This is a genomic window from Arenibacter algicola (genome assembly GCF_018860365.1).
Classification (GTDB): Bacteria; Bacteroidota; Bacteroidia; order Flavobacteriales; family Flavobacteriaceae; genus Arenibacter; species Arenibacter algicola_B.
The window spans coordinates 230,687-288,357 of the sequence record NZ_JAHKPO010000014.1 but is presented as its reverse complement, the minus strand read 5'-3'; the positions used below and the strand labels follow the sequence as shown (position 1 = coordinate 288,357).

General features: G+C 39.5%; 46 protein-coding genes (2 of these 46 running past the window's edge). 22 read left to right on the top strand and 24 right to left on the bottom strand.

Annotated elements, in window-relative coordinates:
* The 4 genes in view from KO529_RS12505 to KO529_RS12490 are tightly spaced (at most 60 nt apart) and all read left to right on the top strand, a layout consistent with a single transcriptional unit that may run on beyond the window.
* A protein-coding gene (locus KO529_RS12505) for an FRG domain-containing protein (protein ID WP_215948216.1) crosses the window boundary here: on the top strand, positions 1 to 717 show its 3' portion. 99 nt of this gene lie to the left of the window's left edge; 717 of the gene's 816 nt are visible here — the last part of the coding sequence; the start codon falls outside the window, past its left edge; it ends in the stop codon at positions 715 to 717.
* A gap of 60 nt (positions 718 to 777) precedes the next feature.
* Positions 778 to 1,239: a 3D domain-containing protein gene (locus tag KO529_RS12500; protein ID WP_354667778.1), complete on the top strand. Its 462-nt coding sequence runs from the start codon at positions 778 to 780 to the stop codon at positions 1,237 to 1,239.
* A gap of 41 nt (positions 1,240 to 1,280) precedes the next feature.
* The gene (locus KO529_RS12495) at positions 1,281 to 1,940 is read left to right on the top strand and encodes a peptidoglycan recognition protein family protein (protein WP_215948215.1); all 660 of its coding nucleotides are present in this window, start codon (positions 1,281 to 1,283) and stop codon (positions 1,938 to 1,940) included.
* A gap of 4 nt (positions 1,941 to 1,944) precedes the next feature.
* Positions 1,945 to 3,414, top strand: coding sequence for a M14 family metallopeptidase (locus KO529_RS12490; protein ID WP_215948214.1), 1,470 nt, complete (start codon positions 1,945 to 1,947; stop codon positions 3,412 to 3,414).
* A 2-nt stretch (positions 3,415 to 3,416) separates the two neighbouring features.
* Here the strand turns inward: KO529_RS12490 and KO529_RS12485 are convergent, their stop codons facing one another.
* Positions 3,417 to 3,584, bottom strand: coding sequence for a hypothetical protein (locus KO529_RS12485; protein WP_215948213.1), 168 nt, complete (start codon positions 3,582 to 3,584; stop codon positions 3,417 to 3,419).
* Positions 3,585 to 3,938: 354 nt separating this feature from the next.
* Between KO529_RS12485 and KO529_RS12480 the strand changes: the two genes are divergently transcribed.
* The gene (locus KO529_RS12480; RefSeq protein WP_252734388.1) at positions 3,939 to 5,753 is read left to right on the top strand and encodes an alkaline phosphatase; all 1,815 of its coding nucleotides are present in this window, start codon (positions 3,939 to 3,941) and stop codon (positions 5,751 to 5,753) included.
* 102 nt (positions 5,754 to 5,855) lie between these two features.
* Here KO529_RS12480 and KO529_RS12475 read toward each other — a convergent pair whose 3' ends face one another.
* Both KO529_RS12475 and KO529_RS12470 read right to left on the bottom strand, forming a co-directional pair.
* Positions 5,856 to 6,683 (bottom strand): OmpA/MotB family protein, encoded by an 828-nt coding sequence (locus KO529_RS12475; protein ID WP_215948212.1) that lies wholly within the window; start codon positions 6,681 to 6,683, stop codon positions 5,856 to 5,858.
* A 156-nt stretch (positions 6,684 to 6,839) separates the two neighbouring features.
* A complete protein-coding gene (locus KO529_RS12470) occupies positions 6,840 to 7,931 on the bottom strand; it encodes a vWA domain-containing protein (RefSeq protein WP_215948211.1) in 1,092 nt (363 codons plus the stop codon).
* Between the two features lie 345 nt (positions 7,932 to 8,276).
* Here KO529_RS12470 and KO529_RS12465 point away from each other — a divergent pair, with 345 nt between their 5' ends.
* From KO529_RS12465 to KO529_RS12410, 12 genes are all read left to right on the top strand, one after another.
* Complete coding sequence (locus tag KO529_RS12465) at positions 8,277 to 8,987, top strand: galactosamine-6-phosphate isomerase (protein ID WP_215948210.1); 711 nt, start codon at positions 8,277 to 8,279, stop codon at positions 8,985 to 8,987.
* A gap of 175 nt (positions 8,988 to 9,162) precedes the next feature.
* Positions 9,163 to 9,624 carry a (2Fe-2S)-binding protein gene (locus KO529_RS12460; RefSeq protein ID WP_215948209.1) on the top strand — a complete coding sequence of 154 codons (462 nt, stop codon included), beginning with the start codon at positions 9,163 to 9,165 and terminating at the stop codon, positions 9,622 to 9,624.
* 93 nt (positions 9,625 to 9,717) lie between these two features.
* Entirely contained in the window at positions 9,718 to 11,946 is a 2,229-nt protein-coding gene (locus KO529_RS12455; RefSeq protein ID WP_215948208.1) for a xanthine dehydrogenase family protein molybdopterin-binding subunit, read from the top strand.
* 2 nt (positions 11,947 to 11,948) lie between these two features.
* On the top strand, positions 11,949 to 12,203 hold the full coding sequence (locus tag KO529_RS12450; RefSeq protein ID WP_215948207.1) for a MoaD/ThiS family protein: 255 nt from the start codon (positions 11,949 to 11,951) through the stop codon (positions 12,201 to 12,203).
* A 19-nt stretch (positions 12,204 to 12,222) separates the two neighbouring features.
* A complete protein-coding gene (gene moaA / locus KO529_RS12445; RefSeq protein WP_215948206.1) occupies positions 12,223 to 13,206 on the top strand; it encodes a GTP 3',8-cyclase MoaA in 984 nt (327 codons plus the stop codon).
* A 67-nt stretch (positions 13,207 to 13,273) separates the two neighbouring features.
* Complete coding sequence (locus tag KO529_RS12440; protein WP_215948205.1) at positions 13,274 to 13,867, top strand: NTP transferase domain-containing protein; 594 nt, start codon at positions 13,274 to 13,276, stop codon at positions 13,865 to 13,867.
* A 49-nt stretch (positions 13,868 to 13,916) separates the two neighbouring features.
* Positions 13,917 to 14,993, top strand: coding sequence for a HesA/MoeB/ThiF family protein (locus KO529_RS12435; RefSeq protein ID WP_215948204.1), 1,077 nt, complete (start codon positions 13,917 to 13,919; stop codon positions 14,991 to 14,993).
* A 232-nt stretch (positions 14,994 to 15,225) separates the two neighbouring features.
* Complete coding sequence (locus KO529_RS12430; protein ID WP_215948203.1) at positions 15,226 to 16,092, top strand: polysaccharide deacetylase family protein; 867 nt, start codon at positions 15,226 to 15,228, stop codon at positions 16,090 to 16,092.
* Positions 16,093 to 16,123: 31 nt separating this feature from the next.
* Positions 16,124 to 17,323 carry a molybdopterin molybdotransferase MoeA gene (locus KO529_RS12425; RefSeq protein ID WP_215948202.1) on the top strand — a complete coding sequence of 400 codons (1,200 nt, stop codon included), beginning with the start codon at positions 16,124 to 16,126 and terminating at the stop codon, positions 17,321 to 17,323.
* Positions 17,324 to 17,325: 2 nt separating this feature from the next.
* The gene (locus KO529_RS12420) at positions 17,326 to 18,336 is read left to right on the top strand and encodes an XdhC family protein (RefSeq protein WP_215948201.1); all 1,011 of its coding nucleotides are present in this window, start codon (positions 17,326 to 17,328) and stop codon (positions 18,334 to 18,336) included.
* The gene (locus tag KO529_RS12415) at positions 18,336 to 18,941 is read left to right on the top strand and encodes a nucleotidyltransferase family protein (RefSeq protein WP_215948200.1); all 606 of its coding nucleotides are present in this window, start codon (positions 18,336 to 18,338) and stop codon (positions 18,939 to 18,941) included. Before KO529_RS12420 ends, KO529_RS12415 begins: the two co-directional genes overlap by 1 nt.
* A 562-nt stretch (positions 18,942 to 19,503) precedes the next feature.
* Positions 19,504 to 20,598, top strand: a complete 1,095-nt coding sequence (locus KO529_RS12410; protein ID WP_215948199.1) for an amidohydrolase family protein — start codon at positions 19,504 to 19,506, stop codon at positions 20,596 to 20,598.
* Between the two features lie 19 nt (positions 20,599 to 20,617).
* On the opposite strand, the gene KO529_RS12405 is transcribed toward KO529_RS12410, so the two are convergent.
* A complete protein-coding gene (locus KO529_RS12405; RefSeq protein WP_215948198.1) occupies positions 20,618 to 20,758 on the bottom strand; it encodes a hypothetical protein in 141 nt (46 codons plus the stop codon).
* A gap of 594 nt (positions 20,759 to 21,352) precedes the next feature.
* On the opposite strand from KO529_RS12405, the gene KO529_RS12400 reads away from it, so the two are divergent.
* Both KO529_RS12400 and KO529_RS12395 read left to right on the top strand, forming a co-directional pair.
* The gene (locus tag KO529_RS12400) at positions 21,353 to 21,898 is read left to right on the top strand and encodes a hypothetical protein (protein WP_215948197.1); all 546 of its coding nucleotides are present in this window, start codon (positions 21,353 to 21,355) and stop codon (positions 21,896 to 21,898) included.
* Between the two features lie 211 nt (positions 21,899 to 22,109).
* Positions 22,110 to 24,338, top strand: coding sequence for a TonB-dependent receptor (locus tag KO529_RS12395; protein WP_215948196.1), 2,229 nt, complete (start codon positions 22,110 to 22,112; stop codon positions 24,336 to 24,338).
* A gap of 352 nt (positions 24,339 to 24,690) precedes the next feature.
* On the opposite strand, the gene recQ is transcribed toward KO529_RS12395, so the two are convergent.
* Positions 24,691 to 26,817, bottom strand: coding sequence for a DNA helicase RecQ (gene recQ / locus KO529_RS12390; protein WP_215948195.1), 2,127 nt, complete (start codon positions 26,815 to 26,817; stop codon positions 24,691 to 24,693).
* A gap of 169 nt (positions 26,818 to 26,986) precedes the next feature.
* On the opposite strand from recQ, the gene KO529_RS12385 reads away from it, so the two are divergent.
* The 3 genes from KO529_RS12385 (at position 26,987) to KO529_RS12375 (ending at position 29,969) form a co-directional block, all read left to right on the top strand.
* On the top strand, positions 26,987 to 28,066 hold the full coding sequence (locus KO529_RS12385) for a metallophosphoesterase (RefSeq protein WP_215948194.1): 1,080 nt from the start codon (positions 26,987 to 26,989) through the stop codon (positions 28,064 to 28,066).
* A 202-nt stretch (positions 28,067 to 28,268) separates the two neighbouring features.
* Positions 28,269 to 29,051, top strand: coding sequence for a hypothetical protein (locus KO529_RS12380; RefSeq protein WP_215948193.1), 783 nt, complete (start codon positions 28,269 to 28,271; stop codon positions 29,049 to 29,051).
* Positions 29,052 to 29,630: 579 nt separating this feature from the next.
* Positions 29,631 to 29,969: a hypothetical protein gene (locus tag KO529_RS12375; RefSeq protein WP_215948192.1), complete on the top strand. Its 339-nt coding sequence runs from the start codon at positions 29,631 to 29,633 to the stop codon at positions 29,967 to 29,969.
* A gap of 664 nt (positions 29,970 to 30,633) precedes the next feature.
* On the opposite strand, the gene KO529_RS12370 is transcribed toward KO529_RS12375, so the two are convergent.
* The 19 genes from KO529_RS12370 to KO529_RS12280 all read right to left on the bottom strand — a co-directional run.
* Positions 30,634 to 30,951 (bottom strand): hypothetical protein, encoded by a 318-nt coding sequence (locus KO529_RS12370; protein WP_215948191.1) that lies wholly within the window; start codon positions 30,949 to 30,951, stop codon positions 30,634 to 30,636.
* Positions 30,952 to 31,106: 155 nt separating this feature from the next.
* A complete protein-coding gene (locus tag KO529_RS12365; RefSeq protein WP_215948190.1) occupies positions 31,107 to 33,977 on the bottom strand; it encodes a WD40/YVTN/BNR-like repeat-containing protein in 2,871 nt (956 codons plus the stop codon).
* 193 nt (positions 33,978 to 34,170) lie between these two features.
* Positions 34,171 to 34,422, bottom strand: coding sequence for a hypothetical protein (locus KO529_RS12360; RefSeq protein WP_215948189.1), 252 nt, complete (start codon positions 34,420 to 34,422; stop codon positions 34,171 to 34,173).
* Between the two features lie 50 nt (positions 34,423 to 34,472).
* A complete protein-coding gene (locus tag KO529_RS12355; RefSeq protein WP_215948188.1) occupies positions 34,473 to 37,049 on the bottom strand; it encodes a DUF4838 domain-containing protein in 2,577 nt (858 codons plus the stop codon).
* A gap of 294 nt (positions 37,050 to 37,343) precedes the next feature.
* Complete coding sequence (locus tag KO529_RS12350) at positions 37,344 to 39,641, bottom strand: InlB B-repeat-containing protein (protein WP_215948187.1); 2,298 nt, start codon at positions 39,639 to 39,641, stop codon at positions 37,344 to 37,346.
* A 714-nt stretch (positions 39,642 to 40,355) separates the two neighbouring features.
* Complete coding sequence (locus KO529_RS12345; RefSeq protein ID WP_215948186.1) at positions 40,356 to 40,955, bottom strand: DUF6642 family protein; 600 nt, start codon at positions 40,953 to 40,955, stop codon at positions 40,356 to 40,358.
* Between the two features lie 363 nt (positions 40,956 to 41,318).
* Positions 41,319 to 42,179: an SDR family oxidoreductase gene (locus KO529_RS12340; RefSeq protein ID WP_215948185.1), complete on the bottom strand. Its 861-nt coding sequence runs from the start codon at positions 42,177 to 42,179 to the stop codon at positions 41,319 to 41,321.
* 23 nt (positions 42,180 to 42,202) lie between these two features.
* Entirely contained in the window at positions 42,203 to 42,673 is a 471-nt protein-coding gene (locus KO529_RS12335; protein ID WP_436835201.1) for a hypothetical protein, read from the bottom strand.
* 110 nt (positions 42,674 to 42,783) lie between these two features.
* Positions 42,784 to 44,517, bottom strand: a complete 1,734-nt coding sequence (locus KO529_RS12330; protein WP_215948184.1) for a helix-turn-helix domain-containing protein — start codon at positions 44,515 to 44,517, stop codon at positions 42,784 to 42,786.
* A 175-nt stretch (positions 44,518 to 44,692) separates the two neighbouring features.
* Positions 44,693 to 45,622 (bottom strand): carbohydrate-binding family 9-like protein, encoded by a 930-nt coding sequence (locus KO529_RS12325; RefSeq protein WP_215948183.1) that lies wholly within the window; start codon positions 45,620 to 45,622, stop codon positions 44,693 to 44,695.
* A 48-nt stretch (positions 45,623 to 45,670) separates the two neighbouring features.
* Positions 45,671 to 46,768, bottom strand: a complete 1,098-nt coding sequence (locus KO529_RS12320) for a pyridoxal phosphate-dependent aminotransferase (protein ID WP_215948182.1) — start codon at positions 46,766 to 46,768, stop codon at positions 45,671 to 45,673.
* A gap of 364 nt (positions 46,769 to 47,132) precedes the next feature.
* Positions 47,133 to 48,110, bottom strand: a complete 978-nt coding sequence (locus tag KO529_RS12315; protein WP_215948181.1) for a phosphotransferase — start codon at positions 48,108 to 48,110, stop codon at positions 47,133 to 47,135.
* A 10-nt stretch (positions 48,111 to 48,120) separates the two neighbouring features.
* Positions 48,121 to 49,104 (bottom strand): nucleoside hydrolase, encoded by a 984-nt coding sequence (locus tag KO529_RS12310; protein ID WP_215948180.1) that lies wholly within the window; start codon positions 49,102 to 49,104, stop codon positions 48,121 to 48,123.
* A gap of 460 nt (positions 49,105 to 49,564) precedes the next feature.
* Positions 49,565 to 50,341: a hypothetical protein gene (locus KO529_RS23620; protein WP_215948179.1), complete on the bottom strand. Its 777-nt coding sequence runs from the start codon at positions 50,339 to 50,341 to the stop codon at positions 49,565 to 49,567.
* A gap of 604 nt (positions 50,342 to 50,945) precedes the next feature.
* A complete protein-coding gene (locus KO529_RS12300; protein WP_215948178.1) occupies positions 50,946 to 52,649 on the bottom strand; it encodes a leucine-rich repeat domain-containing protein in 1,704 nt (567 codons plus the stop codon).
* 193 nt (positions 52,650 to 52,842) lie between these two features.
* Positions 52,843 to 53,949 carry a DUF7151 family protein gene (locus tag KO529_RS12295; RefSeq protein WP_215948177.1) on the bottom strand — a complete coding sequence of 369 codons (1,107 nt, stop codon included), beginning with the start codon at positions 53,947 to 53,949 and terminating at the stop codon, positions 52,843 to 52,845.
* Between the two features lie 29 nt (positions 53,950 to 53,978).
* Positions 53,979 to 55,106, bottom strand: coding sequence for a DUF7151 family protein (locus KO529_RS12290; protein WP_215948176.1), 1,128 nt, complete (start codon positions 55,104 to 55,106; stop codon positions 53,979 to 53,981).
* A gap of 669 nt (positions 55,107 to 55,775) precedes the next feature.
* Complete coding sequence (locus KO529_RS12285; protein WP_215948175.1) at positions 55,776 to 56,534, bottom strand: phosphoribosyltransferase family protein; 759 nt, start codon at positions 56,532 to 56,534, stop codon at positions 55,776 to 55,778.
* A 12-nt stretch (positions 56,535 to 56,546) separates the two neighbouring features.
* A protein-coding gene (locus KO529_RS12280) for a nicotinate phosphoribosyltransferase (RefSeq protein ID WP_215948174.1) crosses the window boundary here: on the bottom strand, positions 56,547 to 57,671 show its 3' portion. 330 nt of this gene lie beyond the right edge of the window; the window shows 1,125 of its 1,455 coding nt (coding positions 331-1,455); the start codon falls outside the window, past its right edge; the stop codon is at positions 56,547 to 56,549.

The window sequence follows — 57,671 nt, the reverse complement described above, 5'->3', positions numbered from 1 at the left end:
TATGCCTACAGAGGCGTCTATAATGCCCAATTTGGATTAGAGACCAGTCTGCAAAGATTGGGAAGAATACCTTCTAAAGTTGAAGGTACTATGATCAGAAACTTTAAGAAGTACTCGCCTATCAACACCTTGATCGATGATTACAACAACCTTTGGAACTGGATCTCCTTGGGACAACACCACGGACTTCCAACAAGGCTAATTGACTGGACCCACTCTCCAAATGTTGCATTACATTTTTTAACAGAGGATATGGGCACTTATCATTTGGATGGAGCCATCTGGATGGTAAATTATGTAGCGTTAAGAGAGCATCTACCGGATGAGCTCAAAACCCCCATTTTAAGCAAGGATATTTTCTATTTTAGTTCAATGGAGCTTAAACAAACCATAGGTAATTCCATAGAGGAACTATATGATTTTTCAAGTCGGAACGCCAATACAATGATATTTTTCGAGCCACCTTCCCTTGATGATCGTATAATTAACCAATTTGCACTTTTTTCGTTCATGCTAGATCCAGATTCCAGTCCATTGGAATGGCTTAAAAACCATCCCAAATATTTAAAAAAGGTCATTATTCCATCAGGATTAAAGTGGGAAATAAGGGATAAGTTAGATCAGGCAAACATTAATGAAAGAATAATTTATCCCGGCTTGGAGGGAATTTCCAAATGGCTAAAAAGATGGTATAGCGATAAAAACAAAATCAAGTAATTTTTAACTACTTAGTACCAAACCCTCTATATTATGGGTTTATTAAACTAAAAAATTGAAGTGAATAATTTTATAAGCAAATTGAGTGCTAAGGGCAGGCAACTAATACTATGGTCAGTTTTGCCTGGAATTCTTTTTACTTTGGTTACCTGCAAGGAAAAAGTTGTGGATGACGGTTATATCTGGAAAAGACTTAGGGTAACGGCCACCGCATATAATTCCTTTCCCTCACAAACCTCCAAAATCCATCCGGGAATTACCGCCTGGGGCGATTCCTTACAACCGGGTATGAAAATAATTGCCGTGTCCAAAGACCTGATTCCCTTGGGATTGGATTACAATACCCAAGTAAAAATTAAAGGGGATACCAGTATTTATCTGGTGAAGGATAAAATGCATTCCAAATGGAAAAATAGGATCGACATCTATATGGGGGAGGACAAGGAGAAAGCTTTGAAATGGGGACGTAAAAAAATAACTATCCACTATAGAGTAAAAAGGGATTCCACGGAAACAAAATGATATTGTATCTTTATCTCCTAAGTTTATATGCTAAAAAAACAATGAAGAAGATAGTTCTTTTGGGTTCCCTTTTTATGACCATTTCATGCTCCATACAACGTGAAATAATTGACAAACCCATTATTTTTGACGAAGAGCGAAAAGATCTCACATTGAAATATATGTCGGAACATTACGGCCTTATCCAAGACGAACCCCTTATAGTGCCCAAGATGGTGGTATTGCACTGGACCGTAATCCCTACCCTTGAAAAATCGTACCAAGCCTTTGAGTTGCCTTCTTTGCCAGATTGGAGGCCTGAGATTAGCTCGGCCAGTGGTTTAAATGTATCTTCCCAATTTCTTGTAGATCAAGACGGTACAATTTATAGGTTAATGCCGGAAACCACTATGGCCAGACACGTAATAGGTCTAAACCATTGCGCCATTGGTATTGAAAATGTTGGAGGAACCGGGGATACCAAACTCACCAGGGCACAATTAAGATCCAATAAATGGTTGGTAAAATATTTAAAATCCAAATACGATATAGATTACTTGATAGGTCACTATGAATATACCCTTTTTGAAGATCACGAATTGTGGCTGGAGAAAGATCAGGGTTATAGGACCGTAAAGACCGACCCCGGTGAAAAATTTTTAAAAAGAGTAAAAAGAGCTACCAAAAAACTTAATTTTAAACCTACACCAGTTACAAAATAACAATATGACATCACATAAATTAACCCTTATCATTTGTTTACTAATGGTATTTTCGGGCTTTGGGCAGGAAAAGGATTTTACTTCCAACTTGTACTCGACCTACGGAAAATACAAAGAGGCTACTCTGGATAAAAGAAGAATAAAACATACTGATATTCAGCCACTTATTAATAAATTATCTACCAACCCCAAGTTTAAGGTAACGGTTGTTGGTAAATCCATCGAAGGGCGTAACCTTTCCCTAATAAGTATTGGAACAGGTGCTACCGATGTTTTTCTATGGTCACAAATGCACGGGGACGAGCCCACGGCCACCCAAGCTATATTTGATATTTTCAATTTTTTAACCAGTGGCGATTTCAAAAACGAAAAGGAAAACATTTTAAAGAATTTAAAGTTGCACTTCTTGCCTATGCTCAATCCGGATGGGGCAGAAGTATATCAGAGAAGAAATACCTTGGGAATAGATATCAATAGGGATGCGCTTTCCTTACAATCTCCCGAGGGAAGGACCTTAAAAAGGGTAAGGGACAGTTTGGATGCGGATTTCGGTTTTAATCTTCACGACCAGAGCACTTATTACAACGCGGAAAGAACAGATAAGCCCGCCACCATCTCCTATTTGGCACCGGCCTTTAATTATGAAAAGGATATCAATGAAGTGCGCGCCAATGCTATGAAGGTTATCGTTTATATGAATCAAATAATTCAGAAATATGCCCCAGGACAGGTAGGGCGCTATAATGACGATTTTGAGCCCAGGGCCTTTGGCGACAACATTCAAAAATGGGGCACAAGTGCCATTTTAATAGAATCTGGCGGTTATAAAAGTGATCCGGAAAAACAGGAAATTAGAAAATTGAATTATGTTTCCATTCTATCCGCCATATATAGTATCGCCAAAGGCAACTATAAAAACATTCCAATTTCGGACTACGATAAAATCCCCGAAAATGATCGAAAACTTTTCGATCTAAAACTCAACAACCTCACATACAACTTGTTGGGCAAGAATTATACTTTGGATGTAGGCATACACCAATTGGAAGTTGATGACCCCTCACATAGCACGTATTATAACAGCAGCAGGGTAGTGGACCAGGGTGACCTATCCACCTACTATGGTTATGAAACCTTGGAAGGAAAAGGATACTCTATGGTAGGTGGAAAGGTATACCCAAAAATCCTACCTTCTATAAAAGAAGTGTCACAATTGAAGGCTTTGGATCTTCTAAGATCGGGCTTCACCTACGTTCGGGTGGAGAACATTCCTAAGAGCGAAAATTATGTATCCTTTCCTATTAACGTTATTGGAAAGGACTATAAGGTTCCGGAATTTAAAATGAGGGTAGGTGTCATTCCTAACTTTATTTTGGAAGATAAGGGCAAACCACGTTATGCCGTTATCAATGGATTTCTGATCGACCTAAAGTCGGGGGAAGGGAATTTTAAAAATGCATTGATCTTGCGATAGGATTAATATCCAAAAGAAATACGCATGTTATCCCCATAGGCAAGTATCCAGTAGAGCATTATAAAAAGTATGCTTACAATACAGGTGAAAATAGTTATGGCAAGGCCCTTAAACCCAGTGGATAGCTCACTGATAGCGCTATACTTAAAGATGTCGTTGATTACAACCATGATATTCTTTTTTTAAGTGATACAAAATTTAGTTTTTAGCATACATTATGAACATAGGTTGATAAGGGTTGTTATAAGTAAAACAATTATCTAGCCAAAAACCCTACCTTCCGCTGTATTTTTTTTCGATTTAACTTCTTGGAAGGCCTACACATCCCTATTTTATCTGGAAACCTTATATGGGACAGATTATTTCTTGGTTAATTTAACCTTATGTAACAATTTCCACTGAAGAAATTACTTAGTTTTGGTTAAATTGGTCTAGCCCATTTTAATTCTGTAAAAAAAATTAAATGGCAATACCGTTTTGAACACCGCAAATTTTAATATCGATAGTCTTATAAATCAATTTCAATGCTTAAATCCAATCGCTTTTTTTTAATGCTGTTTTTACTGTCCCTTCAAATCGTATTGGGACAGAAAACAAATTCGTTTAAAATACATTCCCATAATGATTATCTGCAAACTGCACCGTTTTGGGATGCCTATGCACATGGGGCAAACTCCATTGAGGTAGATGTATTTCTAAAAAATGGCACCTTATATGCCACCCATGACGAGGTAGATATTATTCCAAGCCATACCATTGAAAGCCTGTATTTGGAACCATTGAAAAAGGTGATGGAATTACAATTGGGGAAGGGCCAGGAATTGCAACTTCTAATAGATATCAAATCGGAAACCTACGCGACCCTGGCGAAGATAGTGACTGTTTTGGAAAAATATCCCAGCATTATCCAGAATCCCAATATCACCATGGTGATATCCGGAAATAGACCTAAGCCGGAAGAATACAAGAATTATCCGAAGTTTACAATGTTCGACTATCAGAGTTTGGACGATATCCCAAAGGGGGATGCTTGGGAAAAAGTAGCGTTGATAAGCCTTCCTTTTTATAAGTTTTCAAGATGGAACGGAAAAGGAAGATTAACTGCCGAGGATCTGCAAAGGGTAAAATCGACCATAGACAAAGCCCACTCCTATAACAGACCCTTCCGTTTTTGGGCCACCCCGGACTCCAAGACCGCATGGAAAGCCTTGCATGATCTTGGAGTGGACTATATAAATACGGATATGGCGGACAAAGCATCGGTATATTTGCAAACATTGGGGAGTAGGGTATATTACAACAAGGCCAAATCCAATGTATACAAGCCTACCTACAAGTCCGACCAAACTGAAAAGGCTGTTAAAAATGTAATATTGCTCATTGGCGATGGCAATGGACTCACCCAAATTTCTTCCTCGGTTTTGGCCAATGGCGGTAGCCTTACCCTGACCCAGTTGAAAAGTATAGGCTTTATTAAAACCCAGTCCTCGGACGATTTTACAACCGATTCGGCTGCTGCAGGCACTGCTTTGGCCACTGGGACAAAAACCTACAACAGGTCTATTGGAATGGCCTCTAATGGGCAACCCCTTGTAAATATTACCGAATTGCTGGATCAACATCAATTTGTGACCGGCTGTATCACCACCGATAAAATTGTGGGAGCTACCCCAAGTTCTTTCTATGCCCACCAAAAAGACAGGGACGATATTGATGGTATTGCCAAAGATCTACTGAAGAGTAAGCTCTCACTGTTTGTTGGGGGAGGGGAATCCAGTTTTAACACAGCGGATTTTCAAGGGAACAGTTTTTCAATTTTAAAGGAGGTTGATGAACTGGGAGCCAGCAAGAAAGACAAAATAGGATTGTTCATTGCGGAGAATGACGTTCCCAGTTTTTTGGAGGGCAGGGGTAATTTACTGGCCGAAGCCACTAAAAATGGGCTTCAATTCTTAAGCGCCAAGAAAAAACCATTTTTTTTAATGGTGGAAGCGGCACAAATAGACTCGTACGGACATAAGAACGAAGTAGCGGGTATAGTCACGGAGGGGATAGATTTTGACGTAGCCATAGCGGAGGCCATAAAATTCGCTGATAAAACAGGAAATACTTTGGTGGTCATAACAGCAGATCATGAAACCTCCGGATTTACCATGCCACAGGGGAATATGGAAATGAGCATGGTGGAGGGCGACTTCACAACCGATGACCATACTGCTACCATGGTTCCTATTTTTGCCTACGGACCCCATTCACAGGAGTTCCAAGGTGTTTATGAAAACAATGAGGTTTTTCATAAGATTTTAAAGGTGCTCAACATAAAGGAATCCCGGAAATAAAATAAGCTAATCTAAAATTCCCGAAACCCGCGGAATAAAAAAACCCCGATGCGTGCATCGGGGTTTTTAGTTAAAACAATAATTATAGTAATGGTAGTGTTTCTATAATGACTCGGCATCCAAAAGGGCAAAAAACTTATCCAAATTTGGAATAATTACAATTCTGGTACGTCTGTTTATGGCCATATTCTCCTTGCTATTGTTCTCAACCAAAGGTAAATAGCTACTTCTTCCCGCAGCGATCAGATTAGCAGGATCAACATTGTATTTGTTCTGCAAAAGACGAACTATGGATGTAGCTCTTTTAACACTTAGATCCCAGTTATCCTGAAACATTTCGGTGCTGATGGTTCTGGAATCGGTATGCCCTTCAACCATAACTTCCATGCTAGGCTCTGAGTTGATCACTTCAGCCAATTTGGCCAATATGGTGTTCGCTTTATTACTTACCCTGTAACTCCCGGAATTAAACAATAATTTATCCGAAATATTGATCATCACAACAGTTTTGTTGATATCTACAATAACATCATCGTCCTCATCAGAAATGGATTTCTTCAAATTGTAAGAAATGGCAAGGTTCATGGAATCTTCCAAGGTCTGGGCCTTGGCCAATTCACTGGGGTCTATTTTTGCCAAAGTAGCCCTCATTTTTTCTTTTGTATTGTTGCTCATTACAGCAACATCACCAATAGAAGTATATTGTGAATCATTTATTTCCTGTAGGGAATTTATTTTTTCATTGTATTCTGCAACCCTTGCCTCAATTTTGGAGACTTTGGATTCCAATTCCTCTTTCTCTACTTGGGTTTTTGTCAACATACTTTTGGTATTGGACAAGTCCCCTTCAAGGGCTACATATTTTTTCTTAGATACACAGGAGGCTAAAACTACCATTCCCATCAAACCAACTAACGTTACTTTTCTCATTTCTTTATTGTTAAAAATTTACAAATAGTTTTCTGTAAGGTTATACGGTCATTTAGCAGAAAAAGACGTTTCGCCCTGAATAAATTTTAACAAAAAAAAAGAGCATCAAATCAATTTGATGCTCTAATTGCATGATTTAAAGAAGTTTAACCAAGATTATTCACAACCTCCGGTAAACCCTTTTGCGTTAAATTTAGTTTGTACCGCACCCTGTCTGTTCCCTTCCTTCACTTGAATGGCAAGGTTATTTTCACCACTTCCATCACGTTTTGGACTACAGTATTCAAAAAGATAAAAACTATTGGCCTGCTCCGAAACCCTGAAGGAAATATCGTTAAATGTTGTTTCCAACTGCTCTTTATTCCCAGCAAACACGCTAAAGGTCTTTCCAATTTTCCCTAAAACATCGGTATCGATTTCAGCTCCCAACCCAATACTGAAGAAGGCAATGTTCTTATTGGCATTGTCCACCTTCTTCAAGGCTGCAGTTTGTGTATAACGGGAAGCCTGATCGGTACCATCGGTAAAGATAACCACCGAAGCAGCGCCAATACGGTCATTGGTAGTACTTGCTGCCAATAACTTTTCTGCCTTGTCCGTAGCTTTGATCACCGCACCGTATAGATCGGTAGAAGGATCTTTACTAATATTGGCATTAATCCCGTCAATAGAAGTTAAAAGTTGCTGTTTTACATGGGTCAATTCGTTTAGTACATGTAACTTATCCTCCCCATCAAACCAATAAATGGCCATTTTAAAGGATTCGGTATCAGATTCCGGCATAACATTGTTTACGAAACTTGCGGAAGCCGTTTTTAATTCTTCCATACTACTGCTCAGAACACTGTTACTTAAATCCAGCACCAAAATAGTGTTGTTATTAAAAATTTGTGAATTGGGGGAAATCCTGGCAAAGGATTCCGTAGTAGAAATGGTACTGAAACACTCATCATTTCTACCTTGCTCATAAATGGTAAACTGACTTGCCTTTAGTCCTGGGACCGGATCACCGTCCGTATCGGACACCTTGAAAAATATGGATACCTTCCCTGGCAGGGTGGTGTATTGATCCTGAATGGACAATACCAATTCGCCATCCCCTAAATTTAAACAGTCGTCCACCGGTTTTCCTAAACCTAGATCGCCGCCGCCATTTACGCCGAATTCCACATCGTCATCCGCATTTCCACAGGATACAAATAAGGCCATACTGAAACAGATAGCCACCAACTTAGTATATAATTTCATTTTCATAATTTTTAATGTTCACCTAGCAGAACGTTCAAAACTATTTAAAATTATAATTCAATTAAAAATTGGTGTTAATATTTGTTAAAGACTTTATTCACATTTTTTAGAGGCTTACATAGGAGGCGTTCTAAAATACATTAATAATGGTATTTATTATTGATGGGGGCTATCGCAACAAATTTATAGACTTGTTAAATTAGGCTGCCGTACTCCTATGCTGCATACCATTTTATATGCACTAAAAAACGTAAGAAAAAAATGAAAATTTTTACCCTTATGCACGACCAATGCTAAATTTTTGTATTTTACATATCCCTTCGGAAGATAATGCTTGGGCTTGTTATGAATATACACTACTGTGCAGATTATGAAGGCATGAGCCAAATGGCTTTTGATATCCTATTGACCAATTTAAAAGCAAAACCACAGCAATTGATCTGTACGGCTACAGGTAATTCGCCAGAAAGGCTTTATGAAAAATTGGCGGAATCCTACAAAGGCGCTCCTAAGATTTTTAAGGAAATAAAAATTATAAAACTGGATGAATGGGGAGGAACCAATGGAGATTATCCAAATACCAGCGATTATTATCTTCAAAAGAAACTCTTGGAACCTTTACAAATTTCAAAAAGCAATTATTTGTCTTTTGACAGTAGCCCAACGGATGCAAAAAAGGAATGCTATCGTATGGAAAATGAAATTCAGGAACACGGTCCAATAGATATCTGTATCCTTGGCCTGGGAAAGAATGGGCATTTAGGATTTAACGAACCTTCAAAAACCCTGTATCCTGATTGCCATATTGCAGATTTAAGTGAGTCTTCCTTAAAGCATCCCATGGCCAATAAAATGAAGACCAAACCCACATATGGCCTTACCTTGGGCATGGCCAATATTCTAAAATCAAAAAAAATTATTCTGCTGGTAACCGGACCGAGCAAGAAAAAAGCCATAAAAAAATTGTTGAGCAGGGAAATAACAACTTCCTTACCTGCATCCTTTTTATGGTTGCACCCTAATGTGGATTGCTTTTTGGATAGAAGTTCACTTTAGATCAAGTTAATTCTATGTATGCCAATTTCTTCCTAGAATTTATTGGTTAGACTCCAAAACAAAAGGAACTGATAGGAGGGAAGTACCTCCTTAACAAACTGTTAAAGTGACCCATCTTTTCCTTAAATTTGGTAACTTGTAGAGTATTAATTTTATCAACTTAAAAACATCAACTATGCCAAAATACGATATTAATGTAAACGGAGTTTCCAAAAGTGTAGATGTTGCGGAAGACACCCCATTATTATGGGTGCTACGTGATCATTTGGATTTGGTAGGAACAAAGTATGGTTGTGGTATCGCCCAATGTGGTGCCTGCACGGTTCATTTGAACGGCAACGCGGTAAGAAGTTGTTCTTTGCCTGTTGCTTCGGTAGCCGGACAGCATATTACTACCATTGAAGGACTCTCCGAAAATGGCGACCACCCTGTGCAACTAGCCTGGAAAGAAGTAGATGTTCCCCAATGCGGTTATTGTCAGGCCGGTCAAATAATGACCGCCTCCGCTTTCCTGGACAAAAATCCAGATCCAACATCGGAAGAAATAAAAACAGCCATGCACGGTAACATATGCAGATGTGCTTCCTACACTAGAATTCATAGGGCTGTGGAAATTGCCGCTACCAAAATAGGGTAGGTCTATTCCTTTTGGGAAATATAGGCTACACTATTTACTTACCTCAAAAAATTAAATCCTCGGAATATTGAGGACTAAAAAACTAAAAAAATTATGTCGACATCATCAATAACATTTAACAGACGGGCGTTCATTAGAACATCATCACTAGCTAGTGGCGGACTCCTCATAGGCTTTAATCTTTTTACAGCCTGTAAACCTAAGGTGCAACCCCCAGTAGATATTTCCAAATTAAATTTTAATGATTTCAATGCCTTTATAAAAATTGCCGATAATGGTGCAGTAACCATTTTTTCACCCAATCCTGAAATAGGGCAGGGTGTTAAAACGGCCATGCCCATGTTGATTGCAGAAGAATTGGACGTAGCTTGGAACAATGTATATGTGCAACAGGGAATTTTGGACACCGAGAATTATACCCGCCAGCTTGCCGGAGGAAGTCAGTCTATCCGACTAGGATGGGAGCCTTTGCGACAAACTGGGGCTACGGCCAGACAAATGCTGGTTAATGCCGCTGCCGCCAAATGGGGTGTAGATCCATCGGAATGCACTACCTCGGAAGGGGTAATCACCAATGCCAAAGGGGAAACTTTGGGTTATGGCGATGTGGTTAGGGAAGCCGCAGCCTTGGAGGTTCCGGAAAACGTAATACTTAAGGAACCCAAGGATTTTAAAGTTATCGGGACCGACGCACCCAATGTGGATATTGACAAAATAATTACCGGAAAACCACTTTTCGGTTTGGACTATAAAGTAGAGGGTATGGTATATGCCAGTGTCTTGCGACCTCCTGCCTTTGGTAAAGTATTGGACTCCTATGACGATGCCAAAGCCAAGGCTATGCCCGGTGTTTTGGATGTAATTAGAATAGGGGAGAAGGCCAAGGAACTCTCAAAAGAAGGGGTAGGCAACTGGACAGTAGCTATGGGCAAAAGTGATAAGGTGGTGGTCATAGCCAAAACTACTTGGGAGGCCATGAAAGCAAAAGAAGCCATATCCGCTACTTGGGTAGATAATACCAATATGGAAAGTACGGAATTTCAGGATAAGCAATTACTGGGTCTTTTGGATGGAAAGGAATTTAAGACCCTAAGAAAGGATGGGGATATCAAAAAAGCCTTTGCCAAGGCCGATAAAATATTGGAGCGCACCTATGAATCGCCCTTCCTGCCACATAACTGTATGGAACCTATGAATTTTTTCGCCAATATTACCGATGAAAAGATACATTTGGTTGGACCTGTACAGACACCCGAATTTGCTGCCACTGCTGTAGCTGGTATGTTGGGCAGGGATGTAAAGGACGTTCATTTGGAAATGACCCGTATGGGTGGAGGATTTGGAAGGCGATTGTACGGGGATTTTGTATACGAAGTTGCGGAAATTGCCGATGCCATAAAAAAACCGGTCAAGTTGGTGTTTTCCCGTGAAGATGACATGACTGCGGGTACCTATCGTCCAGCTATAAAATATAGAATTAAAGCGGCCATAAAGGATGGCCAGGTGACGGCCTACCATTTAAAGGAGGCAGCTATAGGTGGAAACATGTATGGATTAATACCTAATTTCTTCCCTGCCGGGGCCATAGAGAATTACCAGATAGATGTCGCCAATTATCAAAGTAATATTACCACTGGGGCGTGGAGGGCACCTTATACCAATTTCTTGGCTTTTGCCGAACAAAGTTTCTTTGATGAACTGGCGGAGACCATGGAAGTGGATCGCATTAAGTTACGTTTGGATTTATTGGAAAAAGTAAAAGGTACTACGGACGAGCGTATACAATACTCCCCTGAGCGCATGCAGAATGTTATAAAAGTAGCTGTGGACAAATCAGGTTGGGGCAAAAAAGAAGATGGAGTTTTCCAAGGTTTTGCCGCTTATTATTGCCATAATTCGCATGTAGCTGAAGTCGCCGATGTGGAAATTGAAAACGGAATGCCTATCGTAAAAAAAGTTACCTGCGTGGTAGATTGTGGTATAGTTGTAAATCCTTTGGGCGCCATAAACCAAATAGAAGGTGGCGTTATAGATGGAGTAGGCCATGCCATGTACGGTGATCTTACTTTTCTGGATGGTCAGCCCCAATCGCAGAACTATGATAAATACAGATTGATCCGGATGGGGGAAATTCCAGTGGTAGAATCCCATCTTATTCAAAATGACCTGGCACCAACGGGATTGGGCGAACCCACATTGCCTCCGGCAGGAGCAGCTGTGGCAAATGCCTTAAAAGCCGCTACGGGAAATAGATTTACCCAACAGCCGTTTTCCAAATTCCCGGAACTAATGCAAGTCCCGACTAAACCTATAATTGGATAAATATGACGATACTACTTTTTGGTGTTACAAAGGACATTATAGGTAGCTCAACATTGTCCATGCCCAGCTCCAGCGAATTTGGATCGAAAAAATCCAAGACCGTTAAAGAGCTTAAGGAGTACTTGGGCAAAATGTACCCTGAACTCAAAAAATTATCATCTTTGGCCGTTGCGGTAAACAATTCTTATGCAAATGATGATACCATAATCGATAATTTTGATGAAATTGCACTAATTCCACCAGTAAGCGGGGGATAAGTAAAAAACAAGAGGATTAATGCTGATAGACAATCACAATAGGAAAATAAATTATCTGCGGTTGGCGGTTACCGATCGCTGTAACCTGCGTTGCAACTATTGTATGCCCTCGGAAGGGATAAATTTTGCTGAAAAAGACTCCCTTTTTACCATTGAGGAACTCTGTAAATTGAGCGAAATTATGGTAGGGCAGGGGATAGACAAAATAAGGATTACCGGTGGGGAACCTTTTGTTAGAAAGGACCTAATGGTATTATTGCTCAAACTTTCGTCTTTAAAAGGTTTGAACGATATTTCCATTACTACCAATGCCACCTTGATAGGCCCCTATATTCAAGAATTAAAAACCTTGGGCATCAAAAACATCAATGTTAGCTTGGATGCCATTGACAAAAACACCTTTGAACGCATCACGAGACGTAATCAATATGATACTGTATATAATAATTTGGTGAAATTGATAACGGAAGGTTTCAACGTCCGCATCAACTTTATTGCCCTCGAAAATCAAAATACCCAAGACATAATACCCATTCTAGAGGTCATGAAACACTATCCGGTTTCTGTACGATTTTTGGAAGAAATGCCATTCAACGGTGGCTCCAAGTCCTTCAATACCATAACTTGGGATTATAAAAAAATACTGGGCCACATTCAATCGGAATATCCGGAAATAACAAAGCTGGAATCGCCCAAGACATCGACCTCCATAAATTATAAAATCAAAGGCCATAAAGGTACTTTTGGACTTATCCCTTCCTTTACCAGAACTTTCTGTGGGAGTTGTAATCGACTAAGAATATCGGCCACGGGCGATGTAATAACCTGCCTGTACGGCAAACCTAGAATGAATTTAAGGGAAGTAATGAGAGGAGACAATGTGGAATTCCAAATTAAAGAGCATATCCTTAAGGCCATTGGCAGCCGATCCAAAACTGGTTTTGAGGAACAGGAAAAATATGATGGAATCTTTGAAAATTCAATGACCTCCATAGGAGGATAATTCCACATATCCACTAACAGGGACAAACATGTTCTTATAGCGGAAATTAAAATAATAACTACGAATAATGAGCTCCACTAAAATATATGGTCTAGTACTTACCGGTGGAAAAAGTACCAGAATGGGAACCGACAAGGGATTGATAGAATACCATGGCGTAGCACAACGCGAATATCTATATCAACTCCTGCAAACGGTATGCGAAAATACCTATATGAGTATACGCGAGGAACAGGCAACGGAATTCTCGGCGAATCACAATCTAATTATTGATCAGAACAAATTTAAAGGTCCCTACAACGGTCTACTAAGCGCCCACAATTTTAATCCTAACGTAGCATGGTTGGTATTGGCCTGCGATCTGCCGCTAATGGATCAGGAGGCCCTTGAACAACTGATCTACTTAAGGAATCCGGACAAATTGGCCACTGCCTTTGCTACCAGGGAAAGTGGCTTACCAGAACCGTTATGTGCCATTTGGGAACCTTCTGGTCTACAAAAATCATTGGATTATTTAGAAAACGGGCCCGGTACCTGTCCGCGTAAATTTTTGATCAATGAAGATATTAAATTGGTATTTCCAGAGAACGAAGAAGTATTATGGAATGCCAACTTTAAGGAAGACTATGAAAAGGTATTGCTAAAATTAGCTCACAATTAGGGAAAGACGCAGGCTACGGAAATTATAAAAATTGGATTGCTATTTGTTTATGAACACCAATAGATACCAGAGACAGACCATTTTAAAGGATTTTGGTCCAGAAGCACAACAAAAACTAAAAGGTGCCAGTATTTTAGTGGTTGGTGCCGGCGGATTGGGCATTCCTGTTTTACAGTATTTGAATGCCATGGGGGTTGGTACTATAGGTGTAGTTGAGCAGGATGTTATTGAAATCACCAACCTGCAACGACAAGTGCTGTATACGGAAAAGGATTTGGGAAGATCTAAAATTGAGGTTGTGCTGGAGCGATTAAGTTCTCAGAATTCCGACACACAAATCAGAACTTTTGATACTTTTCTCACTAGACACAATGCCTTGGAAATTATTTCTCAATTTGATGTTATAGTAGATGGCTCTGACAATTTCCCAACGCGCTATTTAATAAATGATGCCTGCGTAATCCTAAAAAAACCATTTGTTTCGGGCGCCATTCAGGGCTTCGAAGGCCAACTAAGTGTCTTTAATTATCAAGGCGGTCCTACCTATAGATGTTTATTTCCAAAAATGCCTACGCAAGAAGAGATACCAAATTGCAACGAGAATGGGGTATTGGGGGTAATTCCCGGTATCATAGGAAATCTTCAGGCATTGGAGGCCGTAAAAATAGTTACTGGTATTGGTGAAGCAATAAATGGTAAACTTCTGTTATTCAACGGATTAAATCAATCTTATCAAACCATTACATTTAGTCTTCAACCAGAAAATTTATTATTGAAAAAACTTCAAAAATCCTATGGAGCAGAACCTTGTGAAGCAACTATTGGCATAAGGGTAGAGGAAATTGAGGAAAAGTTAAACGCGGGCATAGCTCTTCAGATAATCGATGTAAGGACTGTAGTGGAATTTGAAAACTTTTCCTTACCGCAAGTTAAAGCTGTAAATATTCCCTTGGACGAATTAAAGGGCAGAACAAAGGAATTGGACTTTCAAAGACCAATTTATCTACTTTGCCAATCCGGAAAAAGAAGTGAAATGGCAGTAAGAATATTGGAAGAGTTAAATAGCAAAATTGAACTTTACAATATCATAGGAGGAGTTGATAAGTTTCTATCGCTTCATAAATAGCACTAGTATTATTTGGGCCTCAACAGCCTACAAATTAGAATTATATGGCCAAGTATTACGACCTAGAGCGATTGGGGTTTTATTTTACCTCACCCGGAACAGCGGAAAAAAGCAGTTCCGACCTCTCCAAAGGAGAGGTAAAATTATACTAGAACCCCGTCTACCCAAACAGGCTAATTGCAAAGCCTTAATGCAATTTTTAGATTAAAACTGATTAAAACAACATAACGATATGGCCAACCAATACGATCTAGAGCGATTGGGGTACAGCAAAGATGACACCCTTTTGATGATTCATGCCGATGACGCCGGTCTATCATGCTCAGAAAACGCAGCCACCATTGAAGCTTTGAAAAAAGGGATTGTAAACTCCTATAGCATAATGGTGCCCTGTCCATGGTTTTTGGATATGGCCAATTTCGCCAAAAATCACCCGCAGTACGACTGCGGAATTCATTTAACATTGACCTGCGAATGGAAACAGTATAAATTTGGCCCCGTTCTGCCTTATTCCGAGGTGCCAAGCTTGGTGGATAAGCAAGGTTTTTTCTATGCCAAAAGGGAGCAAGTAAAAAAATTGGCGAAGCCAGAGGAGGTTAAAAAAGAACTGAAAGCACAAATTGATAGGGCATTGGCAGCTGGAATTACACCTACCCACTTGGATTCCCATATGTACACCTTAGGGCTGACCAAAGAATTGCTGGACGTATATAGGGAATTAGGCAAGGAATATAAACTGCCCATTTTCTTAAGTGAAGAGTTGCTGGAAGGTGTCGGGAATCTTGCCTCACTACTAGATTCGGATAGCGTTGTACATAATGTACATATAGGCAATTTTGGAGCCATGGAGAGTATAGGTTTACATGAATTGTATACACAATTATTAAAAAATCTAAAAGCAGGATTAAATGTGATTTTAATACATCCTGCCTTTGACAATATGGAAATGAAGCAAGTGTGTGTGGACCATCCCAATTTTGGTTCCCAATGGCGACAAATGGATTTTGACTTTTTCACGGACCCCAATACAGCTGCCCTGCTCAAAGAAAGGAACATTAAACCCATAACCTGGAGAGAAATACAAAAGATAACCCTTTAACAAATCTCCTATTAATTGTAACTTGTGTTCCATGATTTCCTTTAAAGACGCTTATAAAAAAGTATTGGACCTTTATCAGGACTTTGGCCATGAACAGGTTCCCTTGGAAACGGCTATGGGCAGAGTACTTGCCGAAGATATTGTGGCCGATAGAAATTTCCCTCCATTTAACAGGGCTACCAAAGACGGAATAGCCATAAACTACGATGCTGTTGAAAAAGGGAATACCTCGTTTAAAATAGAAGGGGTATTGGCCGCAGGGATGCCCTCCCAACTTCTGGAAAACACTTCCAATTGTCTAGAAATAATGACAGGGGCCGTAGTTCCGGGAAACGCGGATACTGTGGTGATGTACGAACATTTAATTATTGAAAACGGATCGGCCACCCTTACCAAAACCCCAAACAGGGGACAGGACATTCACCTCAATGGAAGTGATCAGAAAAAGGGAGATCTGGTTTTGGAAAAACACAGCACCATATCGGCCGCAGAAATAGGGGTATTGGCTGCCGTGGGAAAAGCCTCCATTAAGGTACGCACACTGCCCAAAGTAGCAATCGTATCCACAGGGAACGAATTGGTAGAGGTAGAAGAAATCCCCTTGCCCCATCAAATACGCAAATCCAACATCCATACCCTTTACGCAGCATTGTCGGAAGAAGGTATTGTCCCGACCAAGCTCCATTTACCAGATGAAAAAGCCAGTATTAAAAACGCTCTTCAAAATACTTTAAAGGAGCATAACGCAGTACTTTTAAGCGGTGGGGTATCCAAAGGCAAGTTCGACTTTCTTCCCCAAGTATTGGAAGAATTGGGTGTAGAAAAAATATTTCACGGGGTTTTCCAACGTCCAGGAAAACCATTTTGGTTCGGAATTCAAAGAGATACCAACACAGTGGTTTTTTCCTTTCCCGGTAACCCGGTATCCACCTTTGCTAATTATAATGTCTATTTTAAGGATTGGTTAAGACTTTCCTTGGGCCTTCCACAACCAAAAATTGATGTTATCCTAAAAGAGGCTGTTGAGGTGAAGGGCGATTTAACTTTGCTGTTAAGAGTTAAACTAAGCTTTAACCGAGGGCATTTAGTGGCCTCCCTGGTAAAAGAGAATGGGTCTGGGGACCTGTGCAGTTTGGTGAATACGGATGGATTTATAGTTTTAGAACCCAAAATTGATGCGTATGAAATAGGGGAGTTGGTACCTTTTGTCCCTACTAGAGATTTATTATAATTATGACACACGAACTAAAAAAAATTATACGCGAATATCAGTCGGCCACTTCAAAGGGCCTAAAATGTGTTCTGGCCACTGTAGTGGCACTGGACGGTTCTTCCTACAGAAGACCAGGGGTAAGAATGTTGATCTTGGAAGACGGACATATGATAGGGGCGGTAAGTGGCGGATGTGTTGAAAAGGAAGTAGTAAGACAGGCACAGTCCGTTTTTGCAGATGAAATATCCAAGGTAATGACCTATGACGGTCGATATCGGCTAGGCTGCGAGGGAATTCTTTATATTTTATTGGAGACCTTTAGACCGGACAAGCTTTTTTTGGAAACCTTTGAACAAACCATAACATCAAGACAGCATTTTAGAATACGATCCTTTTTTGAAAAAAAAGAGGGCCCCAATGCCAATTACGGCTCAACCGTCGTATTTGGACAGGAGCAATTGCCACTGTTGCCCGGATTCCATGGACAAGACAAGCTTGAGATTTTTGAGCAAAACATGAAACCCTGTTTTAAACTATTTATTATTGGCGCTGAGCATGATACGGTACAGTTATGTAACTTTGCCGCCATGGCCGGATGGGAAGTTACCATCGTAGCCGACCCCTCCGAAGAAAAGAATATTCTGGATTTTGAAGGAGCCCATGAACTTCTGGGGATATTACCAGAGAGCTTTCCATTGGCCGAAGTGGATGGGCATACCGCCATTATTCTAATGAACCACAGCTATTCCAAAGACTTAAAGTATTTGTTGACCTTAAAGGATTCAAAACCAATATACTTAGGGCTTTTAGGGCCATATAGAAGAAGGGAAAAACTTTTTAACGAACTAATGGAACTAAGCCCTGATATTTCGTACGAATTCCTGGACGGAATCCACGGACCGGCCGGACTCAACATTGGCGCCGAGACCCCTCAGGAAATAGCCATATCTATTGTTGCCGAAATTTTATCGGTCATTAGGGAAAAGGAACCAATGCTCTTAAAAAATAAAGAAACCGGGATTCACGATTGATGCCTAAAAAATTAAAAATAGCGATTTTGATCATGGCGGCCGGCACTTCTTCCCGAATGAAGGCCATAAAACAATTGTTACCCTGGGGAAATACTACCTTAATCGGCAATGCCCTTAGAAATACCCAAGATTCCAATGCCAATACCATACTGACCGTTTTAGGGGCCTATAGGGAGGAAATAATACAGGCAACCGACTTTAAAGGCTGTGAAACAATTTATAACCCCGATTGGAAAATGGGATTAGGAAATTCCATTGCCTGTGGAACCAAGCATCTTCTAGGGCAGGACCCGGACTATGATGGTATTTTAGTAATGCTGACCGACCAACCCTTGATAGATGATCTGTATTTAAATGTGTTGATCCATAATTTCTCCAAGACCAAACACAGCATTGTAGCTACCAAATACAACAATAGGGTAGGAGTGCCCGCTATTTTTGGAAAAATCCATTTTGAGGCCCTACTGGCATTGAATTCCGATTATGGAGCTAAGGAAATTATCAAAACCCATATAAATGATGTCCTTTCCCTATCCCCTAATGGAAAAGAAGTAGATATAGATACTTTGGAAGAATACGAGCGGGTGAAAAAGAGTAATAAGTAGTCAGCGATAAGTAGTCTGTGATCACTTGTATCTACAGTGAACAGTTGGCAGTTTCTAGATTCAATGTTCAAAGTTATTTAATCCAAAAACCCTAAACGTCATTGCGATGAGCTAGGGCGAAGAAGCAATCTCCCTCTTAAAGAGTGGGCAGCCGCAAAGAGATAATCTCTCCATTAACAAACAGATTGCCACGCTACGCCTGCCTAGCGGCAGCCTTGCGCTCAATGACATATATAAACGATCCTTCCCCCAGATCGCTAAAAAGGGAATTCAAACATAATTCAAAAAATAAAAGGTATTAAACCTCAAGGCAAGCCCTGAACCCAATAATAGGAATCGACCCTAGGGTTGAGGTATTGAACCTAGATCCCGCCGAAAAATGCGGGATTAGTTCAACTTGCAATTTTAAGTGCGTCTTACTGACTTCTCAAAATTGAGTTTCACTAATAAAACAACAGTTGTAACGCTAAGGCCAAACAATTAATGATCTGGATATTTTTTAGCTTCAAACTTTAGGTTGTCCTCTATATAGCATAAATTTAGGATCTAATTTGATGACGTAATGACTTTAAAGAATTTAGTCCCACTCTGCATTTTGCTTATAGCCCTTTCCAATGAAGCTTTTTCCCAGAACATGAGTTTCGAGGAATACAATCCCGTTTCAACCCTTAAAGTCCCTGGAAAGGAAATACATAGGGCCAAATTTCCATTTATAGATGTTCATGGCCATCAGTACCAAATGCCGACACAGGACATCTCCCTGCTAATTGCAGATATGGATAAGCTCAACTTGGCAATCATGGTCAACCTTAGTGGTGGCTCGGGAGAAAGAATAAAACAATCATTGGAGAATATAAAGAACCATTATCCCAACAGATTTGCGGTCTTTGCCAATGTGGATTTTGATGGAGTTGGCAAACCGGGCTGGTCCGAGAAGGCCGTTGCACAATTGGAAGCCGATATAAAGAATGGTGCCAAGGGACTTAAGGTGTATAAAAGTCTAGGATTGCGGGATACCGATACCTCTGGAAAACGATTGGCCGTAGATGATGATCGCTTAAGTGCCATTTGGGAAAAATGCGGGGAAATGGGCGTACCGGTCCTAATCCACTCAGCCGACCCCAAACCCTTCTGGGATGAGGTAAATTCGGATAACGAACGATGGTTGGAACTAAAAACACACCCTAGGAGAAAGCGCTCGGCAACGGACCCGGCCTCTTGGGAACAGATTATTGGGGAGCAGCACAGGATGTTTAAAAAGCATCCGAAAACCAATTTTATTAATGCCCATATGGGATGGTACGCCAATGATTTGGGCACCCTGGCCAGTTTATTGGACGAAATGCCCAATATGTACGTAGGTATTGGGGCCATTATTGCAGAATTGGGCAGACAACCGAAAAATGCACATAAATTTTTTGTGAAATATCAGGACCGAGTCCTATTTGGTAAGGATAGTTGGAAACCGGAAGAATTCCCAACCTATTTTAGGGTACTGGAATCCGATGACGAATATTTCCCGTACCACAAGAAATACCACGCCTTCTGGGCCATGTACGGGATGGACTTACCCGATGAAGTACTAAAAAAGCTATATTACAAGAATGCACTAAACCTTATCCCTGGATTGGACAAGAGCTTATTTCCAAAGGATTAGCAATGCCCAAAAAATTGGGCTATTTACTTTCCCTGGGATTTTGAATCTTTTCCAATTTCCCATATTCCTGAAAAATACCACAAGAATCGGGTTTTTTAACAAGGGACTGTTCTTTTTTTCTTTTGGCCAAAGCTTCAATCTGTGGTGATAAAAATGACATATCTAACTTTTTTTGTGATATAAAATTACTTTTTTTTAAGAACGCGTTTGGAATTAAATTGTTGTTTTATTGTTAATTTTTTTATTCGATAACTTTGGCTACAGAACTTCCCTAGTCAATCCCAACAGGAGTTCTCGATACAAAATGCCAAACGGCCCGTCACTTCGAGTTATTTTTCATAACGAAGTGGAGCAAAATTGTATCGAGAGGCCCACGAACTGACGAGAGTACTATCAATATCAACATTCAACTTTAAACTTTTAACTACAATCAGGAGTTACCAGTGCGATTTCTCATATTCATTCGAAATGACTTTCTATTTTTAATATTTATGTAAATCTAGATTCGTTAGAACTTTCTACACTTTTAAACTTCTATCTTCTAGGCTCTTGGTTCTTTTTCAACCAATTTACTATACCCATTTACCACTTCTCAATACTCTCTTTTAATTACTCACTACTAACCTCTCCTTAAAAAAATCAACAGAATGTTTCACTATATTTTAACAGTTAAACCGTTGCGATTTTATATTTTTCAGCAAAAATGAAATCCAACACATATATTTTCAGAAAGTAGAGTAAAAAAAAGGTATCCGTGACCCAGAAAATTGAAAAAGGCTTTAAGCCGTGGTTGTTTAGAAGTGTAGCTGTCTTTATTGGCATCTGCTATCTAATAGCCCCTTTGCAGCAGGAGTTAACGGAACTCATGCACCTTTTATCCCATTCCCTGGATCAAGGAATGGGGCATCATTCCATTGCCTCACATACACATGATTTTAACGACCATGACGGGCAGAATAAAGCCCAGGCTATGGCATCAACCTATTCACTAGAATCCCATGAACATATAGCATCAAACGAAATAGGCTTTCACAGTCACCCTCATTCACCCAATTCGGAACCCCATAAGCATGAGGTTATAGATTTTATGAGTATGGCATTCAGTGATTCAAGCCCTACCCATCAAGACAACGACAAGATTAAGGTGCAATCCGATTTGGACAAGCATATAGTGGTCGCCCATTATAAAACTTCCCCTGGCATAACTATATTTACCAAATCCTATTTTTCCAAAATACAGGAAAACACTTCCAAAGGAATTCATTACCCCATGGTACCTCCTCCAAAACCAGCTTGTTAATTTTTGGAACGTAATAATTTCTAAAAGGCATCCAACATCCTATACTGGATAAATTGGTTCGCTTCTAAATTGTTATTATCCAATCCCAGGATACTTTAAAGAAAAGGCATTCAACTTCTTCCAGTTCAAAGCCAATGGCTTTACATGGATAGGTATGCCCAAAATATATATCAAGGATAGCACCTAGCTATTCGGAATAAAAATTAATACTATGATTATAAAAACCCTTGGCCTATTGATTCTTTTACTTTCCGGTACCTTAAATGCGCATACCATAAGTGGAACAATAACCAACCAGGACAACACGCCCCTTAGTGGAGTAGGGGTCTACAATAAGAATACAGGCAATTATACCTACAGCAATAATTCGGGAGCTTTTAGTCTGGTAAACGTAACCATCAATGATCGTATCTATTTTTACAGTCTTGGATTTAAGAACAAAGAACTACTCATATCTGAAAATCAGTTGGATACACCACTTCAGATTGTCCTGGAAGAGGCTGCAGTTTCCTTGGATCAGGTGGTACTGGTATCCAATATAAATGCCATGAGCAACTTTGTAAACGTGGACGTTAAATCCGATCCCGTTAAATCTTCCCAGGAAATACTTAGGAAGGTACCTGGTCTCATAATTGGCCAGCATGCCGGTGGCGGTAAGGCCGAACAAATTTTCCTAAGGGGATTTGATATAGATCATGGAACGGATATCGCTATAAATGTGGATGGTTTACCAGTAAACATGGTATCCCATGCCCATGGCCAGGGTTATGCCGATATGCACTTTATAATACCTGAAACCATAGATAATATAGATTTTGGCAAGGGACCTTACTATGCCGATAAAGGTAATTTTAATACGGCCGGCTATGTGGACCTGACCACTAAAAAGACATTGGATAAAAATGTGGTTAGCATGGAGGTAGGAAAATACAATACCTTAAGGGGCTTGGGGATGCTAAAACTATTGGAAAGCGATGATGACAATGCCTATATCACCTCAGAATATTTGATTTCCGATGGCGTTTTTGAATCTCCCCAGAATTTTAATAGAATAAACATTATGGGGCGTTACAACCATAAGGACGATGCCGGCAACGAAGTAAATTTGACCGCCTCCCATTTTCAGAGCAAATGGGATGCTTCGGGACAAATTCCCCAACGGGCCGTTGACAATGGAAACATTGGCAGGTTTGGCGCCATAGACGATACCGAGGGGGGCAATACCAGCCGTACCAATTTATTATTGAACCATGACAAACAATTGGACCAGCATAGCCGGTTTAAATCCAAGTTCTTTATTTCCAAATATGATTTTGAGCTGTATTCCAATTTTACATTTTTCCTTGAAGACCCCATTAATGGAGATCAAATAAAGCAAAAGGAAAATAGAACCCTGATCGGGGGAGAGAGCAGTTATGATAGAACCATACATTTAGAAAATAATTCACAGTTCAGATTCAATACGGGTTTAGGGTTTAGATACGACGACATTAACGAGGTAGAGCTTTCCCATACCATGAACAGAAAGACCACCTTGGAGCAACTAGCGTTGGGCAACATAGATGAATTGAACGCCTATGGGTTCTTCAATATAAATTACAAAATCAATAGGTGGAACATTAATCCGGGTGTTCGTATAGACTATTTAAAATTTGATTATGAAAATTTATTGACGACGGCCTATGACCAAAAGAGTGAAAACAAATTGGTGGTCAGTCCCAAGCTAAATGCCATTTACCAGGCTTCCCAAGACCTTCAGTTGTATGCAAAAACCGGAATAGGGTTTCATTCCAATGATACCAGGGTAGTCACAGCCAATAATGGGGAAAGAATATTGCCATTGGCCTTCGGGGCCGATATAGGAACAATTTATAAACCAAAAGACCGATTGGTATTGAATATGGCCCTGTGGCACCTTTTTTTGGAGCAGGAGTTTGTATACGTGGGGGATGCGGGAATTGTGGAACCTAGTGGTAAAACCAAGCGTTTTGGGGTAGACCTAGGAGCGAGGTACCAGCTAACGGATTGGTTGTACGCCTATGGCGATGTTAATTACACCTATGCCAGAAGCGCGGAAGACCCTAGTGGGGAGGATTATATTCCATTGGCACCAGACCTGACTTCTTCGGGCGGACTTACCTTTAAGGGATTTAAGAACCTATCGGGGGGAGTGAACTATCGATTTATTAAAGACAGACCTGCCAATGAGGACAATTCCATTATCGCCGAGGGGTATTTTGTAACTGATTTCAATCTGAATTATTCCTGGAAAAATTGGAGTTTTGGACTCATCGTGGACAACCTGTTTGATACGGAATGGAACGAGACCCAATTTGCCACTACCAGTAGGTTGTTCAACGAAACGGAAGCGGTAGAAGAAATCCATTTTACCCCTGGTACGCCGTTTTTTGCCAGGGGCAAGGTATCTGTTAGTTTTTAACGGAGGTTGTAACCAAATTATAGCTCCTTCCCTAAAGTCCTCTGAGGGGAAGGAGTTTTTTTGTGTCGTTCTTATCAAAAACTTTCTACCCTATAAAGAGTTCTCGATACACAATGCCTACCGACACGTCACTTCGAGTGATTTTGCATAACGAAGTGGAGCAAAATTGTATCGAGAAGCCCTCGAACTGACGATAGTACTTTCAACATTCAACTTTAAACTTTTAACTACAATCAGGAGTTACCAGTGCGATTTCTCCTCGCTTTTGCTCGATCGAAATGACTTTTATTTTTAAACTTGAAACTTTGAAACCTTAAACTTTTAACATTCAACCTTCAACTTTCAACTCAATTTATAAAATCTTCTCCCTTTCAATAATGCTGAGTGCCAAACGAATAGTAGAGTATTCCAATTTTTCTTCAAAATGCTCAAAATAAGGTTTTAGGCCTTCCGGGTCTTGAAGTTCTTTCTTGGCCTCGGCAACTTTGGCTACATCTTCTTTCGATATCAATTGATATATGTCTATATCCTTCCCGTCATGGTACAACTTTTCCAAATGGGCCAAAATGGTATTGGGCTTTAGGCCCCTGATCTCTGCAATTTCCTCAACGTTTTTACCTTCCTTAAACAGCTCATAACTTTCCAATGCCGTGTCCGATTTCCTTTTTTTCTTCTTCTTTTTCTTTGGGTTTGTTTCTATAAAGGCCTTGATTTCATTGATGAACATTTCCCCATACACTTCCAATTTACGTTGCCCAACTCCGTTGATCTCTTTGAACGTTTCACTGGTCACCGGCTTTTTGGATTCCATTTCCTTAAGGGTGGCATCATTGAAAACAAGGTATGCTGGAATATTCTCCTCCAAAGAAATTTGAAACCGCAATTGCCGAAGTTTTTCAAACAGGGAATTTTCATTAACCGACTTGGACTTGCTTTCCTTGCGGACCGCCATTTGCTCTTCCTTGGACAAGGGCTGACTCAATTGTACCTTGGTGTTATTGAACAATACGGCCTTGGCCAAATCGGTCAAACGAAGTACGTTGTTCTTATGAAAGGCAATCTCGCAGAGGCCTTGGTTTATAAGCTGTATGGTATAATGCTGCCAATGGTTCCATGAAATATCCTTGCCAATGCCATAGGTCTTTATTTCCTGATAATTTTTATCCAAAATGTTGGCATTCTGCGCGCCCCTCAGCACATCTATTACTGTTCCCGTTGCCTCCGACTCCTTAAGTCTGGCAATGGTAGACAATATCTTTTGTGCTATTACCGTACCATCAAAAAACTGTGGTGGATTTTTACAAACGTCGCAATTGCCACAATCGGCCTGCAAATACTCCCCAAAATAACTCAGTAAAATCTTTCTTCTACAGCTAGAGGCCTCCGAAAACTGCTTCATACGCTCCAACTTGGCCAACTGTACCTCCTCATTGGCGGCGCCAGAGGCAAATCTTTGCAACTGGATTACATCGGCATAACTATGGAACAAAAGAGCATGTGCGGCCAGTCCGTCCCTTCCGGACCTACCTATTTCCTGATAATAGCCTTCTATATTTTTGGGCATATTGTAATGTATCACCCAGCGCACGTTGGATTTGTCTATTCCCATACCAAAGGCAATGGTGGCGCAGACGATCTGGGTCTTGTCAAAAATGAAATCCTCCTGTACCTTATTGCGGCTGTCAAAATCCAATCCCGCATGGTAGGCGGCTGCCTTGATACCGCTATTGCGGATCTTTTCTACCAGGGTTTCAGTGGATTTTCGACTTAAACAATAAATAATGCCGGATTCATTGGGTCTTTGTGTTATAAATTGAAGTATTTGGGACACCCTATCATGGGCTGCACGTACTTCCAATGAAATATTCTTTCTATCAAAGGAAGCCAAAAATTGCTTGGCATTGGGAATCTGCAATTGTGCCAAAATATCCTGGCGGGTAGCCTTATCCGCGGTAGCCGTTAAAGCAATAATAGGTGTTTGGGGCAGGGAAGCCTTTAAAAATCCCAATTGTTGGTAAGACGGCCTAAAATCGTGTCCCCAGGAGGAGATACAATGGGCCTCGTCTACCGCCACACAACTAACAAACTCTTCCTTTAAAATAGGGGACAGGCCCTGCAGGCTTTCCGGTGCTACATATAGCAACTTTAATTCCCCTTTATGGGTGCTGTCCAATATGGCCTGTTGTTCCTCGGCAGACTGACTACTATTAAAAAAAGCTGCGGGAATACCGTTGGCAATAAGTCCATCTACCTGGTCCTTCATCAAGGCAATTAATGGCGAAATTACCAAGGTAGTGCCCTTGAACAATAGGGCCGGTAACTGGAAACAAATAGATTTTCCGCCCCCGGTAGGCATGATGACCAAACAATCCTCCTTATTTAAAACCGAAGTGATAATGGCCTCTTGTTGTTGTCTAAAGCGATCAAAACCAAAGTACTTTTTTAGATAGGGAACTAATTCGTTCTGGAAATCGGGCATGGGTATCGGTAAAACTTTTGTAAGGAACGAAAATAATCATATTTGGAGTCCTACAACAACTTTCAAGGTCTTAAAATCCCAAGAAATAAATCAAAATAGAACAACGGTCTTTTTGGTCTTAACCTAAAAAGGTTAAATTTATCCATTGCAACCATAATAATCCACCAAAATGAACCTAAGACACTGTTTTTGCCTTTTTGTTTTATCCCTTTTCTTACTTTCCACTGCAGCAAGGGCACAAGAAGCCTATATGCCTCCCAAATTATCCAATCCGGATTCCTGGTCCATTATTTTGGTTCCGGACACCCAGACCTACGTGAAATTTGAAAGAAACCAGGGCACCTTGGAAACGATGACCGCTTGGATCAGTGAAAATATAGATGCCCTAAATATAAAAATGGTGCTGTGCACGGGCGATTTGGTGGAGCAGAACGAACTACTGGTCCCGGACAAAATAAACGGAAATATGCCCAGTAGGGACCAATGGAGGGCAGTCTCGCACGCCTTTGAGCGTCTGGACGGGAAAGTCCCCTATATCTTGGCAGCGGGCAACCACGATTTTGGTTATAAAAGTGTTGAAAACCGAAAATCCAATTACAGCCAGTATTTTCCTGTGCATAAAAACTTACTGAATGCAAAGGCTTTACGCGCCGCTGGAAAGAACATAGATGGATTGCCCTCGGTGGAAAATGCCACCTATGAACTGATATCTCCCCAACAAAGAAAATTTTTATTTCTGAACCTGGAATTCGCACCACGTGACACTATTTTACAATGGGCCAACAATGAGATTTCCAAAGAAATTTATAAAGATCATACCGTGGTAATGCTCACCCATTCCTATCTAAGTGCCCAAAACGAGCATAAGGAAAAAGAAAACTATCCCATAGAAGATGCCAATTATGGTAAGGCCATATGGGAAAAGCTAGTGGCCCCTTCCAAGAACGTACAAATGGTCTTTTCGGGCCATATTGGCTCCCCTGATAATTTTAAGGGACATACCGCATTTAAGGTGGACAGGAATGCAGCCGGCAAAAAAGTGAATCAGATTACTTTTAATGCGCAAGCCATGGGTGGAGGTTGGAATGGAAATGGGGGAGATGGTTGGCTCCGTATCATGGAGTTTTTACCCGATGGCAAGACCGTAATTACTACAACATTTTCACCTTATTTCGCCATCTCGCCAGCTACACAAAAAATGGCCTATCATCGGGACGACTACAATAATTTTAGCTTTCAATTGGATTGATGCTACTATAAAGAGGAGTAATTACAACGGTTGTTGGAAAAAGATCCTGATAATTAAGGCTTAATTCGCCCTAAAATCAATTCGTCTGTAAGATATTTCTTAATAATACATACTGTAAGTCGAAAATCTGCGTTTTTTTTAACATAATATTATATAAGGGCTTATTTTAGCCGAGTTAAATATGTTTTAAACCCCACAAACAATGAAAACATTTAATTATTTAGTTTTAAGCTTTGCATTTATTTTGATGGCTGCTTGTAGCAATGATGCTATGAATAGTTTAAATGATGAAAGTCTGACCCCCGAACAAGTTAAAGCCCAAATGCAGGTCAATTCAATTTCTGACGGACTGGACGAGTTGGTCTCAGAATTATTGATCAACGACAAAGCAGGAAAAACTAACAAGACCAACACAGAGTGTGCAACACTTGCATTTGCTGAAGAAAGTATTACGGTAGTATACAATCAATGTATCATACAAGGTAAAACCATAAGTGGAACCATTGTATTAACTGGAAACAATGGTAGTACCGATGGCAGCAAGGGCAGTTTTGAAGTTACGTTTACCGACTTCACTTACAATGATTATTTATTGAACGGCACCAAAACCATGTCTTTCGATTTCTCTGATCCCAACAGTCCAACATTTACTGTAGTTACCGATGCCACTTTTGAGGATGACAATGGAAACACTGTAATCTGGAAGGGAAATAAAGTACTTAGCTGGCATTTGGATCAGATCAATGCTGAAGGAGCAGATGTTACCTGTACAGGAGATTGGGACATTACCGTAGATGGTATAACCTACGAATTTACAGTGACCGAACCATTATCCGCCAACTTGGGATGCGCCTTTATTACTTCTGGCGTTATGCAATTGGAAGTGAATGGTATGATGGCTTCCTTGGACTTTGGTACTGGTAGTTGTGATCAAACGGGTACTGTTACCTATCCTAATGGAGAATCTGAAGAGATTAGCTGGTAGTTACAAATAATTTATAACGATATTTTGAAACCCCGATGCATTGCATCGGGGTTTCTTTTTGATCCTAATGGTGTAGTTTTTCTATTGTTAATTGAAAATTGATTGCTAAAAAGGAAATTAAGATAGCCTCGACAGTTTGATTTAAGTCGAAATCGAAGATTCACGAAAACCTATCAAAAGCAATAAGAAACACTTAAGTAAATTGAAAATAGGTTGCTTACGGGTCCCGTCAGCTTATAACCCTTCGGCTCCGCTCAGGGTACACCCGCGGATTGGGACTAGTGTTAAATTAAAGATTTTAGGGCAGGAGGGGAGTGAAGAGGGTAATTCAATTCTGAGAATAGTAGGGAGCTAATGAAAGGCAAGGTTTCCAGAGAAATTAGGCCGTTTGTCGAAGAAATAACCCAGTACGTCGATGCTACGAAGGTGTTAATATTGCTTTAAACTAATGTTAATGAGGAATTTACTAGTACAAAAGTGGGAATTTTGTCGTATCTTTTTAATTCAAATCAATAAAATCAAATTATATAAGAGTGTACCAAAAAAAAATCCGTTAACCCTAAAACAAAGCTTACACCTATGGAAACAACCCCAAAAATTAGTAGAAATTTAATTAGCAGGCCTTCCAACATTGGATGTATTCTAAAATTGGAGCGTACCAATAATGATTTATGCCAATTGGAAAGAAAATTGACCTCTTATGTATGTGAACCCAACACATACTCCTTGTTTATTAAATCTGAAACCCTCCGACAAACTTTAAGTAGCCTGAAAAATTCGAATTCAGAATTGATCAAGGCCTTAAAGAGGGAAAAGGATTTAAAGATTGAACTCTTTGAGAAAACAATGGCTCAAATTCGTTCTTATCTAGAAATACAAAAATCAGTTGAAGAATACAGCAACATGTTGAGGTATTAAAAGATTCCTACAATTTCCCTGTGACTGTTTAAACAACAGCATACACCTAAAGACCAAAAACACCATTGGGAAATTAGGAAGAAAAGCTCCGGACATTTATATCCGGAGCTTTTTTTGGATTTAAAATGTTCCTAGAGATTTTCCGGAATATAACTTTTGAAGAGAGTCTGAAAGTAATGGAGGTTGTGCGAGGAAGAAGAGGGCCTTTTACATCTTTATTTATGGTGTAAGAAATGAAGGCCAGCGCACCAACTCGCATAAAATATAGGAGATACTCAATCTACTATATTTTATCGTATTTTACATACGCGATGCTTTAAGATTATCCAGTGGATGATTTTAAAGATCGGCGGGACGATGTAGAGGGAATGAGTGGAAGAAGGTTTAACGTAATTCCCGGCCACGGCAACCAACTCGTTAAAATTGGAGTATACCAGGACTTCGCAGGAGTACTTCAAATATTCTATTTTACATAATGTAAATTATAGAACAAATATGCTTATAGCGTAAAACGGCGTATGCTTGCATTTTACATAATTGCAGATATAACTTACGCGATAGCGTATTATATCGTTAGCCATTATGTAAAAGCCGTTTTACTGGAATGTCTCTTTCCATTAAACTTTTTGCACACTAGGCCAACGGCATCATCTCGCCGAAAAAATTAATTACCCAGTGGGTCATCAATTTTTATCGCGTATGTAAAAGCCGTTTTACGGGAATGTCCCTTTCCATTAAAATTTTCGTTTACTAGGCCAACAATACAAATATGAACACACACCATAGTTTCAATATTCCGTACAAAAGCCCAGGAATTTTCAAATACGCCAATTATGAGCTGCCAATAAATACAGTTACCGTTGTCAATCTGCCCGTGCCACGCTAAAAATTCTAAAGATTGGGAATCTTTGGAATTTTGAGCGAGTTGATGCGGCTGTAAATTTTTCAGGAAATTCCTGCCTACGTCAGCCAGGATTGTCATCTTGCTGCAACTTCTTAGCACTACCTTACTCCCTGTTGAAGCTTTACTTTAAATGCTCTAACATTATGTAAAATAGGATATAAATTTCAAAGATCTAGTATCTCTGAAATTAATCCGTTCTGAAACTTTAAATCGAGGTATTATATTAGAAGAGATCAGCAAATTCGTTTACGCCAAATGCCTCTGCCCCTAGTGCAAACATATAAGTACCCATTGTCGTATTGCATCTTTCGAATTCTTACTTTGGGTAAATTCATATCAAAAGGAGACCAATGATCACCGTTGTCGTAGGATATGTAAATCCCATTACTCGCACCTAAATAGAGAATTTCATTATCAATCGGATGGGGTACCAAAAACCAATAATGGGAATCATCATCCAAATTTGGTGCTATTTCTAGCCATGTCCTGCCTTCGTTCAAGGATCGTTTTACCGTCCTGTAACCTGAAACGTACAAACATTCCCTTCCGCCTACTACTGAAATAGCCAGATGATATAGTGCAGTAGACCCAGGAAGTTTCGGTAGGGTTTCCCAACTCCGCGAATCATCAACATTGTTCTTCCTATAAACATCATGATTCCAAGAAATAGCATAAGCTTTACCAGGTGTTTTTTTTGAAAAAGCAATGGCAATAATATAACTGCTAGGTAAATCCAAACTCTCTTCCCATTCCGGTAAGTTCTCCCAAGTTCCAGCCGGATTAAGGAAAGGCAGTTTGTTCCCTTCCCGGGTAATTAATATGGATCCCTCCGGAATTACCTCTCTAGTACCTGAAAGGATGATATTCGACCCCCGTCTTTCGTCAACGGCCATAGCCATGTTGTCCGATGGAGCAGCAGAACCAAAATCACCATAAAAACGGAAGTCGCCGGGATATATAATCATCCACTGGCGACGCTCTATCTGAACATAATAACGTCCGATTCTCTTGGGATCTGCATGAATATTGTTTATATAAGGCCCATCATGGTCGGATTGATCCCAGTTACCTGAAGTAATATTCGCACAACTATAGACCTTTCCCCAAAACAGTCCCATTGCCATATCATTCTGTATAGCTGCACTCATATCGGCTGTAACCAGATTTAGATTGAGGTTTCGACCGGCCGCGATTTCCTCATCTCTGCTAAATCCTTCAACATACCATGTGATTCCCGAATCGATAGATCGGAATACTCCGGTTTCTGTTGCAAGGTATCCAAGGCCACTTGTATTTCTGTCGAAGATAACGGCACGATATCTATTAAATTCATGATGATGAAATGTTTCAATCGCTGACCAATGATCCCCACCGTCCGACGTACGGAAAAGCACATCAAAACCCGCCAAAATTATATTTGGATCAAAGGGATTTATATCCAATGCCAGTTCAGCGGTTTCGAACTCGTCAAGAGGTTCGTTAAATGCCAATGCCCCCTTGAACTGCCATCCTTCCCCTATATTCCTGCCTCCATGTTGATTCAAATAGATTCGTTCTTTACTCATATAAACAACGGTACGGTTCGAATCTGTTTGCCGACTTCCATCTGCATTGTTATTCCCCAGAGCAATCTTAGCCGAGTAGACTGAATGGTCCAAATCGGCTTCAAACAAAAGTTCCCAAGCATCTGCACCCAATCCCCCACTAAAGGTTTTAAATACTTTGTTTCGGGATATGATGTATATAATTGAAGCATCCTCTGGATCAATTGCAATATCCATGATATTATTGTCATGGATTTGGTTCCATCCAACACCACCATCATCAGAATAAAAAAGACCATTTTGCGAGGCTACATATACTATTTCAGGGTTGGTAGGGTGAACGGCGATTTGGTGGTAGTATCCCGCTCCTGTAATTGTGATTTCATGCCAAATACGACCACCGTTGGTGGTTTTATATAGCAAATATGGTAATTGATCAGGTTCAGAGGCAAAAGCGTAGATCACATTTTGATCCAAGTTAAAAACCGATAGTTTACGAAGGTAATTTGGAAGTATACTCTCTGAGATTGGGACCCAACTAGTTGCCGGGTAGTCAGATACTTCATTTAGGCGCCAGGCGCCAGAATGAAGCGCGGCGACATAGAGAACATCGCTGCTACTAGGGTTTAAGGCTATGTCCAAGACCATTCCCGATAAATTTATTGGCCCAATAGATTCCCAGTTGGTGGAATAGCAAACTGGATCTGGAAATGGAATTAATGGAATATCCAATTCGGGTGGATTTCTGGGAAGTCCCAGACAGAAATTACATAAATTACCCAATCCACCGCCTCCAGGAAGTAGGCCAGCCGAGTTTCTAGGCATGGGATAACCCTTTGCGCTACCAATAAAATCGAGCTTTTCTATAAATTCGACATTTGCAACGAGCTCCTTGAATTCGCTGGAACAAAGAATGACAAGACACAAGCGATCTCTGATAAGCTTTGAGACTGTAGGGTCGGCTAGCGCAGTCACCTCTTTTATGCTCCCCAGCATATGTAATGTATTCTGAACCAAGGGATCTGTATTGATTCCGATCACCGCAAAGCTTCCTGCCTGATGTATTTGTCCCCAAACATAGTTGCCCTGACGACCTAGGCCCGAACGGACAATTAACTCATACCCTTCTTTTTCGGGGTTAAAACGAAATAATCTAAGGGATCGGAGAGCTACCATCCCGAGTTTTCCAGGATCGAACTTTAAGACCAAAGTGCTTCTGACTATTTCTTCCTTGCTTTCAACCCGTGCAAAAACATCGATAAATCCAAAACTTGCATTCTCTTGCGGATTTTTGCAAGTGATTAGCTTTACATTCTTAGTATCACCAATAATGGTACCGATTTCTTTAGGCCCAATTTTATCTAAAATGGCGGGACCCGGATCCAAGTTTTCCGGTATATAAACAGGCATCGCCCATTTCTTATTTAAGGTTTTACGAATTTGTTCCTCGCGATCCGCGAATTCCAATCCGGGAGTATTTTCTTCATAATCCTTTATTTCAGACCGATTATTTGAAGTTTTTTTTGAATTGGATTGTTCAGGTAAGTTGTTCTTCTCCATGGGTTAAATTTTTATCAAAATTATTTTAACTGGAGGAACGGTAAAACTACCTACTTGTTGGAAGGTCTTTACAAGATAGGGTTTAACCTCAAAAAAAACAAGACTAGCCCTTGGTAATTGTTGGCCTTAAAAAGTAAGCTTAATATTATCCTTTTCAAGATGCTGTGTTGAAGTGTGGAATCCTTAAAAGATACTAAGGATTAATTACTTGATTGTGTTTGTCTGTCCAAATACCACTGGTAAAAGTTATTAGGCCATATTTTTGATGATAACAACTTTCTCCAGTTCGGTACTCTGTGCCATCTTCTCTAAATTCTTCAACACACCATTCAGAAGCATCTGGTCCAACTTGCCTTACATAACCTTCTTCACAGCCATCACCATTACTTTCACAACCGAGACTAAAAAATACTAAAAGCAATAAATAGCTAAATTTTCTTACCATAATTTTAAGTTTAATTTATTCTTAAAATATTTGGGGAGAGCGAGGAACTTTTAATTGTTCATTGGTGGTGCTTTATCCAAATAATGTATAGCGTACGCGTAATTTGCCTCCTGCCCCGCTTTTAGTTTTTTAACATTAGGCGTCATTTCCAAATTGATTTGTACTCGCTCTGGACTCCAGAAAAGGTTTAAATTTTCGAAAGTACCCGGTTTAAAACGTTGCTCGACACCAAATCCAGATTTCTGATTATAATAGGCAAAGGAACCCCCTTTAAGACCTTCTTTCATTATTGAATTTGTCTTATCCGTTGGTTTTGCATTTTCCCAACCTTGGTTAACCTGCAACCAATGGTTGGCTTTAACATAAACACCAACTTCTTGAGGGTCTAAAGAGCCTGACCCTGCATTGTATTCAGGGTGTACGAAGAAATTAAATGTACGGTCTATCTTTGATTTTAATGATGTTTCAAAGTGGATGCCATCTCCTTCGAGACTGATGGTACGTACTATTCGTGAACCATCCTTTGTTGTAAGTGCAATAATTACTTTTGTAGGGCTTTGCTCAACAATTTCATACCCCAAAATTCCATCAGGTTTTGGACCATCTCCCTCCCTAACCCATTCTTCAAAACGAAAACGATCAAATGCACGCGTAGGTTGTACAACGTTTCTATCTGTAGGCTTATAGGTCATCTCCACCACTTTAGCATTACTTTCAGGTAATACCACTAAACTCCAATAGTTATTTTCTAATTTAACTGCTTTCATACCTGAAAAAATTTTACGCATATTTTCTAGGTAGGTTTCAGTTTTTACATATTCATTATCCATTATTACATGGTACTTTGCACATAAATCAGTGTATGTATCCAATAGAGACCCTTCAGTATCCTTTAAAGAAGGCTTGCACAATCCATTTTCATAGGTAAGATTCATGGTAGCTACACTCAATTTTGCACGATAAACACATAGCGAAGCCTTTTCTACTCGCGTACGCACCTCTTCTGATTTTGCTAATGAAAGTGCTTCCTTAAAAAAAGAATCTATTTGATTTACGGATTCAGCATTTAAGCATAAAGGTGCTTCAGTAGAAAAAAGACCGGGGTGGCGCTTTTCTTTTTCAATTAAATTGTGATAATAGCTTAAGTAATCAATAATAGGTTCTGCGGCTTCCTTATAATGCATCCGGCAAAAGTCAATTGTTTCTTGCCAACTATCGCGACCAGGTTTCCATAGACAGCGCGAAATTACATAGTTTCGTAAGTCACTGAGCTCAGTAGAAAAACCATTTCCGGCCGCCTGCATAAATACCCCACGACCACTATTGTTTGCAAAATATTCCACATTCTTTCCGATGCTTTGTAGATTTGGAAAAGGGAGGAGGTATCCCCTGAAATTGACATTATAATTCCAAATAAAGATGTTTTTGGCTATTTTATTCCAATCATCCATATCCTTACTAAATTCTTCGTTAAGAGTGCAAGTAGGATCGTCGATCGCATGAAAATTGCAACATTCAATACTACACAACATCAGCATAACATTGTCTCTGGGACGTATTGTTTTAGGTGGTTTACGCGTGTATTCGTAGGCATAAGTACCAATTAAAACCTCTGGATGCTTTTTTTCAACCCGCTCTGCTACTGCATTGACAAAAGAAATCATGGTGCCCGCATGGGATTCCTCTTGAGCATCGAGAGCAGCACAGGATTCGCAGGTACAGTAACTACCATTATCCATTTGTGCAACGTTAAAATTTTTCCTTGTGGGATCTTTCTCAATGGCCTCCAAAGTAGCCTCTGTTACTATGTCTAGAACGTCCTTATTTGTTAAACATAATTGTGGTCCACCGCCATGCATACTTACTTCTCGCCTTCCGTTGACCAAAGCATAGTATTCTGGATGTTCTTCGCCATAAATGGAAGGAGGAACAAGATTAGATACATTATGACTAACACGTATATACCCCGTAATACCGCCAAATTTCTCATCACCTTTAACCGCATTGGTGCGCAGTTTAGCAGCAAACGAAGGGTTTTGGAGTGTTTCACCATAATGGGAAGAACGAAAAGTAAAGGGAGGAACGTAACTATAATTTTGACCTTTGATTCTAAAATTCTTATTTTTCCCTTCCTCTGGGTAGAAAGTATGATCCTTTGTCAAGAACCGAACACCACAATATTTTTCAAAAAACTCATAAACACCATATAGTGTCCCACGGGGTTGACCACCGTAAATAGCTATTTGATTTTTGGAAATATCTATATTAAACCCTTCTTCGCCAAGCTTATTTATATTTTTCCCTAAACCAACCTTGGCAGCTGCTTCAGGACCTATTAAAATGGTTTTTCCAATCTTTGATTCGGAACTGTCTATAGGCAACTCTTTACCTGTAAATTCTCTAAAAAATCTTTGAAATTCAGTTGCAGCATACAATTCTGATACTGTTGCGCCCGAACTGCAAAAGATACCGGTAAAAGTGGACAAATTGGGCCCGTCTGCGGGTAGAGCAGCCCATTCTTCTTCTGAAAATGAGGATGCTACCTTTGGGGAACATTGTATTAAAGAACCCATTAACAAGATTAAAAACACCCCTTTTAAGAAAGTAGGTTGCATCTTTTCTTTCATTTTAATATGTATTTAGATTTGTGAAAATAACATTTTATAAAACAAAAGACCATGAATTTTCAAATACGCGAATTATGGAGCACACGGAGATAATAACTCCTTGGTCCGGTCCCTAAATTTTAGGATCCAGCGTTATCCTTAAGCCCCTACTCCACCAGTTAAGTTATTTAAGGATAACTATTAGCTACAAGGCCAACGGCATCATCTCGCCGAAAAAATTAATCACCCACTGGGTCATCAATTTTTATCGCGTATGTAAAAGGTGTTTTGCGGGGAAGATTGTACATGTATATGTTAAAGTTTATCAATTTTCAATTGATAATCGAATTCTTCATCTCCGTTAAATTTTTCAGGGGTCGAAACCACAACCAAATATAACGTGGCATTTGAAGGAACATCTAAGGTTGTAATGCCTTTGTGATTTGTTATAGGTATGGTTGAAAAGGTGTACGCTTCATCAATAGCAATGATTGTTGCCACATAAAAATCTGAGGCGGTGCCCTCGTCACCAACGGAATCACCGATGAAATCTATATTGTAGGAAGATGCTGTCGTGTTGTTGACCTTGATCACGGTATGCGACCATGCCATGTTTTTTTCAACAGGGGAAAAATAACCCGAACTTCCCGCATCGGTCAATTCTAGACTATATGAATTGTCGTCGTTGACCCCTTGATGTTCGTTTCCCGAGTGAATTCCGTATAATCGCCACCATTCTTGAATTTGCTTGATGTCTTCCTTGGGTTGATCGGGAATATTGTGCAACACCGTAATATCTCTTGCAAATTGTCTAAATATTCCTTTGAAATCGGAAAGGTTTTCATACATATATTCTTGGGGACTCTTATCATAACCAGAGTAAAACGAATCCGCAAGAAAACCTTCAGGTATTAATTCGTTCCAGTACGCGTACATAAAAAATAACACCCCTGCATATTGCCTGCCATTTCGGCTAAAGGTCTTAACCTCAGGTTCAGGACCCCATAGACTAATTTGTGGTTGCATGGTAAAACTCGGTATTACGTTATAGTCACCATACCAATCTTTTGGTGATGTACGAACGTCTTCAAATGCACTTGCCGTGGATTCTACATACCATCTGTTGTCAGGGTCTTCATAACTAAACGTATTGTAATGGTTACCTGCTTTATACTGCATGATATGGAAAATTTCATGCATAACCGATCCGGTGGTAGGTCGTGTTTCGATCACAACATGACGTTCTAAATGGCCCGGGGCGGTGTAGAACGGCATGCCGTATTCATCGGTGCCTACACCTTGTCCCCATCCGTCGGGAAGAATATCAATGCCATCCCCTTCATTGCCCTTATGATGCACATAAATGTTGATATAGTGCGTTTCAGAACCAATGGGAGGTTCCATTCCGTTGGTTATACCATAGTCGTACGTATATTCCGCCCATTTTAAAACATCCTTGGCGTCATGGTTGTGGTCCCACTCTTTGTCCCACCATACCATAAAATGCTCTGAGCCTCTATAATCTAGAACGGTTTCGTCAAAGAAGGAAGTCCTTCTTATGCGGGTTCCTAAATCTTTTGGCACAAAGAAACTCTTCAAACTTCCGCCCCCGGCGGTAATGTTTATTTGGTCTATCAACTGTAATCGATCCTCAACGATACCGGACCATCCATCGAACTGATAATCGTCGTTCGGAATTGCAAGAATCTCTATTTCACTGCCTGCTTCAAAAGAAAGTATCGAGCTTGTGTTTAATTGAAGGGTTTCCTGTGTATCGGTATTTCGTATTTCAAGATGGCCTCCTTCTACAATTTCGAAATCGACAGCAACGGCATTGGTAAACCCTTCTGCAAAAACTGCTGTAATATTCGTTTCCTTATCTATGGTCAATTGAATAGGATTTTCGGCTCCCTCGTGATCTCCCGACCAACTGACGAACCTTTGTCCAATGCCGGGATTGGCAGTTAATTCTACCACGGTACCAGAAACGTAATCGGTGCTTTTGCCCGACTGAACAATGGTTTCAGCAACTGCGCCCTGACCTTCTATGGAGATATTCAAAGCATACTGTCTTTTTTCAAATACGGCAGTGATATGCTTTTCTTCGTCCATATTCAATTGAAGTGGATTTTCAGTGCCTTCATAATCGCCTGACCACCTGACGAACAAATATTCTTCCCCCGGATTGGCAATTAGTTCTACCACGGTACCGGAAGCGTAATCGGTGCTTTTACCAGCTTGAATGATGTTTTCGTCTACCGTACCCTCGCCTTCTATGGTCACGGACAAGGCATAAACTCGTTTTTCGAAAACGGCCGTAAGATTTTTGTTTGCGTCCATGGTAAGCGAAATAGGGTTTTCAGACCCTACTGCACTACCCGTCCATCCTACAAAGATAAATTCAGCATTCGGGCTAGCCGTAACGCTGACCTTTGAACCTTTGTCATATTTTCCCTTATCGGGCGACACGCTACCTCCTTCAGATGGGGATAAATTTACAGCAAGGGCGAATTTTGTTATTTCCTTAGCCACGGTTGGTGAATCATTCTCATCGCTCGTACTACAGCTTATTAGGAGAATTGAAGCTAAAATAAAATTAGTTAACTTTCTCATAAACAATTGGTTGGTAAGTGAATTTAAATAAAAAAAGTAAATTGGCAAGCTAATTGGCAGTATTTATGGTTAAAACATGATTTAAATCTTATTAACCAAGGAGCTATTTTTTTACTAGAACTGACTTTCTATCGGGCTTATCGGTATGTAGTATTTTTTGGCGTATACTAGTGCATTAGTCTAGTTCTTCAAATAAATAATTGGTAGATAATTCGATAATGATAACATAATCCCATTCCACACACCTTTATTCATAGCTAATTACTTTAAAATACGGAATTCATGAAATTCACAAAAAAGTAGTTGACACTCCCCTGTCACCATTGGTTAGCCTAATAAGTGTTTATTCACAAGAATTATATTGCTTTTATAGGAGTTCATGAACCTTGAATAAAAAATCGGTTTCATTACCTTATTGGAAGAAACTTTATGAATGAAAAAAATAAATGAAGTTAGTAACAACTTAGCCCACGCACCATCACGCTCATAAAAGAAAAGATCTATAAGACCTTCCATTTTTATGCCGTATTATTGGTTTAGCCTGTTGCAATATGGTTTAATAAAAGGTATTAATCCTCATGGCAAGCCCTGAACCCAATAATAGGAATCGACCTAAGGGTCGAGGTATTGAACCAAGATCCCGCCGAAAAAAGCGGGATTAGGTCAACTTTCAATTTTCAGTGCGTCTTACTGACTTCTCAAAATTGAGTTTCACTAATAATACAATCTAAAATCCAGTAATTTACAGACGTTGTAATGTCTTTGGTGCAACTCTTCTACCACATCCAACATATTATCATCTTCCATAAATAAGTTGAAGAATGCTTTATCAAGATTTGCGCTACTTATTCCATTAAATTCCTTACCATAGCCAGAAACACCTTTTGCGCCAGTGATATCCAAAAAATATTGTGCTTCCTCTTCGTCTAAATCCAAGATTTTTGAATTCGAAAAATGTAAAATCTTTCCTTTTAACCTTCCTTCAAAAATTTCTGCAATTTCCTGCAAACTATAGTAATAACCATTTAGACAAATACTATTGGCCTCACCGGACATGACCAAATAGATGATTTCATAATTCTTAAAATGATGGTCGTCCAGAACCAATGCATTTAAGCTATCTTCTAGTCCTTCAATGGTGTCGCATGTTTTATATATGCTAGCTACCCCATAATTCATGGCCAATTGTTCCAAATTTTTTTGGGCTTCGGTAACCTTGTCCGTTTCTATTTCATGAACCGCTTCCAAACAATAAATGAAATAATCTGCATCTATAAATTGTTCTTGGGGCAACTGACGTCTTTTCTCTAACAAGTTTCTGAAATTATTTAAAGTATGTTAAACACAAAATTACTGTAACTCTTCTAGTTTTTCAGCGTTTTCATATAAAATCCCATTCCACATACATTTACAAATGACTTATTAATTTGTTTTTTATCGGATTTGTGAATCTTGATTAAGATTTGGCTACCGCCTAATCTAATTCTTCTATTTATTCTTAACTAGTTATTTTAAAGTGAGGAACTCATGCACCTCACGAAAAAGTTCGGTGTCACTCTGTAGGCTTCCCCTTTTTAGGACACCTCTAATTTCGATAAATAATTGTTGTTGCCCCCTCCCTTTATTAGGTACCTGTCATAACTAGAGAATCAGGGCTATTTTGATCCATTTAAGGTCTTATAGGTTTTTGGCCTCTTCTATGTAAAAATCTTTTAGATGTTCATGTCCACAGGTTGGTGCAATATTGTCCTCCGCCATCAGGGTCAGAAAAAACTCGATAGGTCCATAGGTTTTTACACTTGTGAAAGATCTTAAACACCGAATGGTTAGTTTTCTTGACCAATCGGGTAAATGAACGATTTTTATGGGCTTGTTCAAAGCGGTCAGGGCGAGTTTGGCAATATCATTAAGACTCAGAACATCGGGGCCTCCAATGGTCAATTCCTTATTGTCATCATCCAAGGTATCTACAATGGCCCTTGCAAGGTCCGCACCATGAATAGGGTTGAATTTTTGATTGCCAGATCCAAACAAAAACACACGACCAGATTTGGCCATTTGTAAAAAGTCGCCCATATCTGAAAAGAAACCGTTTGGCCGCACTATGGTATAGTTGAGCCCAGAAGATTTTAAAGCATCGACAAACTTCTCTTTGGCTTCAAAAATCTTTAAATGCCGATATTTGTCGCCATTAATGGCAGAAACGTATACAAAGTGTGCTACACCACTTTTTTTGGCTTCTTCGAGCAAATTCATATTGGCCCTATAATCTACATCCATATAGGTTAGACCATCTTTTTGTCTCGTAATGCCGACCGTTGATATTACCGTGTTTATTCCTTTACAAATGTCTCGTAATGTTTCAGGCTTTGTAACCTCGGCCTGTTTTATCTCTAAATAGTTTTCATTACTATTTTGCAACTTATCAGGACTTCGTACAATAGCGATTACCTGATTTTTTTTCTCTAGCAGTTCATTTAATAAATAATTGCCCAAATAGCCTGTGGCGCCCGCTAATAATATGTTGGTATGTTTCATTTAGGTAACTATATTACGCCGGTTTAGTTAAACTTTCTTTTAAGAATATAGCGGGTAATAAAAATACCGTTGTCATCGTTTTTCCCCGCATCGCTTTCTACCGCACTGGTTATGAACATCAGGTCCCAACCTTCAGAAAGCATTTCGGTTAATTTTGAAGAAATTAAGGCATCATTGGCGGCTATATTTTGAAACCGGATTCCGCCTAGGTTATAAAAGTTCAATAATTTCGTTTCTTCAAAATTTTTGAGTCTAATATCTTTTCTTTTCGATTTGTTTCTGGTATTATTTTCTTCTGTTCTACTAGAGGTAAATTGTTTGTAATCCCTTTCGTCGTTGGACGAAATTAAACGTGATCGTCCCAGCCCGCTAGGAATGATAGATTCTACACTTGTAATGACCTTGATCTCAAATGCTTGTTTGGATGTTTCTTGCCCATACATATGTGCTACGGACAATGTAAGTAATGTGATAATTGACGCTAACTTTTTCATGTGTTTATTGATTAAATGATCGTTTTTTGATTATAAATTATGCAGCAAAGATTCACCGGATTATTAAGTAAATCGTTCTAAATTATAATCTGAAACGAAATAGGCGAGGTTTACAATGAGTTGGCTTTCATCCAAGCCCTAGGGGTTACCCCTTCTATTTTTTTAAAATAGGTGTTGAATACGGTTTTGGAATTAAAACCACTATCATAAGCCAACCCAAGAATGGTAAGGTGCGAATTATTAGCATCGAGTGCTATTAATTTAAAGTGTTTGAGGCGATAAGAATTAACAAAGTCGTTAAAATTAACATCAAACGCCTGGTTGATCAGAAATGATATTTTATTGTTGTTCTGCTCCAAAACCTGAGCAACGACATTTAAGTTTAATTGTGGATTTAAAAAAGGTTCTTCTTCCTTAAAATAGGAAAGTAATTTGCCTTTTAGTGTCTTTATTTGGTCTTTATCCAGGACATTTGTTGTTGCTTTCTCTTCATCTTTCTTGGTAGATGTGATATCCGCAGACGATAAATTTGACCGGTGCAGATCTGTGAAACCATTTATTTTATGCAGAGGCCTCAAGAATGGTTCTTGCCTATAGTTAATGATTTGACCGCGTCTTTGGTCGATCATTTCCTTTAAGAGAGAAAAGGCCGTCGCCGTGTGATGTGAGTTGGCCAAAATAAACACGTCATAAGGTACCAGCATGGTTTTATCTTTACTGAGACTAGACCATTTTTCAATAATTTGATGGGGAACGTGAATATGCTTTTCGTTAACAAGTCTGAACAATAAATTTTTCTCTTCTATTAATGAGGTGTTGTTTATAAATTCTTGAAACTGCTGTTTTTTGTTCAGCCATATTAAACAAAAGCATTTTAAATGATGCGCTAATTCTAGTTCAGGGTTAAGTGTTAACGCGTAATCGACATTTTCAAGGGCTTTGTTAAATAAGCCTTGAAAATAATGAATATGGGCCAATGTGTAATGATTGTTTGCAGAAAGCGGATCTACCTCTAAAAGTTTGTTTGCATATGGTAAGGCCATGTCAAAAAAACCAAGCGCTATGAACAACTCTGTTAAAGCTTCTAAACCGTCAGTATGATTGGGGTTAATGGCCAAGACTTTCTTAATATGAATATAGGCATTCTTAAAATCCCATTCTCCCCAAAAAAACTTTCCGACATAAGACAAAGGATATTCCGGTAAAGAGGCGTCTAATTCTTTTGCCATAAGCAAATTGTCTATGGCCGACTCCATAGCTTCTTCATAAGGTATATAACCCCACATTGCCGATAATCCATAGCATTGTAAATTGGCATAATAGGCCTTGGCGTAATTTATATCCAATGCAATGGCCTGGTTATAGTAGTGTATGGCCTGGTTAAGGCCCTCTGGTGTCCATTTCAATTGAAAAGAACGTCCTTTCAAATACATTTGATAGGCATCTACGCTGCTTGTTGGCTGTTTTATTAAATGCTCTTGAATTTCAAAATGCCCAAAATTGTTTCGAACTTCTTCGGCTATTGCTAAACTAATTTCATCCTCTAAATCAAAAATATCCTTTAATTGCCTATCAAATTTTTTAGACCAATAGTGCGTACCGTCTTCAACGTCTATTAATTGGGCCGTAATTCTAACCCTTTCCTGGGATTTCTTAATGCTTCCTTCAAGAATTGTGCTTACCCCTAGTTGCCCCCCAATTTTTCTGATATCTATATCTTTTCCCTTAAAGGCAAATGATGAGGTTCTGGCAATAACCTTAAGTTTGTCAATTTTTGTTAATGCGTTTATAATTTCTTCAGTGATTCCGTCACAGAAATATTCGTTGTCAATATCATTGCTCATATTAACAAATGGTATAACTGCTATTGATTTTTGATTGTTCAAAGTGTTGATTTGCTAAAACAAATCTATAAAATTAAATCCTTAAAATTAATTACACAAAGAACCCACTCCACACAGATTGACCTCTACAGCCCATAAAATCTTTAACAAATCAGCACAATAGGATTTAAATGCTTCACTTCCTTTCTGTTTCTCCTTTTATTAGAGAAACATCCTTCTTTGAAAAGTGGATGTACGTAAAACATTCGGGAACATGGGAATCCCAAACACCATGGGGACTCCATACCCATCCCCCGCTGTCCTCAGCCGGAACAGCCTCCTTGTACTGATTAAACCTTGAAAAATCCATTCGCCAGATATCCTCTTCATTGGGCGGCAAGCTCCTGTTGTCCCCTAAAGCCAATGCTGACATGCCCGACCATGGAATGGCCAATTCTACCGTCCAGCCCCGATCCCGATCACTATCATCATTTATAGTGCCATCAATATAAACAGCGCTTTTTAATCCCGGGAAGTCCCAATTCCAATACCCGATCCGGCCTCCTCGCGGATGCGGTTGATAACCTACTCCCGAAAAGGGTTTCCTACCTGGTTGGTCGCTACTAAATTCAGGGATGGAATCATAGACTCCGTTTTTATATGAATCCGAATCTTCCCAAATAAAGAAAACCTCATAGATAGTTCCAAAAGAATTGATCTCAAATTCATAATAAGTATCCTGTCCCGCAATGAAAAGCTCTACATCGTTATCCTTGTAAATCAAGGCATCGCGTTCCGTTAGGGTAGCCTGAACATTGGGTTCCTCTACCCAATAGGCAACATATAAATATTCATCATCCCACAGCACCGCGGCCCTTGTATCATGGATGGTCTCCGTTCCAGAAATCAGATCCCTAAAGCTGGGTGAGGTTGGTGCAGTTTGCCAAACCGAATCATCCAGACGGCCATCGATCTTTGGTGGGCTACCCACCATGTAAGCATTATAGTGCGGTATATCCTCCTCTTTACAGGGTGGGTATTGTAGGGCATCCACGGCAGCAACCTGGGCAGATGACCAAAAACTCAAGAAAACGCATAATGTCTGTAAAAGAACGAGTTTATTCATGATTCTTTTTAAACTTAAATTTCAAAAACATAGCTGATTAATATGATTTTATGCCTTCCAAAGTTCGGTAAGCACTTTAGTAAATTCTTTAGTTTCTTCCACCGTTCCCATACTCACCCTACACCAATTCTTGCCCAAATAATCACGGGTCCCGATCAATATTCCCTTGTTTTTCATGTCTGTCATAAACTCCGTTGGATATTTAGAAATATCAAAGAGAATAAAACTGGTCTGGGACGGAATGTAGTCGATTTTCAATTTGCGCAAAGTTTCCACTACAATGGTTTTGGATTCTGTGTTTTTTTGCACCACAAAATCTACAAAATTTTGGTCATCAAGGGCAGCTGTAGCAACAGAAAAGGCTGGGGAGGATATAGGGAGACCTGCAAAAATCATGTATTTTTCCAATGCATCGACCCACGCTGCATGAGCAAAACCATAACCGATACGTAGCCCTGCCAAACCATATACCTTGGAGAAGGTTTTGATAACCATGACCCTTGGATTTACAACCATATCTATCATCGATTCCGAGTTATCGCAAAATTCAAGATAGGCTTCATCAATTAATACATAGGAATATTTAGTGGCCTCAGTAATAAACTGTCTAAGCTCTTTAGGACCTACCGCTGTACCAATAGGGTTATTAGGATTTACGATATATACCAAACCCGGATGCTCTTTGGTCTTGTCCAACATAGCATTTAAATCGAGGGTATGATCTTGTTTTAAGGGAATGTAGTGTGTTTTTCTGCCAAACTTTTCCAACATTGCAGGTAATATATCAAAGGTAGGTGTGGCAGTGGTTACATCACCTTCTCTTTGTAACATGAACTGGGCGACGGCTTCCAAGAGACCGGAGGAGCCCGCACCCAATAAAATGTTTTCCGATGTTAGCTGGAAACGTTTTGCCAGGGCTAATTTTAGTTCAGGAATTGACGCAAAAGCATATCTATTAATAGCCGAAGCTGAAGTTGAAAAAGACTTTTTCACTTGTTCTGAACACCCATATGGGTTTTCATTGGAAGCTAATCTTAGATAGGCCTCACCTAGGTTCGTTTTAGGCATAGCTATTCCTAAATGTGGAAGCATCATCACGGCTGTTGAGCCCAGTGTTGCCTTTGATATCCAGTTCCTTCTATCCATTTTCAAACTATTTTGAATATAAGGTACGCATTATTTTTGTTCGTGCGCAGGCAGTCAGATCCCTTAGTCTAATTTTTGCCTTTTAAACAAATTTGATATCCATTTCTTGCGAATAGCCATTGCATGAATGGGTTTATTTTAATATTCTTCCACGCTCATTGCCTTACCTCCTATCCCTTCGACGGAGCCTGTACTGAGCTAAGCCGAAGTACTCAGGACAGGCTTTAGGTCGCAAAATAAGCCCGCCTATATGATAAAGTCGGGCAGGCTCGCCTGAAAGATGAAGTCGGGCAGGCCCGCCTGAATGAGAAGGTCAGGCGCCCATAAAATTTCAACTACGCGAATTATGAGCTACCAAAAAACCTTAACTGCCTTTATCCATAATCAAAGCACGGGCCATCTCCAAGAGCAACTTTTTTTCTTGAATGGATCTTACTAAAGGCAGTTGGGCCAAACCTATTATTCTGCGCATCACCTCTATTCCGGCCACTTGAACAAGTAAGTGTTCGTTCAGCCTTCCGGGATACCCTTCTTTTATTGTTTGAAGACAAGCCATATCCATCGTAATCATAATACTATGTGCCGCCAGTACCCCAATGTCGAATTCGGCAAATCCCATAAAGCTGAATTCTGGATCAATTAGGTAGATGTGGTCTCCTTGTGTCATCCAACTCCCGGGATAATAATCACCATGCAAAAGAACATTGCCCTGGGACAGGTACTGTTCTCCCACCTTTGCAATCTCCTTTTTTAATGTTTCATCAGTTCTATAGTTAAGAGCGAGTTCCTGAAGTCCTTCCTGAATAGCATTAAGGGAGAAATCACTTTCCTTAAGAAAAGGCAGTACAAATATGTGTTGGTGATTAAGTAATCGCAATTCCATATTTTCAGGATATTCTATGGGCTTGGATGTATGGATCTGGGAAGCAATATCCAAAAGCTGATACAATTGGGCGGTGCTAATATTTCTTTCATCATACAGGTAGGACATATCCTTACAATCCCCTAAGTCGTCCAGGATTAATAAATGGTTGTCTGCATTATATGCTAGAATTTTAGGTATATGTGGTTCAATAGCCTTGTTTGTAACTGCTTTGTAGAATTGATACTCTACATCAATACGCTCAATGGGAGCATTTATCTGTGGATATTTTTGAACAAATGGCCGTGATTGCTTTACAATAAAAGAACGCTTATTGGTACGGATTCTAAGGACAACGTTCATGTTTCCCTCACCTGGCTTTTCAACGGAGAGAATTTGTTCGTGTTTTGGATCAATAAAACCAATATTATTTAAACAAATCCCAATATCTGCAATTGAAGTAGTAGCGTCTAGGTACATACTGTATTTTTTATATTTTTTTTAAGCTTTGCCAGAAATCTGTTTTCATATTTTCTACCTCTATTTCGGTATGGATGTTTATTAAGCGTTGCGTATTTTCTGTAGGCGTTAAAAAAGTTTCGGTTTTTGATAATTCGGGACGGGCCAGTGCTTCTATGATAGCGACATCCCACATAATCCAGCTTCTCTTTTCCGGATCTTCTTTTGTCCACCAGCGTTCATAGGTTTCCCATCGGTTTATGAGATAATCGGAGACACCTCCCCTATTCTTCAAATTACCATCTACTTCTGCTTTTGAAAACACAAGGTGCTGACTGGTAGTTGCCGTCATTACAGTAAGATCTAGACCTTCGGTATTTAGAAGTATCTCTACCGCTTTAGGGTCATTTCCTGTATTGAATTCCTTTTTGTTATAAGTATTGGTTTCCACATTATGCCAAAAACCAAGATAGTGTACTTTCAATTGTGGAATAATGGACGGATCCTCCAATATAGCACTGGCAACATTGGTACAAGAACCTAATACAACTACATTCAATTTTTGACCGGCGGGCAATTTATGCGCCATATCAACTATAAAATTGGAAGCAGGGGAACTAGCTGGTTCTGTACTATTATTAATGGGTACATTACTCCCCAATGGAAGCGGAATAGCATTCTGCCCCATTAACTTTAGTATTCTTTCATTAATTCTTTGGCTTTCATAAACACTACTATCCGTTGCCAATGGTGATGTATGAAACTGGGCCGAAGTAATGCCAAGAATATTGAATTTGGGCTCTGCAATTGCCCGTACAATGGCATAAAGATCATCTACCTCATTTGCCGTATCGGTATCAATAATGAGGGGTAAACGCCCATCATTTACCTGAGCTTTTACACTGATTTGTGTGAAAAGAAATAGTGGAATTATAAACTGAAGCAAAGGGATGCGAATAGCTTTATGATAATTCAGGGTTTTAAATGTCCGGAGTTTATTGTTTTGCTTCAGCATTCATTCTTTCTTTAACAGTTCATCCTGCGTTTGGTCGTACAAAGGGATAGAACATTACCAATGTAATATTGAGAACATATATTTTTTATAAGTATAGCTTCTGCGCTAAATTATAGATGCTCCTTGAATGATTAATTGCCTGCACACAAGCTGGCTCGTTCAGTAAATAAGTCCACTGGACATATTCATTACGCTCCGCCCTGTTTTGACTTAAATTTTGGGAGGCCTAATAAAAAACATGATCCTAGCTATTCTATAGTTAATTAATTCATGAACGTAGCAACAAGTTTGCCTTCGCCCCACCTTGCAAAAAAAGAAAGAGAAGGCACTGTAATTCTATGGCTTTAAAACGCTCAGTTGGCAAGAGTAACCTTAAGCCAAAATGAAAATTAAACATATAAAAAAACGTTCTCCCCACAGTTGGAAAGAACGTCTTTTTTTTTATATCGATAAACTTATCCTATTGTAAATCGAAATAAGAAATTACTTCTTCATAACTCATTTTCTTAAAATCCTTCTGGACGCCTTTAGCCGTAGGTGCTATGGTTGTAGCCGGAATGATTACAAACCTAACACTGATTTCCAACGGATCTGTTATTCCCAAGTATTGAACATCATAGGAAGGTGTTACATTGATTCCTAAACTATTCAATGATAATATAGCGGTATATGCAACTGCCGCATGATCGTCTGAATGATATACATAGGGCATTTGAACAATTTGGCCCGAACTTAATTTAAGATATACCAAAATTACATCCTGATCCAAAGCTGTTTGCGTTAACAGGGCAGTGGTGTAACTGGAGTCGTACATAGTCCCGTAACCACCACTTGTCTTTGGAGAAGGTGTAAAATCGTTTTCCGTTAGAGCGATCCAAGTACTGGCAACCACTGTGGCATCCACACCATCTTGACCATCGGCACCATCTTGTCCATCAATACCATCTTTGCCATCTTGTCCATCAATTCCATCTTGTCCATCGATTCCATCAACACCATCTTGGCCGTCAACTCCATCCTGTCCATCGATTCCATCAACACCATCTTGGCCGTCGGCTCCTGTATCACCAGTTTCCCCTTTGTCTCCCTTAGGTCCCTGCTCACCCTGAATACCCTGCTCACCTTGAATACCTTGGAGACCCATAGCTCCATCAACGCCATCATCTACACTACATGAGGTAAGTGCAATAGACGACAACAATACACAACTAGCAATAATTTTTAAATGTTTTTTCATAAAATAGATTGGATTGATTTGGTTTATATTTATATCAAAATTTAATTGAAAAGAAAAACGCACCAGTTATATTTATATTGTAAGAAAAACATCACATTGCTGTTATAATTGGTTAACTCCTTGAAAACATGTGTACTTAAATTTTTATTTTTTTTGAATAAATAGCCATCTCCCAAATGCCTACTTACGGGCAGTTAAAAAAGAGTTCATTGACGAAGTTTTTATGATTTTGTAAAGGAGTCCATAAACCAAGCAAAATTGCTCGATTTATGCATTGCAGGTCTACTGTTTTTGATAGGCCCTTTCACTACCTCATTTTTTTTAATTCGAAAGTAACCAAAACTCAAGTTACATAACCCTACAGTGCAGAAATCCATGGCAAGTAGGCGCAGGATATTTTAGTAATAACTTTGCCTTCGCCCCAACCCGCTCAAAAAATAAAAGATCTATAAGATTTTCTATTTTTATGCCGTATTATTGGTTTAGCCTGTGGCCGAAGCAATAATCAAGAAAGCTGGCGTGCCGGCGAAATCTGCAGAGGTTTAATTAATAAAGACACTAATTCCTTTATGTACGGAATATTTTGAAAGATTGATTTATATAACTAGTTACCTATAAAAACCCAGTTATAATCTAGAACCAATTCATTCATCTTTACTATGGTGGCATTGGCTATGTCATCCATTCCAGGATTATGGCTGTAATTGATATATCCATTTGAGACTGGATATAAAATGGTTTGTTCATAGACTCTCGAGATTATTTCATCCAACCTTCCGCCAGTCAATTGATTGTTATTAACGTCCAAATCAAATATTTTAAGGTTCGCAGTTGTGTCAAGAGTGCTTAAATTATTATTACCTATAATAAGGCGTTCCAAAAGGGAATTTGCGGATAAGTCTATCTCCGACAACGCATTGTTATCAATATATAAATCCCTCAACTTATGATTCGTCGATAGGTTAATGGTGGTCAGTTGATTCGCGTACAAATCGATGCGAACAAGATCGATGTTTTTTGAAAGGTCTATACTGCTTAGACTATTTGCCCCTACGTTGATTTCCGTTAAGGGGAGATTTGACGAAATATCGATGGTCTCTATGGTATTATTTGCGATATCGAATCGTTCCAATTCCAAGTTTTTGGAGAAATCTATACTACTTAGGTTATTTTCCCGCGCCAAAACCACTTTTAATTTAGAATTATTGGATAGGTCTAAGACTGAAATTTGATTGCCATCGACCCACAGGAATTCCAAATTAGGATTTTGTGTTACGTTCAACCCGGTTAATTGATTGTCACGTATCCAAACAGTTTTCAAGTTAGGATTGTTGCTAAAATCCAAACTTGTTATTTGATTTTTCCCAAGCCCTAAATATTCTAGAGCCTTATTTTCAGAGGTATTCAGGCTTGTAAGTTTTCCAAGATATAATTGACATGATTTGAGCAAAGTTAATTTGTCGATGTCCATTGAAGTAAGATGGCTTTCGTAGTTGTCACCTTGATCACTACCAAAATCTAGGAATTCAATGGCTTCAATAGCTCCGCTAACGGTGATGGTATACACCCCTTTTTGGGCATAGTTGTGTGATATATCATTCTCAATACCCGAATTATTTATGGTGGATACATATTCATCTATTGTACCATCTCCCCAATTGACCAAATAGGTGGATCCGGTGATCGATTTTAAGTTCAGGACTTTTCTCGTAGTGGCATCTGAATCATCTACAATCATGCTGAAGAAATCAGTATTATCGGGGAATGTCAAACTTAATCCCGTATAACCAAAATCAACGGAAGTATACCCGGCAGCATTAATATTTTCTGTAGCGGTTTCTTTTGTTTCATTTGTTGACACATCAAAATCAAAGGGTAAAGGACTTGTAGCGAATTGGGCTAAAACTGAATCTTCTTTAGGAGCTATAGAAATGACAATATCATTTTCATCGGTTACAATAAATTCTATCAAGCTATAAGTGCCGGTTTCTAAGGCAATTTCAGCAGTGATACGGCTGTCGCCCAACTTTGTCAAAACAAGCTTTTCTCTAGTGAAAATTGAAACACCATCACTGTCGATTATGCTTACATGGGCAAATGAAGGGTCAAGATTTTTTTGGCCACTGCCTAAAGCCGTTTTTGCGGAAAGCTCTTTTAAATCTATTCGAAAAACCTGCTTCCCTTCCTTCACCAACGAATCATTATCTATTAAAGCTCCATCATCTATGGGTAAAATAGGGGCTTCATTCTCGGAAGAACATGAAATAACAAAAAGGGAGGCAAAAAGAATATAGAATAGTTTTTTCATAAGATCAATTGACTTATAATCATTAAATACCGGTTTATATGGTTTAATAAATACACTAAGTATGGTAGCGCAATGCCCCAAAAGTTAAATCCATACAGTTAAATTCTACCTTAAATAAAAATTACAGTAAGTGAATATAGTTTGGTGTCAAAACTTCCATACACTTGCTCACATACCCTTCCAACTTTAATGATCAAGGCTGTTGCTGAACAATAATAAGTTCAGTTTTACCTGTTATATATATTAATTCATCCGAAAGCTCGCAACCTAAAAATAACCTTAAGGTAGTCTCCCCGTCGGGAATATTCTCCAAAAAGTTGTCCGATAGAACTGTTCTAAACTCCGTATCCGTGGTACTTACGGCACTGTTGGCTATGACTCTTCCAAAACGATCCGTCAATTCAGCCGTTGCCGTATTATTGCTGTTGGAGGTGCGAATGGTGGCCGATAAATAAACCTCGGTGGCATTTTCCCAATTGTTGATATTGAATTGAAGTACATTAATTGCATAATCGTTTCTATAACCTGAGCTTCCGCCATTTTGATGATACAGGAGTATCCGAATTTCTTCATTTGGCCTTCCATCAATACCATCGCATACAAAACGGGTCATCCCAATTTCATCATCTTCCAAAATATTGTTCGCATTGGCATCCAGCCCTGACGAAATGAAAATGCCCCCGCCCAGACAGTTTTCATCGGGATTGTTATAGGCTATATTCACCAGGCTCTTATCTCCTGTTTCACCATTACAGATGATATCCGAGTTTTCAATTTCTTCCAAATCAAGTTGCCCGTTTCCATTGATATCCGTACCCCAATCGATCTGCACGCCACCCAGCCCACATTTTGTCCCAATCGGCGCACTGGTAAGGCGGGTAAGGGTCGTTGTGCCAAGGGTCCCGTTACATAGGTTAACAATTGTAGTAATTTCCTCAGGTTCCAAGACAGCGTTTTCATTGTTGTCGATCCCCATATTCAATTGAATGCCCCCATTTGCACATACTGCTCCCTTGGGAAGGGTTACATAGGTGCTCAGAGTGGTATGGGCATCGGTACCATTACAGGCAAATTCGGTCATGGTAACCTCACCCGAGTCCAATAGGTTGTTCATGTTAATATCCAAACCGCTTTCAATGCGAAGTCCACCAAAGCTGCAATTCTGTCCTGCAGGCTCTTCCTTAGCCAACACAAGGCTGTTTAGGCCAGGCTCCCCCACTACTCCATCTTTACCGGTACAGGCCCAGAGCAAAATTGAAACCCACAGCATGGTCAAAACCTTGTTTCTTATAATGCACATATATTTTTTATAATCTTGCATCAGCTATATCAATTGCCCCGTGTTAAAATCAATTCGCTTCTCCCAGTGATATAAACATTAACACCCTCATTCCCTGAACGGAGTCGTAGGCCCAGCGTAATCTCTTCTTGTGGGAAGTTTTTATAAATATTGGGTGAAATCAGCAATTGTCCTGAATAGGACGTAAAGCTTGAGGAAAGTGTGCTATTGGGAATCACTTCTCCAGTGTCTTCGTTGACCAATTCAATAAAACTTTGGGTAGCACTGTTTTCGGTATATGAGCGTGTTGTAAGAATGGCTTCGTGCAACAGGTCGTAATGACGTATATCAAATTTTTGGAGTGATGTAAGAATCCTCCCCTCAACGAAATTGGTGCCACTTGAAATACCTACGGTTGAACTTCCGAATACAAGACGTATTTCTTCATTAAAGGCGCCATCCAAACCATTGCATACATTTCTAGTAGACTGGATTTCAGAATAATCCAAGATACCATTTCCGTTATCATCGATCCCCGAATCCAGAGTTATACCACCATTTGGACAGTCCACATTGGCTGCAATTTCTGTTAAATTTACCAAGCTAATATTTCCATCCTCCCCGTTGCACAACAAAGCAGAGGAGGTAACCTCTGATTCTGCCAGTATACCATTGGCATCCAGATCTATTCCAGAGTCAATCTTGATTCCTCCTTTGGGACAATTGTCTCCTGCCGGTTCATTCATAGTGCGAATCAGGGCATTTCCTCCATCAAGACCATTACAAATAAAGGCGTTTGCGGTAATCTCATTGGCTTCAAGCGTACCGTTTGAGTTGGCATCCAAGCCTGAATTAACGTTATAACCTCCATTAGGACAGTTAGCTCCAATAGGTTCCATGATTACATTCGTTAAGCTTACCAAACCATCTAAACCATTACATATATAATTGGTAGTCATAGTTTCATTGGTCTCCAATATCCCATTGCCATTTGCATCCATACCAATGTTTATCCTTACACCTCCATTTTCACAATTTGTCCCCGAAGGTTCGGCACTCAAACTGGTCAAACTATTAATCCCTGCATCTCCTTGGGGGCCCATATCTCCTTTACATCCCAGGACCACTAACAAAATTGAAAGATTACCTAAAAGATATACTTTTCTTATACTCTTCATTGAAATATGATTTTACGGAATAATCTAGTGTATTTTAAGCTTCGAAAATAGATATCCCCTTTGGCATCTGAAATTAAAATCTACATAATACCAATATTCACACCTGTCCGACCCAGCAGCAGGCCCGCCCGTACCGAATAGGGATACCTGCCCGAAGGTCATGGCGGGCGTTCGGGCGGGCATTTGTTCATAGCCCCGATTTTTATGTAAAGAATTCATGCGCCCAGCGAAAAAGTTTGTGCCTCTGCCCTACCTCTTAATTATTAATGTTTTGAATATACCGGATTTCTAATCCTTAGGTTTATGTCTATTTGATTTTAGGCCAGGGTGTTTTGGTTGGTTGTCCAGGGTAACCCGTCTTCTTCTGTCGGGAGTACCATCTGGCTTTTTTGGTTTTGGACCGGGTTTAATAGCTTCAATCTTCAGCCTAATTTTGGTTAATAATTCAACCTAAATATATTGCATAGGTTAGGTAACCAACTGCTGAAAACCGCAATGCAGATTATTAATGTATTGGAACATCATTTTTAGAGGATGCTGTAATTAATAAAGATTGAGAGTCTTTAATAATTGAGGCAAGATAGTGCGCAGGAATCAGAAATTGTAGTGCCAAACACGTCCGGGCTTATGGCCCATAAAAAAAAGCTTATCAGCATACATTCCAAGAATTTAGATCACCTTAAACTGTGTAACAAATTCGTCATCAATATCCTTAAAGCTGTTGGTACAATACACATGATCTATGGATTGTTTTAATTCATCAAAACCATAATTAAATTGTGCGTGGGTAACATATAAGTACACCTTTTTGGCTCCTTGGGATTTTAATTCCGCCGCCAAGAATTTAAAGGTCCTCCCTCCATCGGCCAGGTCATCTACAATTAAACATTCTTTTCCCTTTACCTCGCCTTGAATACTTATTACAGGAGCTCCGTTTACCCTAACCTTATTGGAGGGAACCAAATCTGCATCTAACCTTTCTGCTATCTCGTGGGTGGTCTTATAGGCCCCGGCATCAGGACTTACCAATACAGGATTGCCAATAGCCCTAAAAGCCTTTTCTACAAATTCCAAATGGGATATCTTTTCGGAATTATTGATCAAAGCCAATGAAATGGGACTATGTGGATGTAATATGGATATTTTATCAAATTTCATGGCATTAATAAAATTCGAAATCACTTTTAAATCGAAAGACTCCCCTTTATTAAATCTTCTATCCGAACGTTGACCTATTAAGCAACATAGGGTCAAGGTAGCTACTGCGTTTTTATTGGTTGAGTTTTCTGCGTCCCATGCCTCTTTTATAGTGGCTGCCCTAAATAGATCTTCATAACTATTTCCCCTTATTTTAATATCTATATTACCGTTTTCAATGATTTTGGCAGTTAGCTGCCCATCATTAAACTTCTTTATTTGATAGTTCATAATTTTAAATATTTAAAGGTTTTGGTCAATTCTTTCCCTTATTTCCTGTAAACTCACCGGGTTAACAAAATGGCCGTTTTCATAAATTACCTGTAAAGCTCCTTCATTTTCTTGCTCTGGAGATACTTGGTCCAAAAGAACATATTCATTGTTAAGCATATCGACTTTTATTAAGCCCTTTGCTGATTTTTTAACTCCGTCGTCCGTTATTGGGTCTTTAAAAATTTCCCTACGCTCTCCATTTACAACCACAGAAGTTGCTTTCATTGCAAATCCGAAGGTATCCCTTGTATTATATTGATAGGTAAACGATCCTATTCCCAAAACTACGTTTGTTGTAGCAAAGCCTTTATCGTGCAGACGTTGACAGATATTTTCCGCTCTTTCCGTAGTTATACTATCACCGTAAATTGCCCCTATATGCGTATCCAAAACTTTAAAACCTTGTGCATTTACAGTTCCTCCAAAAATATCCCAAAGTAACTCTACCACTCCTTTATCCTTGACAGAATTCCCTCCCAATACCCTGGATTCCCCACAGATAATATCTACCGGGTCCCCGCTATCTGGTCGGATTACCAATTTCCCATCTCTTGCCAGTACTTCTTCCTTTAGCTCGGGCAAATAAACCGTAAGCACTTTCCATAAATCCCAAGTATCGCTCACAACGGATAGTATCCCTGTTGGATAGGTTTGCATTAATTGCCTAAAAGTTCCTATTTCATCATCTTTGGTTCCTGCGCACATTACCGAGTGTTCAGTTGCATTTACAGAACCTACAACAAAGCCTTCCGCATTATAATATTTACGTAAACTACTAATTACCGGAAGCGTATCCGAACCTAAAAAAACTGTTGCATGGCCCATTCCAGAGGAAACGGCACTTTGCAGACCTCCCATCCCTCTCATAGAAAAATCATGTCCTTGAAAATCAATGAAGGATACATTTTCTTTATCTGTCAACCGTGCCCAACTTTTAAAAATCCTTTTGTATCTAAGTGCTATGGATGCCGATGTCATAGGCTGCCATAACATGGTTGATAGGATAGTCTCCAAAAAATTAGTGATCCAATAAAATTCTTTTTCTGTATTTACAACCGTAACCATAGGAACACGAACAGGGACCTCTACCCCTTC

Bases quoted from the DNA above. Each gene is read 5' to 3' on its own strand.
- KO529_RS12495 (WP_215948215.1), top strand. From the start codon at position 1,281: ATGAAGAAGATAGTTCTTTTGGGTTCCCTTTTTATGACCATTTCATGC.
- KO529_RS12480 (WP_252734388.1), top strand. From the start codon at position 3,939: ATGCTTAAATCCAATCGCTTTTTTTTAATGCTGTTTTTACTGTCCCTT.
- KO529_RS12295 (WP_215948177.1), bottom strand. From the start codon at position 53,949: ATGTGCATTATAAGAAACAAGGTTTTGACCATGCTGTGGGTTTCAATT.
- KO529_RS12385 (WP_215948194.1), top strand. From the start codon at position 26,987: ATGAACCTAAGACACTGTTTTTGCCTTTTTGTTTTATCCCTTTTCTTA.
- KO529_RS23620 (WP_215948179.1), bottom strand. From the start codon at position 50,341: ATGAAAAAACATTTAAAAATTATTGCTAGTTGTGTATTGTTGTCGTCT.
- moaA (WP_215948206.1), top strand. From the start codon at position 12,223: ATGCTGATAGACAATCACAATAGGAAAATAAATTATCTGCGGTTGGCG.
- KO529_RS12455 (WP_215948208.1), top strand. From the start codon at position 9,718: ATGTCGACATCATCAATAACATTTAACAGACGGGCGTTCATTAGAACA.
- KO529_RS12315 (WP_215948181.1), bottom strand. From the start codon at position 48,110: ATGTACCTAGACGCTACTACTTCAATTGCAGATATTGGGATTTGTTTA.
- KO529_RS12460 (WP_215948209.1), top strand. From the start codon at position 9,163: ATGCCAAAATACGATATTAATGTAAACGGAGTTTCCAAAAGTGTAGAT.
- KO529_RS12450 (WP_215948207.1), top strand. From the start codon at position 11,949: ATGACGATACTACTTTTTGGTGTTACAAAGGACATTATAGGTAGCTCA.
- KO529_RS12475 (WP_215948212.1), bottom strand. From the start codon at position 6,683: ATGAGAAAAGTAACGTTAGTTGGTTTGATGGGAATGGTAGTTTTAGCC.
- KO529_RS12290 (WP_215948176.1), bottom strand. From the start codon at position 55,106: ATGAAGAGTATAAGAAAAGTATATCTTTTAGGTAATCTTTCAATTTTG.
- KO529_RS12320 (WP_215948182.1), bottom strand. From the start codon at position 46,768: ATGGATAGAAGGAACTGGATATCAAAGGCAACACTGGGCTCAACAGCC.
- KO529_RS12300 (WP_215948178.1), bottom strand. From the start codon at position 52,649: ATGAAAAAACTATTCTATATTCTTTTTGCCTCCCTTTTTGTTATTTCA.
- KO529_RS12370 (WP_215948191.1), bottom strand. From the start codon at position 30,951: ATGACAATCCTGGCTGACGTAGGCAGGAATTTCCTGAAAAATTTACAG.
- KO529_RS12420 (WP_215948201.1), top strand. From the start codon at position 17,326: ATGACACACGAACTAAAAAAAATTATACGCGAATATCAGTCGGCCACT.
- KO529_RS12360 (WP_215948189.1), bottom strand. From the start codon at position 34,422: ATGGTAAGAAAATTTAGCTATTTATTGCTTTTAGTATTTTTTAGTCTC.
- KO529_RS12425 (WP_215948202.1), top strand. From the start codon at position 16,124: ATGATTTCCTTTAAAGACGCTTATAAAAAAGTATTGGACCTTTATCAG.
- KO529_RS12350 (WP_215948187.1), bottom strand. From the start codon at position 39,641: ATGAGAAAGTTAACTAATTTTATTTTAGCTTCAATTCTCCTAATAAGC.
- KO529_RS12415 (WP_215948200.1), top strand. From the start codon at position 18,336: ATGCCTAAAAAATTAAAAATAGCGATTTTGATCATGGCGGCCGGCACT.
- KO529_RS12435 (WP_215948204.1), top strand. From the start codon at position 13,917: ATGAACACCAATAGATACCAGAGACAGACCATTTTAAAGGATTTTGGT.
- KO529_RS12310 (WP_215948180.1), bottom strand. From the start codon at position 49,104: ATGCTGAAGCAAAACAATAAACTCCGGACATTTAAAACCCTGAATTAT.
- KO529_RS12375 (WP_215948192.1), top strand. From the start codon at position 29,631: ATGGAAACAACCCCAAAAATTAGTAGAAATTTAATTAGCAGGCCTTCC.
- KO529_RS12485 (WP_215948213.1), bottom strand. From the start codon at position 3,584: ATGGTTGTAATCAACGACATCTTTAAGTATAGCGCTATCAGTGAGCTA.
- KO529_RS12330 (WP_215948184.1), bottom strand. From the start codon at position 44,517: ATGAGCAATGATATTGACAACGAATATTTCTGTGACGGAATCACTGAA.
- KO529_RS12405 (WP_215948198.1), bottom strand. From the start codon at position 20,758: ATGTCATTTTTATCACCACAGATTGAAGCTTTGGCCAAAAGAAAAAAA.
- KO529_RS12285 (WP_215948175.1), bottom strand. From the start codon at position 56,534: ATGAACTATCAAATAAAGAAGTTTAATGATGGGCAGCTAACTGCCAAA.
- KO529_RS12465 (WP_215948210.1), top strand. From the start codon at position 8,277: ATGAATATACACTACTGTGCAGATTATGAAGGCATGAGCCAAATGGCT.
- KO529_RS12395 (WP_215948196.1), top strand. From the start codon at position 22,110: ATGATTATAAAAACCCTTGGCCTATTGATTCTTTTACTTTCCGGTACC.
- KO529_RS12410 (WP_215948199.1), top strand. From the start codon at position 19,504: ATGACTTTAAAGAATTTAGTCCCACTCTGCATTTTGCTTATAGCCCTT.
- KO529_RS12355 (WP_215948188.1), bottom strand. From the start codon at position 37,049: ATGAAAGAAAAGATGCAACCTACTTTCTTAAAAGGGGTGTTTTTAATC.
- recQ (WP_215948195.1), bottom strand. From the start codon at position 26,817: ATGCCCGATTTCCAGAACGAATTAGTTCCCTATCTAAAAAAGTACTTT.
- KO529_RS12430 (WP_215948203.1), top strand. From the start codon at position 15,226: ATGGCCAACCAATACGATCTAGAGCGATTGGGGTACAGCAAAGATGAC.
- KO529_RS12440 (WP_215948205.1), top strand. From the start codon at position 13,274: ATGAGCTCCACTAAAATATATGGTCTAGTACTTACCGGTGGAAAAAGT.
- KO529_RS12380 (WP_215948193.1), top strand. From the start codon at position 28,269: ATGAAAACATTTAATTATTTAGTTTTAAGCTTTGCATTTATTTTGATG.
- KO529_RS12365 (WP_215948190.1), bottom strand. From the start codon at position 33,977: ATGGAGAAGAACAACTTACCTGAACAATCCAATTCAAAAAAAACTTCA.
- KO529_RS12470 (WP_215948211.1), bottom strand. From the start codon at position 7,931: ATGAAATTATATACTAAGTTGGTGGCTATCTGTTTCAGTATGGCCTTA.
- KO529_RS12335 (WP_436835201.1), bottom strand. From the start codon at position 42,673: ATGAAAAAGTTAGCGTCAATTATCACATTACTTACATTGTCCGTAGCA.
- KO529_RS12325 (WP_215948183.1), bottom strand. From the start codon at position 45,622: ATGAATAAACTCGTTCTTTTACAGACATTATGCGTTTTCTTGAGTTTT.
- KO529_RS12490 (WP_215948214.1), top strand. From the start codon at position 1,945: ATGACATCACATAAATTAACCCTTATCATTTGTTTACTAATGGTATTT.
- KO529_RS12340 (WP_215948185.1), bottom strand. From the start codon at position 42,179: ATGAAACATACCAACATATTATTAGCGGGCGCCACAGGCTATTTGGGC.